The sequence below is a fragment of the Synechococcus sp. SYN20 genome (assembly GCF_014279555.1).
Lineage (GTDB): Bacteria > Cyanobacteriota > Cyanobacteriia > PCC-6307 > Cyanobiaceae > Synechococcus_C.
This window is the reverse complement of sequence record NZ_CP047959.1, coordinates 2,569,864-2,624,775: the sequence shown is the minus strand read 5'-3', so window position 1 is coordinate 2,624,775 and position 54,912 is coordinate 2,569,864. Positions and strand designations below refer to the sequence as shown.

General features: G+C 55.3%; 57 protein-coding genes (2 of these 57 cut by a window edge). 23 read left to right on the top strand and 34 right to left on the bottom strand.

All coding sequences use genetic code 11. The annotated features are described in order from the left end of the window. Positions 1–37, top strand: partial view of a hypothetical protein gene (locus tag SynSYN20_RS13845; protein WP_186524136.1) — the 3' end only. 167 nt of this gene lie to the left of the window's left edge; 37 of the gene's 204 nt are visible here — the last part of the coding sequence; its start codon lies beyond the left edge, outside the window; the stop codon is at positions 35–37. Between the two features lie 18 nt (positions 38–55). On the opposite strand, the gene SynSYN20_RS13840 is transcribed toward SynSYN20_RS13845, so the two are convergent. Genes SynSYN20_RS13840 through SynSYN20_RS13830 form a run of 3 tightly spaced genes read right to left on the bottom strand, consistent with a single transcriptional unit; the run spans position 56 to position 1,678 of the window. Next, entirely contained in the window at positions 56–454 is a 399-nt protein-coding gene (locus SynSYN20_RS13840; RefSeq protein WP_186524135.1) for a Fur family transcriptional regulator, read from the bottom strand. 6 nt (positions 455–460) lie between these two features. Then, a complete protein-coding gene (locus SynSYN20_RS13835) occupies positions 461–1,381 on the bottom strand; it encodes an oxidoreductase (RefSeq protein ID WP_186524134.1) in 921 nt (306 codons plus the stop codon). A 39-nt stretch (positions 1,382–1,420) separates the two neighbouring features. Beyond that, a complete protein-coding gene (locus SynSYN20_RS13830) occupies positions 1,421–1,678 on the bottom strand; it encodes a hypothetical protein (protein ID WP_186517071.1) in 258 nt (85 codons plus the stop codon). 62 nt (positions 1,679–1,740) lie between these two features. Here SynSYN20_RS13830 and SynSYN20_RS13825 point away from each other — a divergent pair, with 62 nt between their 5' ends. Both SynSYN20_RS13825 and SynSYN20_RS13820 read left to right on the top strand, forming a co-directional pair. After that, a complete protein-coding gene (locus SynSYN20_RS13825; RefSeq protein WP_186525682.1) occupies positions 1,741–2,208 on the top strand; it encodes a protein phosphatase in 468 nt (155 codons plus the stop codon). Then, positions 2,208–2,840: a 2OG-Fe(II) oxygenase gene (locus SynSYN20_RS13820; protein ID WP_186524133.1), complete on the top strand. Its 633-nt coding sequence runs from the start codon at positions 2,208–2,210 to the stop codon at positions 2,838–2,840. The genes SynSYN20_RS13825 and SynSYN20_RS13820 overlap by 1 nt, the downstream gene beginning before the upstream one ends. On the opposite strand, the gene SynSYN20_RS13815 is transcribed toward SynSYN20_RS13820, so the two are convergent. Continuing rightward, positions 2,831–3,118, bottom strand: coding sequence for a hypothetical protein (locus tag SynSYN20_RS13815; RefSeq protein WP_255476294.1), 288 nt, complete (start codon positions 3,116–3,118; stop codon positions 2,831–2,833). The genes SynSYN20_RS13820 and SynSYN20_RS13815 overlap by 10 nt on opposite strands. A gap of 91 nt (positions 3,119–3,209) precedes the next feature. On the opposite strand from SynSYN20_RS13815, the gene SynSYN20_RS13810 reads away from it, so the two are divergent. Next, the gene (locus SynSYN20_RS13810) at positions 3,210–5,954 is read left to right on the top strand and encodes a valine--tRNA ligase (RefSeq protein ID WP_186524131.1); all 2,745 of its coding nucleotides are present in this window, start codon (positions 3,210–3,212) and stop codon (positions 5,952–5,954) included. A 10-nt stretch (positions 5,955–5,964) separates the two neighbouring features. Here the strand turns inward: SynSYN20_RS13810 and SynSYN20_RS13805 are convergent, their stop codons facing one another. Continuing rightward, entirely contained in the window at positions 5,965–7,038 is a 1,074-nt protein-coding gene (locus SynSYN20_RS13805) for a mechanosensitive ion channel family protein (protein WP_186524130.1), read from the bottom strand. Positions 7,039–7,176: 138 nt separating this feature from the next. Here SynSYN20_RS13805 and SynSYN20_RS13800 point away from each other — a divergent pair, with 138 nt between their 5' ends. The 3 genes from SynSYN20_RS13800 to SynSYN20_RS13790 are packed head-to-tail and all read left to right on the top strand — an operon-like array spanning position 7,177 to position 9,737. Further along, positions 7,177–8,151, top strand: coding sequence for an ATP-binding cassette domain-containing protein (locus tag SynSYN20_RS13800; RefSeq protein WP_186525680.1), 975 nt, complete (start codon positions 7,177–7,179; stop codon positions 8,149–8,151). Next, entirely contained in the window at positions 8,151–8,948 is a 798-nt protein-coding gene (locus tag SynSYN20_RS13795; RefSeq protein ID WP_186524129.1) for an ABC-2 family transporter protein, read from the top strand. Before SynSYN20_RS13800 ends, SynSYN20_RS13795 begins: the two co-directional genes overlap by 1 nt. Further along, a complete protein-coding gene (locus tag SynSYN20_RS13790; protein ID WP_186524128.1) occupies positions 8,949–9,737 on the top strand; it encodes an ABC transporter permease in 789 nt (262 codons plus the stop codon). Here SynSYN20_RS13790 and SynSYN20_RS13785 read toward each other — a convergent pair. Together SynSYN20_RS13785 and SynSYN20_RS13780 are read right to left on the bottom strand one after the other, a co-directional pair. Beyond that, positions 9,654–11,024 carry a mechanosensitive ion channel family protein gene (locus SynSYN20_RS13785; RefSeq protein ID WP_186524127.1) on the bottom strand — a complete coding sequence of 457 codons (1,371 nt, stop codon included), beginning with the start codon at positions 11,022–11,024 and terminating at the stop codon, positions 9,654–9,656. The two genes, SynSYN20_RS13790 and SynSYN20_RS13785, sit on opposite strands and share 84 nt — an antisense overlap. Continuing rightward, on the bottom strand, positions 11,021–12,292 hold the full coding sequence (locus SynSYN20_RS13780) for an ABC transporter substrate-binding protein (protein WP_255476293.1): 1,272 nt from the start codon (positions 12,290–12,292) through the stop codon (positions 11,021–11,023). The genes SynSYN20_RS13785 and SynSYN20_RS13780 overlap by 4 nt, the downstream gene beginning before the upstream one ends. A gap of 115 nt (positions 12,293–12,407) precedes the next feature. Here SynSYN20_RS13780 and SynSYN20_RS13775 point away from each other — a divergent pair, with 115 nt between their 5' ends. Beyond that, on the top strand, positions 12,408–13,028 hold the full coding sequence (locus SynSYN20_RS13775; RefSeq protein ID WP_186525677.1) for a TVP38/TMEM64 family protein: 621 nt from the start codon (positions 12,408–12,410) through the stop codon (positions 13,026–13,028). Positions 13,029–13,265: 237 nt separating this feature from the next. On the opposite strand, the gene SynSYN20_RS13770 is transcribed toward SynSYN20_RS13775, so the two are convergent. Genes SynSYN20_RS13770 through SynSYN20_RS13755 form a run of 4 tightly spaced genes read right to left on the bottom strand, consistent with a single transcriptional unit; the run spans position 13,266 to position 17,074 of the window. After that, a complete protein-coding gene (locus tag SynSYN20_RS13770; RefSeq protein ID WP_186524126.1) occupies positions 13,266–13,424 on the bottom strand; it encodes a hypothetical protein in 159 nt (52 codons plus the stop codon). Further along, a complete protein-coding gene (locus SynSYN20_RS13765) occupies positions 13,421–14,536 on the bottom strand; it encodes a TIGR00341 family protein (RefSeq protein WP_186524125.1) in 1,116 nt (371 codons plus the stop codon). The genes SynSYN20_RS13770 and SynSYN20_RS13765 overlap by 4 nt, the downstream gene beginning before the upstream one ends. A gap of 14 nt (positions 14,537–14,550) precedes the next feature. Beyond that, complete coding sequence (gene ligA / locus SynSYN20_RS13760; RefSeq protein WP_186524124.1) at positions 14,551–16,644, bottom strand: NAD-dependent DNA ligase LigA; 2,094 nt, start codon at positions 16,642–16,644, stop codon at positions 14,551–14,553. 10 nt (positions 16,645–16,654) lie between these two features. Then, positions 16,655–17,074, bottom strand: coding sequence for a hypothetical protein (locus SynSYN20_RS13755; protein ID WP_186524123.1), 420 nt, complete (start codon positions 17,072–17,074; stop codon positions 16,655–16,657). Positions 17,075–17,172: 98 nt separating this feature from the next. Between SynSYN20_RS13755 and SynSYN20_RS13750 the strand changes: the two genes are divergently transcribed. The 3 genes from SynSYN20_RS13750 to SynSYN20_RS13740 all read left to right on the top strand — a co-directional run bounded on the left by SynSYN20_RS13750 (position 17,173) and on the right by SynSYN20_RS13740 (position 18,941). Beyond that, a complete protein-coding gene (locus SynSYN20_RS13750; protein ID WP_186524122.1) occupies positions 17,173–17,721 on the top strand; it encodes a SprT family zinc-dependent metalloprotease in 549 nt (182 codons plus the stop codon). Positions 17,722–17,827: 106 nt separating this feature from the next. Then, a complete protein-coding gene (locus SynSYN20_RS13745; protein WP_186524121.1) occupies positions 17,828–18,361 on the top strand; it encodes an RNA helicase in 534 nt (177 codons plus the stop codon). Positions 18,362–18,419: 58 nt separating this feature from the next. Next, positions 18,420–18,941, top strand: a complete 522-nt coding sequence (locus SynSYN20_RS13740; protein ID WP_186524120.1) for a DUF1269 domain-containing protein — start codon at positions 18,420–18,422, stop codon at positions 18,939–18,941. On the opposite strand, the gene SynSYN20_RS13735 is transcribed toward SynSYN20_RS13740, so the two are convergent. The 5 genes from SynSYN20_RS13735 to mnmG all read right to left on the bottom strand — a co-directional run bounded on the left by SynSYN20_RS13735 (position 18,942) and on the right by mnmG (position 23,954). Next, complete coding sequence (locus tag SynSYN20_RS13735; RefSeq protein WP_186524119.1) at positions 18,942–19,376, bottom strand: hypothetical protein; 435 nt, start codon at positions 19,374–19,376, stop codon at positions 18,942–18,944. 96 nt (positions 19,377–19,472) lie between these two features. After that, positions 19,473–20,063 (bottom strand): chorismate lyase, encoded by a 591-nt coding sequence (locus tag SynSYN20_RS13730; protein ID WP_186525676.1) that lies wholly within the window; start codon positions 20,061–20,063, stop codon positions 19,473–19,475. Between the two features lie 513 nt (positions 20,064–20,576). Next, positions 20,577–21,182 carry a M23 family metallopeptidase gene (locus tag SynSYN20_RS13725; RefSeq protein ID WP_255476292.1) on the bottom strand — a complete coding sequence of 202 codons (606 nt, stop codon included), beginning with the start codon at positions 21,180–21,182 and terminating at the stop codon, positions 20,577–20,579. A 99-nt stretch (positions 21,183–21,281) separates the two neighbouring features. Continuing rightward, positions 21,282–21,980, bottom strand: a complete 699-nt coding sequence (locus SynSYN20_RS13720) for a DNA polymerase III subunit beta (protein ID WP_255476291.1) — start codon at positions 21,978–21,980, stop codon at positions 21,282–21,284. Between the two features lie 24 nt (positions 21,981–22,004). Then, on the bottom strand, positions 22,005–23,954 hold the full coding sequence (gene mnmG / locus SynSYN20_RS13715) for a tRNA uridine-5-carboxymethylaminomethyl(34) synthesis enzyme MnmG (RefSeq protein WP_186524117.1): 1,950 nt from the start codon (positions 23,952–23,954) through the stop codon (positions 22,005–22,007). Positions 23,955–24,744: 790 nt separating this feature from the next. Between mnmG and SynSYN20_RS13710 the strand changes: the two genes are divergently transcribed. The 6 genes from SynSYN20_RS13710 (at position 24,745) to SynSYN20_RS13690 (ending at position 29,494) form a co-directional block, all read left to right on the top strand. Then, on the top strand, positions 24,745–25,221 hold the full coding sequence (locus SynSYN20_RS13710) for a hypothetical protein (RefSeq protein WP_186524116.1): 477 nt from the start codon (positions 24,745–24,747) through the stop codon (positions 25,219–25,221). Between the two features lie 618 nt (positions 25,222–25,839). Next, complete coding sequence (locus SynSYN20_RS13705) at positions 25,840–26,406, top strand: hypothetical protein (RefSeq protein ID WP_186524115.1); 567 nt, start codon at positions 25,840–25,842, stop codon at positions 26,404–26,406. A 113-nt stretch (positions 26,407–26,519) separates the two neighbouring features. Next, positions 26,520–26,927 (top strand): hypothetical protein, encoded by a 408-nt coding sequence (locus SynSYN20_RS14590; protein ID WP_255476290.1) that lies wholly within the window; start codon positions 26,520–26,522, stop codon positions 26,925–26,927. Positions 26,928–26,998: 71 nt separating this feature from the next. Further along, positions 26,999–27,328, top strand: coding sequence for a hypothetical protein (locus SynSYN20_RS14585; protein WP_255476289.1), 330 nt, complete (start codon positions 26,999–27,001; stop codon positions 27,326–27,328). Between the two features lie 156 nt (positions 27,329–27,484). Beyond that, on the top strand, positions 27,485–28,480 hold the full coding sequence (locus tag SynSYN20_RS13695; RefSeq protein WP_255476288.1) for a helix-turn-helix domain-containing protein: 996 nt from the start codon (positions 27,485–27,487) through the stop codon (positions 28,478–28,480). 135 nt (positions 28,481–28,615) lie between these two features. Continuing rightward, positions 28,616–29,494: a neuromedin U gene (locus tag SynSYN20_RS13690; RefSeq protein WP_186524113.1), complete on the top strand. Its 879-nt coding sequence runs from the start codon at positions 28,616–28,618 to the stop codon at positions 29,492–29,494. Between the two features lie 6 nt (positions 29,495–29,500). On the opposite strand, the gene SynSYN20_RS13685 is transcribed toward SynSYN20_RS13690, so the two are convergent. From SynSYN20_RS13685 to SynSYN20_RS13670, 4 genes are all read right to left on the bottom strand, one after another. Beyond that, a complete protein-coding gene (locus tag SynSYN20_RS13685) occupies positions 29,501–29,710 on the bottom strand; it encodes a hypothetical protein (RefSeq protein ID WP_186524112.1) in 210 nt (69 codons plus the stop codon). Positions 29,711–29,723: 13 nt separating this feature from the next. Continuing rightward, entirely contained in the window at positions 29,724–31,139 is a 1,416-nt protein-coding gene (gene dnaB / locus SynSYN20_RS13680; protein WP_186524111.1) for a replicative DNA helicase, read from the bottom strand. Positions 31,140–31,200: 61 nt separating this feature from the next. Next, complete coding sequence (gene rplI, locus SynSYN20_RS13675; RefSeq protein WP_006854159.1) at positions 31,201–31,659, bottom strand: 50S ribosomal protein L9; 459 nt, start codon at positions 31,657–31,659, stop codon at positions 31,201–31,203. A 42-nt stretch (positions 31,660–31,701) separates the two neighbouring features. Continuing rightward, the gene (locus SynSYN20_RS13670) at positions 31,702–32,634 is read right to left on the bottom strand and encodes a fatty acid desaturase (protein ID WP_186524110.1); all 933 of its coding nucleotides are present in this window, start codon (positions 32,632–32,634) and stop codon (positions 31,702–31,704) included. A 51-nt stretch (positions 32,635–32,685) separates the two neighbouring features. On the opposite strand from SynSYN20_RS13670, the gene SynSYN20_RS13665 reads away from it, so the two are divergent. Further along, positions 32,686–33,438, top strand: coding sequence for a hypothetical protein (locus SynSYN20_RS13665; RefSeq protein WP_186524109.1), 753 nt, complete (start codon positions 32,686–32,688; stop codon positions 33,436–33,438). Here the strand turns inward: SynSYN20_RS13665 and SynSYN20_RS13660 are convergent. Continuing rightward, positions 33,426–34,289: an acyl-CoA desaturase gene (locus tag SynSYN20_RS13660; RefSeq protein WP_370586738.1), complete on the bottom strand. Its 864-nt coding sequence runs from the start codon at positions 34,287–34,289 to the stop codon at positions 33,426–33,428. The two genes, SynSYN20_RS13665 and SynSYN20_RS13660, sit on opposite strands and share 13 nt — an antisense overlap. A 191-nt stretch (positions 34,290–34,480) precedes the next feature. Between SynSYN20_RS13660 and SynSYN20_RS13655 the strand changes: the two genes are divergently transcribed. The 4 genes from SynSYN20_RS13655 (at position 34,481) to SynSYN20_RS13640 (ending at position 39,537) form a co-directional block, all read left to right on the top strand. Continuing rightward, on the top strand, positions 34,481–35,758 hold the full coding sequence (locus tag SynSYN20_RS13655; RefSeq protein WP_186524107.1) for a methionine gamma-lyase family protein: 1,278 nt from the start codon (positions 34,481–34,483) through the stop codon (positions 35,756–35,758). A 20-nt stretch (positions 35,759–35,778) separates the two neighbouring features. Next, positions 35,779–36,168, top strand: coding sequence for a glycine cleavage system protein GcvH (gene gcvH / locus SynSYN20_RS13650; RefSeq protein ID WP_186525673.1), 390 nt, complete (start codon positions 35,779–35,781; stop codon positions 36,166–36,168). A 68-nt stretch (positions 36,169–36,236) separates the two neighbouring features. Further along, positions 36,237–39,173: an aminomethyl-transferring glycine dehydrogenase gene (gene gcvP, locus SynSYN20_RS13645; protein WP_186524106.1), complete on the top strand. Its 2,937-nt coding sequence runs from the start codon at positions 36,237–36,239 to the stop codon at positions 39,171–39,173. Positions 39,174–39,267: 94 nt separating this feature from the next. Further along, positions 39,268–39,537: a hypothetical protein gene (locus SynSYN20_RS13640; RefSeq protein WP_186524105.1), complete on the top strand. Its 270-nt coding sequence runs from the start codon at positions 39,268–39,270 to the stop codon at positions 39,535–39,537. 12 nt (positions 39,538–39,549) lie between these two features. Here SynSYN20_RS13640 and SynSYN20_RS14580 read toward each other — a convergent pair whose 3' ends face one another. The 10 genes from SynSYN20_RS14580 to SynSYN20_RS13595 form a co-directional block, all read right to left on the bottom strand. After that, positions 39,550–39,756, bottom strand: coding sequence for a hypothetical protein (locus tag SynSYN20_RS14580; RefSeq protein ID WP_255476287.1), 207 nt, complete (start codon positions 39,754–39,756; stop codon positions 39,550–39,552). 224 nt (positions 39,757–39,980) lie between these two features. Next, positions 39,981–40,724 carry a pirin-like bicupin family protein gene (locus SynSYN20_RS13635; protein ID WP_186524104.1) on the bottom strand — a complete coding sequence of 248 codons (744 nt, stop codon included), beginning with the start codon at positions 40,722–40,724 and terminating at the stop codon, positions 39,981–39,983. Then, the gene (locus SynSYN20_RS13630; protein WP_255476286.1) at positions 40,721–41,263 is read right to left on the bottom strand and encodes an NADPH-dependent FMN reductase; all 543 of its coding nucleotides are present in this window, start codon (positions 41,261–41,263) and stop codon (positions 40,721–40,723) included. Before SynSYN20_RS13630 ends, SynSYN20_RS13635 begins: the two co-directional genes overlap by 4 nt. Before the next feature lie 57 nt (positions 41,264–41,320). Further along, on the bottom strand, positions 41,321–42,034 hold the full coding sequence (locus SynSYN20_RS14615; RefSeq protein ID WP_186524103.1) for a rubrerythrin family protein: 714 nt from the start codon (positions 42,032–42,034) through the stop codon (positions 41,321–41,323). A gap of 91 nt (positions 42,035–42,125) precedes the next feature. Further along, positions 42,126–43,955: a diflavin flavoprotein gene (locus tag SynSYN20_RS13620; RefSeq protein ID WP_186524102.1), complete on the bottom strand. Its 1,830-nt coding sequence runs from the start codon at positions 43,953–43,955 to the stop codon at positions 42,126–42,128. Continuing rightward, positions 43,955–45,730, bottom strand: coding sequence for a diflavin flavoprotein (locus SynSYN20_RS13615; protein WP_186524101.1), 1,776 nt, complete (start codon positions 45,728–45,730; stop codon positions 43,955–43,957). The genes SynSYN20_RS13620 and SynSYN20_RS13615 overlap by 1 nt, the downstream gene beginning before the upstream one ends. 36 nt (positions 45,731–45,766) lie before the next feature. Beyond that, entirely contained in the window at positions 45,767–47,140 is a 1,374-nt protein-coding gene (locus tag SynSYN20_RS13610; RefSeq protein WP_186525671.1) for a TRAP transporter large permease subunit, read from the bottom strand. Positions 47,141–47,154: 14 nt separating this feature from the next. Next, positions 47,155–47,724, bottom strand: a complete 570-nt coding sequence (locus tag SynSYN20_RS13605; protein ID WP_186524100.1) for a TRAP transporter small permease subunit — start codon at positions 47,722–47,724, stop codon at positions 47,155–47,157. Continuing rightward, positions 47,721–48,857: a TRAP transporter substrate-binding protein gene (locus SynSYN20_RS13600; protein WP_186524099.1), complete on the bottom strand. Its 1,137-nt coding sequence runs from the start codon at positions 48,855–48,857 to the stop codon at positions 47,721–47,723. The genes SynSYN20_RS13605 and SynSYN20_RS13600 overlap by 4 nt, the downstream gene beginning before the upstream one ends. Before the next feature lie 174 nt (positions 48,858–49,031). Continuing rightward, the gene (locus SynSYN20_RS13595; protein ID WP_186524098.1) at positions 49,032–49,466 is read right to left on the bottom strand and encodes an Hsp20/alpha crystallin family protein; all 435 of its coding nucleotides are present in this window, start codon (positions 49,464–49,466) and stop codon (positions 49,032–49,034) included. 424 nt (positions 49,467–49,890) lie between these two features. Between SynSYN20_RS13595 and SynSYN20_RS13590 the strand changes: the two genes are divergently transcribed. Further along, on the top strand, positions 49,891–51,204 hold the full coding sequence (locus SynSYN20_RS13590; RefSeq protein WP_186524097.1) for an NRAMP family divalent metal transporter: 1,314 nt from the start codon (positions 49,891–49,893) through the stop codon (positions 51,202–51,204). A 29-nt stretch (positions 51,205–51,233) separates the two neighbouring features. Here SynSYN20_RS13590 and SynSYN20_RS13585 read toward each other — a convergent pair whose 3' ends face one another. The 3 genes in view from SynSYN20_RS13585 to SynSYN20_RS13575 are tightly spaced (at most 3 nt apart) and all read right to left on the bottom strand, a layout consistent with a single transcriptional unit that may run on beyond the window. After that, positions 51,234–51,728, bottom strand: coding sequence for an MEKHLA domain-containing protein (locus tag SynSYN20_RS13585; RefSeq protein ID WP_186524096.1), 495 nt, complete (start codon positions 51,726–51,728; stop codon positions 51,234–51,236). A 3-nt stretch (positions 51,729–51,731) separates the two neighbouring features. Then, positions 51,732–52,619, bottom strand: coding sequence for an SWIM zinc finger family protein (locus tag SynSYN20_RS13580; RefSeq protein WP_186524095.1), 888 nt, complete (start codon positions 52,617–52,619; stop codon positions 51,732–51,734). After that, positions 52,616–54,912, bottom strand: partial view of a DEAD/DEAH box helicase gene (locus SynSYN20_RS13575; protein WP_186524094.1) — the 3' portion only. The gene runs 898 nt beyond the window's last position; only the last 2,297 of its 3,195 coding nucleotides appear in the window; its start codon lies off the right edge, out of view; the stop codon is at positions 52,616–52,618. Before SynSYN20_RS13575 ends, SynSYN20_RS13580 begins: the two co-directional genes overlap by 4 nt.

Below are 54,912 nucleotides of genomic sequence, written 5' to 3'. Positions count from 1 at the left end.
ACGAGCCTTCGCTGTCAACTTATGCAGTGGCAGTTGATCATTGTTTCTAGAAGCGCTAAGGGTGATTGTGTTGGCACTCAGCACAAATCCCGAAGAACTCCAAAGTGTGGAACAACATCTTGAATTCAGACTGCTCTTCGGTTGAGATTGAGAGTCCGTGGATCGGACAGTGATCTAACGCTTTGGTTCTTCCACAGTCCACACATGTGAGGTGATGGCGGTCCTGCTCAATCGGGGCATAGAGGGCCTCGCCCGTGGGTAAATGCCGGCAGCGCACAAGACCCTGCTGCTGTAGCTGCCTGAGGTTTCTGTACACCGTGGCGAGTCCCATGGCGCTCGATCCGTTTTCTAAGAGCCGATGAAGCTGTTGCCCACTCATTTCGTCGCCGCAGCTACGCAAGGCGTCGAGAAGGCGTTGCTGTCGCTGTCGGCTTGCTGTCGGCTTGGTCGTCATGGTGATTCAGACCTTGATTGTCTTGGATTGGATCATGTCTTCGCTGGTCGTCCAAAGACGCTCGCGTTGTTCGAGGTCTCTGGCTGGACGGGCCACAGGCTGACGTGTTGGCATTCCACGCATCGATGCAAAGCCACCTGGACCGAAGTGCTCTCCACCTTTCACGCTGCTTGCTGTTGCTGCATGGAGTTGGGGGAGTGCACCCATCGCTGCACTCTGAAATAAAGGATCCATGAGTCGGTAGGCCAGAGACTCTTGCCAGGCTCCGGTTGCGGCGACGGAGACCGGTTGAAGGTTGGTGCGGGCCAGGCCTGGATGGGCGGCGAGAGAGATCACGGTGCTGTCTTGCTGCTGAAGTCGCCGATTGAGCTCGACTGCAAACATCACATTGGCCAATTTGCTTTGGCTATAGGCGCTCCATCGGTCATAGCGCTGCTCGCCTTGCAGATCTGACCACGCCATTTTGCCGAAATATTGCGCTCCAGAGGTCACCGTGACCACCCGAGCATCTTGGCGGCCTTCCATCAGGGGAAGAAGCTGTTGGGTGAGTGCCATGTGCCCGAGATGGTTCACGGCAAACTGCATTTCGAAGCCTTGGACGCTCAACCGTCTGGGAGGTGCCATCAGGCCAGCGTTGTTCATCAACAGGTCCAGGCGGCCATAACGCTCTTTGACAACGTTGGCGCAGCGCTCAACATTGTTGAGATCGGATAAATCAAGATCCAGCAGGTCAACGCCCGCTGTGCCTTGACCCAGCAAGTCACGTCGTGCCTCTTCACTTTTGCGTTGGCTGCGGCAAGCCATGAGCACGGTTGCGCCTTTTTCTAAAAGCGCACGACTGGTTTCCAAACCCAGGCCGCTGTTGGCCCCAGTGACGAGGGCCACGCGTCCCGTTTGGTCTGGGATGTCCTTCAGGGTCCAGCCCATGGAGCAGACGTCAGAGAAGACCCAGTCTCGCTGTTGGAATTAGTCTTCGGGGAAGAGCAATTCCGCTAATTCGTCGGCGTCAACGTCGTAGACACGGGCTAGAGACGTTTCGATTGCACTGGTGACTTCGCCAGGAAGGAATCTCATGGCGTTGAGAGCATCCTCGGCGATCTCGTCTGTCAGGAGGAGGTCATCGCCTTCGAGCTTCTCGTCATTGATGACGGCCATCACCCAGCTCTGATAGGCGTACACCAGATCCGAGAACTCGAGTTCGGGATCGTTGAGATCCAGGGTCATGGCCAGAGTCGATCGTTAGCACCACCATTTTGACCTCCGGCAGGGAAGATGTCTTGAAGACGATGGTTGATATGAGCCTTCCGGATCCTGATCAGCTGCAAGGAACCCTTGTGGACTTTGCGCTTTTGGAGCTGATTCGACAGCACCGGCTCAGTTTTCAGCCGCTTTGGACGGTTGATGGCTGGGCGAAATTGATGATTTGGCTTGCCTTGAATTGCGGCCTTTCAGGGGATACCAACAGCCTTGCGCATTTCGCGAGGTCTCTGGGGGAGCCGATCACGATGCGGATGCGTCGCACATTTTTTGAACGAGAGTTGGGGGATCTTGAACTCCATGTCTTGGCGGATCCAGCTGATGCTCAAGTGCTGTTGCTGTCTCAAGCCCCGCAAGATCCCTCGGTGCTGGCACCGGAACGTCTAACCCGTGCCTTAGAGAGAGCTGATTTGCTCGAGCTCGTAACAGCTGACCAAAGTCAGTGGCAAGCCCTTGATGGCGTTGTTGCGATCCCTTGGAAACGTCCTGAATCCTGATGTCTAAAGACCTGATCGCCCGGTATCGCAACGCTGGTTTCGAAGCGGTGGCGGATGGTGCCATGGCCTTTTTTGATCGCCGCACGGATCTGCAGCGGGCTGGGGTGGCCTTTGGGCCTGGCGATGCTGAGGAACCAGCCAAGGTCTCAACGGATATCAGCTTGGTTGCGATTGATCGCAGTGACCCAGATGCTTTTGGATTGTCGGAGGTGATCTTGCGCGGCGTTGCTGCTGGATTAGTGCGTTACGTGCAGGAAAGACCTCTGTTCCGTTCGGTTTGCCCTGAACAAGAGTTGTTTGTCATGCCGATCTTTAACTTGCAGCGGTACGCGCCTGGAGAAGGGTTTAAGCAGTGGCATTGCGATTGGACCATCAGCGATGAAGCGACTGAGCCCGTGCATCGGGTGTTGGCTTGGATTCTTTATTGCGACACCGTGGAAGAGGCAGGCACGGAGTTCCATTGGCAGAACCATCACGAACCCGCCGAACGCGGCAAATTAGTGATCTTCCCAGCGGGTCCATCTCACATTCACCGCGGCAGGGTGAATCCAGAGCTGAGTAAGACGATTGCGACGGGTTGGATTAATGCGGGCGCTCAGCAGGATTACATCAAGCGGCTTGCTCAGTCCTGAACACTCCAGTTGTTCATCGCCCAGAGCAATTCACCGGCATCCCAGCTGCAAAGGTCGAAATTGTGGACTGCGGTTGTATCGGGTGCATCGAGCAGGCGTTGGGCGTAATGCTTCACGAGTGCAGCAGGGGCGATCTCAACCCCTGCCTGGGCGGCCACTTCGCTCACGGCAGCCGCTGTGGTGGCCATCCGCAAGCCCCTCTTGAGCTCATCGTTCTGGGCCACAGTTTCAAGCATCTGCTGGATGGCAGTGCTGAGATCGTTGGAAGTGGAGCCCATGGATCCTTGGCATTGATGCTGGTTGATCATCGCTGTCAAGCCGCCTGAAAACGTCTTTTGCGACCATGAATGGCGTGTATGGGTTCTCCCCGTGTCGGATCTGGCCAAGACCTATGACCCGGTTGGTACGGAAGCCAGATGGCAGAAGGCCTGGGAGGACGAGGGAGCCTTTCATCCGGATCCTGCGGCTGAGGGCGAACCGTTTGCAGTGGTCATCCCGCCGCCCAACGTCACCGGCAGCCTGCACATGGGGCATGCTTTTAATACGGCTCTGATCGATACGATCGTGCGCTATCAACGGTTGGCGGGCAAAAATGTGCTTTGTTTGCCGGGCACGGATCACGCTTCGATCGCAGTGCAGACGATCCTTGAGAAGCAGCTGAAGGAGGAGGGCAAGACGCGCCATGACCTTGGCCGTGAGGCCTTCTTGGAGCGGGCCTGGCAGTGGAAAGCAGAAAGTGGAGGGCGCATCGTTGACCAGTTGCGCCGGTTGGGGTATTCCGTCGACTGGAAGCGACAACGCTTCACGTTGGATGAAGGTCTTAGCGAGGCGGTGAAAGAGGCCTTCGTTCGTCTCCATGAGCAGGGCTTGATCTACCGCGGTGAATACCTGGTGAATTGGTGTCCTGCTTCAGGTTCCGCGGTGAGTGACCTGGAGGTGGAGATGAAGGAGGTGGATGGCCATCTCTGGCATTTCCGCTATCCGCTCAGCAGTGGTGAGGGCCATCTCGAGGTGGCCACCACCCGTCCAGAAACCATGCTCGGCGACACGGCGGTGGCGGTGAACCCCAGCGATGAGCGCTATGCCCATTTGGTTGGTCAGACCCTTGATCTTCCTTTTACGGGCCGTCAAATTCCGATCGTTGCCGACGATCACGTGGAGAAGGAGTTCGGCACTGGCTGCGTCAAGGTCACACCGGCCCATGACCCTAATGACTTCGCGATTGGGCAGCGTCACGGGCTGGCTCAGATCACGGTGATGCGTAAGAACGGCACGATGAATGCCGAAGCTGGCCGCTTCGAAGGCATGGATCGCTTTGAGGCGCGTCAGGCTGTTGTGGCAGCCCTCGATGAGGAGGGTTTGTTGGTCAAGGTGGAGGACTACCGGCACAGCGTTCCCCACTCCGATCGGGGCAAGGTGCCTGTGGAGCCCCTGCTCTCCACCCAGTGGTTTGTGAATACCGAGCCTCTGGCGGCTCGCTGTCGAGACGCATTGGCCAAACAGGATCCCCGCTTCATCCCTGAGCGCTGGGAAAAGGTCTACCGCGACTGGCTTACGGATATTCGCGACTGGTGCATCAGCCGCCAGCTCTGGTGGGGCCATCGCATCCCTGCCTGGTTTGTGATTAGTGAAACCGGCGGTAGGTACACCGACACCACGCCCTATGTGGTGGCTCGGAACGAAGCCGATGCTCTGGCCCAAGCCAAAGAAAAGTTTGGCGCTGAGGCCCGCATTGAGCAGGACGAAGACGTGCTCGACACCTGGTTCTCCAGTGGGCTGTGGCCGTTTTCAACCCTGGGTTGGCCCGATGAGAATGCGGCTGATTTTCAGCGTTGGTACCCCACCAGCACCTTGATCACGGGCTTCGACATCATCTTTTTCTGGGTGGCCCGGATGACGATGATGGCCGGTGCCTTCACCGGTGAGATGCCGTTTAAGGACGTTTATATCCACGGTCTGGTGCGGGACGAGCAGAACCGCAAGATGAGCAAAAGCGCCGGCAACGGGATCGATCCTCTGTTGTTGATTGAGCGCTATGGCACCGATGCCCTGAGGTTCGCTCTCGTGCGCGAGGTGGCCGGCGCGGGCCAAGACATTCGCCTTGACTACGACCGTAAGAAGGACACATCTGCCACGGTTGAGGCCTCTCGCAACTTCGCGAACAAGCTCTGGAATGCCACCCGGTTCGCCCTGATGAATCTGGGTGGGGCCACACCAGCAGAGCTCGGCGAGCCAGATCCTTCGGCGTTGCAGCTCGCCGACCGTTGGATTTTGTCGCGCTTGGCGCGTGTGAACCGGGAAACCGCAGCGCGATACAGCAGTTACGCCCTTGGTGAAGCTGCAAAAGGCTTGTATGAATTCGCTTGGAACGACGTTTGTGACTGGTACTTAGAACTGAGCAAGCGTCGTTTGAATCCAGGCGAGGAGCCCAGCGCTGCAGCGTTGGCGGATCAGCTCACCGCTAAGCAGGTGCTTGCCAAGGTGATCAGCCAAATGCATTTGATGTTGCATCCGTTGATGCCCCACCTCACCGAAGAGCTGTGGCACAGCGTGACTGCTCAGCCTGAAATCACGTTATTAGCGCTTCAGCCTTGGCCGGCTGTGGACGAGGTTGCTTTGGATGATGGCTTGGAAGCGTCTTTTTCCGAGTTGATTGCTGCGATCCGAGTGGTGCGTAACTTGCGCGCGGTGGCGGGCTTAAAGCCATCCCAATCGGTGCCCGTGCGTTTCGTGACGGGCCGCTCTGAGCTTATGGCCGTGTTGGAAAAAGGGACGGCTGACATCACTGCGCTCACCCGAGCGGAATCGGTGGAGTTGATGACGCAGGCTCAGGCCGATGCTGCTCCTGTTGCGAAAGCACTCGCTGGCATCAGCGGTGAGTTGCAGGTGTTGCTGCCCATCGAGGGTCTGGTGGATCTGGAAGCGCTTCAGGGTCGTCTTGAAAAAGACATCGCCAAAGCAGAGAAGGAGATCAAGGGGCTAGCAGGACGCCTCAGCAATCCCAACTTCGCCGATAAGGCTCCGCCCGAGGTGGTGGCTGAATGCAAGGCAAAGCTTGCTGAAGCGGAGGCTCAGGCTGACCTGGCACGCAGACGGTTGGCGGATCTGGGTTGAAGCGTGAGTATCAGTTGGAGGGGAATAGTTGCTCTGGTTTTAAATTGGGCGCGGGATAGAGAGTTGTGCAATTGAAGGCGAAATCGGCATTATTGTTCTTCACGATTTTTGCAATCCCCAGAAAAACTTCCTGCTGAATGTCTAGGTAATCCTGCCAATTTGTGGTTTTAGTGAAACAGTAAACCTGAAGATTGAGGGATGAGCTTTCCCAAGCATTGAAGTGCACAAGAATGATCTGATTCGTGTCAATGGCGTTGTGGTTTTTGAGGAGTTCGCGCACTTGCTTGGTAATCGTATCCATCGCCGGGATATCTTCATATCGCAAGCCAATATTGGCCAGGATCCGGCGGTTATACATCTGTCCAGGATTGATGATGCTATTGGTGGCAAAGACTGCGTTGGGGATATACATTGGTCGGCGCTCAAAGGTGCGTAGGCGTGTGTGATACCAGCCGATGTTTTCAACGGTTCCTTCCATTCCGTCCGTACTGATCCAATCTCCCTCCTTAAAGGGACGGTTGAAGAACAGCATGAAACCTGAAAAAAAGTTTTGGGAGATATTTTGCGTTCCGAAGGCTAGGCCGACGCCTGCACCACCTGCCAGAGCAGCGAGGGCAGTGGCTGGAATGCCGAAGGTGAGCATCAAGGCGCCAGAGCCAATCACCAGGATCAAGATGGTGTAGATCCGGCCGATAAAACTGATGGCCATCGACCGATCTTTCGGGTCGTCCATCTGGAGCCAGCGCTCAAAACGCCTGGTCTCCATCACGGCATGGCCTAATCGGCTCAGCGCCCACATGACGGCGAGGATTGTGATGGTGGCTGAGAGTTTTATGGCATTGCTGCCATCAAGCCATTCCACATTGTTGGCGATTTGACGACCCAGCCAGCCCAAATACAGAGAGGAGCTGAGTCCTAGCAGCAATGGCTTACGGATTGCTCTCGCGATCATTCCTCCAAGATGTTGCCCTCTCCGCTCCATCAGCCCAAGGACAAGCCAGAGCAGGATGAGGACCACAGTTCCAATCAAGACTCCAGTGTTGGAGTGGATCAAATTCACGTCTTGAATGATCTCTTCTTTCATTGAGCCATCGTGGTGACTTGCTTCATGCAGTCTGCCTTCTCAGCTGCTTAGGTTCAGTCCAAATGCAGCTGCTTTAAAACTCCCATTCACGTGGCGCCACAACGTTCCCTACATCCACAAGTTGCTCATGGTTCTGTTGTGATCGAGGTTGAAGGCCTCAGCAAGATTTACCGGGTTGCCGACAAGCAACCGGGTTTATCTGGAACCTTGAAACACTTCATGCGCCGGCGTCACCGTGACGTTCAAGCCGTGAGCGACGTCTGTTTCAGCATTGCTGCGGGAGAGATGGTGGGATTTCTTGGTGCCAATGGCGCCGGGAAAACCACCACCTTGAAAATGTTGTGTGGGTTGATCTACCCCAGTGCTGGTCAGGTGGTCGTTGCAGGTCATCAGCCTCAAAAGCGTCATCCTGATTTTTTGCGTCGGATCACTCTGGTGATGGGCCAGAAGCAGCAGTTGTTGTGGGATCTGCCGCCGATGGATTCCTTGAGGGTGAATGCTGCTGTGTATGGCATTAGTGATCGGGATGCCAAGCGCCGCATTTCCGATCTGTCGGATTTATTGGAGTTGGGAGAGGAGCTCACGCGTCCTGTTCGCAAGCTGTCGTTGGGCCAGCGCATGAAAGCTGAGCTACTCGCTGCCTTGCTGCACCAGCCGGATGTGTTGTTTCTTGATGAGCCCACCCTTGGTCTGGATGTGAATGCGCAGTCGAGAGTGCGGCAGTTTTTGGCTGATTACAACCAAAGAACCGGTGCCACTGTGCTGCTCACGAGCCATTACATGGCCGATATCACGGCCCTTTGCCCGCGTGTGTTGTTGATTCATCAGGGGCATTTGTTCCATGACGGCCCCCTTGATCGCTTGGCGAATCGGCTCGCACCCGAGCGCCATGTTCGTTTGGAACTTGCTTCACCCGTTGGGGCTGAGGCGTTTGCTGGTCTTGGCCGGCTCGATCGTTGCTGCGACTGCGAAGTGAACTTGCGTGTGCAGCCCCATGAGCTCACGGCTGTGGTGGCTCAGTTGTTGGAACGCTTTGAAGTCCGTGATCTTGAGGTGAATGATCCCCCGATCGACCAGCTGATTGGTGATTTGTTTCGCCAGGGAAGCTTGTAATGCGGATTTTTGGACTCAATCGCAAGATTATTCGGGTTTTGTTAGGCACGGAATACGCCCATATGTTGGAATATCGCGCCGAAATCGCCCTGTGGGCTCTATCCGGTGTGCTCCCTTTCATCATGCTCAGCCTTTGGAATGGCAGCGATGCTCGTGGAGCGTTGGGGATGGTTGGAGTGGGCCTTGATCGTTATTTCTTGAGCGCCTTTTTAGTGCGCCAGTTTTCAGTGGTTTGGATGATTTATGCCTTTGAAGAGGATGCTCTCTCTGGGAGATTGTCTCCTTATCTTCTTCAGCCACTCCATCCGCTCTGGCGTTATGTGGCAAGTCATCTTGGCGAGCAGCTCACGCGTTTGCCTTTTGCTGCGGGCATCACCGCGATTTTCTTCTTGATACAGCCCAAGGCCTTCTGGGTGCCCTCCTTGGGTCACTTTGTGCTGGCTTGGTTGGCCACATGGATGGCCTTCTCGATTGCTTTTCTGTTGCAAAGCCTGATCGCCTCCCTTTGTTTTTGGAGTGAGAAGGCCAGTGCTCTTGAGCGCTTGTTGTTCATCCCCTTTCTTTTCTTGTCTGGGCTTCTTGCTCCACTCACTGCATTCCCACCCTTTGTGCGCACCTTGGCTCAGTGGACGCCGTTCCCTTATTTGATTGACTTCCCGGCGCGTGTTCTAGCCGAACAGCCTGTGAATTTGTTGGTTGGATTTGCCATTCAGTTGGCATGGATCGTGCTGCTGTTGCCACTGGTTCTTCTGCTTTGGCGCGCTGGGGTTCGGCGTTACAGCGCGATGGGGGCCTGAATGGGGCGTTATTTCAAAAGCCTTCGGCGATTTTGGGGAACAGCCGTGGCCTCGCAGCTGGAGTATCAACTCAACGTTGTGATTGAGCTGGTAGCTGTTGGCTTGAGCTTGCTTGGCAGCTTATTCATGCTGTCGCTCTTTTTTGGACCAGGACGAGCGTTGGGTGGCTGGAGCTGGCATGAAGCCTTGATTGTTCAAGGTTTTTATACCGTTCTCGATGGGATGGCGAGCACCTGGTTACGCCCCAACCTCTCTTCGATCGTGACCCATGTGCGCGAAGGCACGCTTGATTTCATCTTGCTCAAGCCAATTGACAGTCAGTTTTGGTTGTCGTTGCGAACGATCTCGCCAGCAGGGTTGCCGGAGATCGTCCTTGGTTTGTTGTTAGTGATTTGGGGTGGGCAACAGGCTGGCGCTTCGTTGTCGCCAGGAGGCTTTGCGGTGGTGTTGCTGATGCTCTTGGCTGGTGGATTGATCCTGTATTCCCTTTGGTTTTTAATTGCAGCGACCAGCATTTGGTTTGTGAAAACCTGGAATGCCACTGAGGTTTTGCGGGCTGTGTTGGCCTCTGGTCGCTATCCCGTAGCGGCCTACCCAGCCCCCTTGCGTTTGCTGTTTACCTTGGTGATTCCGGTGGCATTTCTAACAACTGTTCCGGCTGAAGTTGTGCTGGGACGCGCAAACGCCCCCACCCTCTGGCTTGGATTAGGCCTCGCCGTGGGGTTTTTCATCGCTGCCCGTCAGTTCTGGCTGTATGCCTTGAGGCACTACACCTCCGCCTCCAGTTGAATGCAGGCTTTGTTGCAGGCTGGGCGGCCACTCCATTGGATAGACCTGACGTTGTGGGAACGGAATGGTGATTCCTTTCTTCTCAAATTGCTTCCAGATTGTTCGTCGTATATCACTGCCGACTTCAAAGGCTTCGAGGGGGTTGGAGACCCAGAAAAGAACCTTATAATTAATCGAAGAATCAGCAAAGTCAATCACAAATGCATTGACTGGTGGATATTCAAGAACTTTTTTGTGCTCTTTAGCAATTGTTTTTAATAGCTCCACAATGATGTCTGGGTCGTGCTCGTAGGCGGCACCAACGACGACGCTGTCACGCCTTGATGTTTCTGTTGCGGTGAAGGATGTGGCTTCTTGTGTGAAGAAGATCTGATTTGGGATTAATAGCTCGGCTCCATCACGCCCACGTCGTAATTGTGTTGCTCTTAGGCCTAGTTTGCGCACGGTGCAGGGGTCGCCGTTAATCATCAGAATCTCTCCGGGGCGAACTGATCCTTCAAACAGCAACCAGATGCTGCTGATGAAATTGGAGATAATTTCTTTTATACCAAAGCCGATTCCAACAGACAATCCACCCGCAATGGCAATGAATGCAGTGCCATCGATGCCGATAAAGTAAGCCACCCCAATGATGCCAACGATGATCACGCTGTAACGGAATAGGAGCTCCAGTCCTCGCCTGTTTCTCGGACGGACTCCAAACAGCACTCCACTTAGCCATGCCAGAAATGTTGCAGGCCTAGAGGAGAGCGTCATGATTACATAGATCGCTATGATCGCAAGGTAAATTCTGCCCAGTGTCAGCTCAACTCCAAATAAAATAGCGATTGGAGTTTGTGATAAATTTTCCGTACTTCCCATCAGTCTTATGAAGGACATGATGGCCACGATGATGTAGACGGGTCTTAAAAATGTGCTTTCTAATTCATCAACTGGAAACTTTTTGTTGATGTTCAAGATTAATGTTTTTAAGGGTGTGAATGACATCCATCCCAGCCAGAGCAGTCCGAAATATCGAAGTAATCCCCATGGCAAGCCCACTAAAAGAAAAAGACTGGAACTGATTAAAAGCAGCAGGGGGCCGATCAGCACGCGTATGTATTCGGGAACCAGCCTGTGCTCCACGCGGCGCCGAAGCGCGCCACGCTGTTCTGCGACCATCACAATGCCAACCAAAAAGAGTTGGAGAAGAACGGTTCCACGGTTCAGGTATGCCAACCAGCTCAGGAGCTCATTGAAGATTGCCCCTGGGTTAATAGTGATGAGGTAAGACATGGAAAGAGTCATCGCTTCGCCTTCATCTGGGTTTCGAGCTCAGTGGCCGCTTTTTCGGGAGATAATCCATCAAAAATTAACTCATTGAGTGTGGACTGAATCCCTTTTTTTAATCTTGGCTTTGCATCAATTGCCGAGACAATGGCATCACCGCGGCTTACGCGCTTGTTTTCCTCTTCGCTAAACTTAGAGAACCCTGGAGGTAATTGTTTGCTAACGATCATTGCCGCCGCAGGATTAACTGGAAAGCCCGTCCGGTATTTGAGAGCATAGGTTTTCTGAGCCCAGGGTTGCACCATGAAATCCAGCAAATTCAGGCTTTCCGCCCGTTGGCGTCTGCTTGAGTTTTTACCAAGAGCCCAAACTTGCAAGCGTGTGATTGGTGTTGCTCGTCCAAAGTCTCCGCTGGGTAATGGGGCGATGCCGAGATGATCTTTGAGCTTTTCACGGAGTTGGGGTAGCTGGGAACTCCAACAGCTGATCCACTGCATGTCGCCCTCCATAAACGCCTTTCGAAGTGCGGCTTGATTTCGCAAAAACACAATATTTTGCTGATAGCTGGATGCCTTGAGCCAACGCATCCATTGAATTAGGCGTTCATGGGCCGCCACAGTGACTTTTTGCCCTGTTAATGAGGCTGTTAAGGCCTCGCCCGCCCCGAAGCTGCCAAGGCTCCAGTACAGATCCTGGAGGTTGGTGACCATCCCAAAGACCTTGCCAGTGCCACTGGCTTCGGACAGTGCTTTGAGGGTTTCAGGTGCTTTTTTGAGTTTGCGTTTATCGAAGCAAGCCAGCTGGAGATACTGCGAAACGGGTTGCCCCGCTAGGGATCCGTTGGCTGTTTTAACGCGCTCTAGGGCTGCTGGGTTAATCAAGTTTTGACGCTCTTCCGTCAGCTTGATTGGATCGGTCAGGCCCAAGGCAAGAAGGCTCAAGGCTTGATTGCTATCTGCAATCACAAGGTCTGGCCCTAGGCCGCTGTTGGTTTGAACTTTCAGAGCCTTCTCTAGAGACTCTTCGGGATAGATCGAGGGATGCAGCTTGATCCCAGGCTGCATTTCCTTTAATTGCTGTTGAAAATTCCTGGTGATCTTCCGTTCTGTTTTAAAACGATCGTTGGAGTGTTGTTCGTTTTCATTGCTGGCTTGAGCCACCTTCAACACGATCGATCCTTGGTTGTCGGTCATGGCACAGCCCCCAAGCAAGGATGTGCTCAGAACGAGAGCGACGCCGCGGTACCTGTTCCTTCTGATCGATGCACAAAGGCGGGTTGCTGCCATACCTCTAGAACCGTTATCCAATCTTTAGCGCAAAAGTGGTTTTGATCCCTGTTGGGACCAAAACCACCAGCATGGATTGGTGGCCTCGGATGGTGTGGAACACATGATTGAGGGAATGTCCTGGTTTGAGCCATTGATGCTCTGGCTGCGCTCTCCTTTGGGTGGACTGGTTTTCATCCCGCTTTATGCGGCTTGGGTGACGCTGTTGCTTCCAGGGGTATGGGCTTCGATGTTGGCTGGAGCTCTTTATGGCACTTGGTGGGGGAGCTTGATTGTGTTTGTGGGGGCCAGTCTCGGCGCAGAGGCAGCGTTTTTGCTCGGCCGATATTGGTTGCGTGATTGGACGAGCAAGCGTCTGATGCAGTATCCAAAGCTTCAGTCTGTGGAGCGGGCCGTGAGCCGGGAGGGGCTCAAACTTGTGCTTTTAACGCGTCTATCTCCAGCGTTTCCGTTTTCGTTATTGAATTTGGTTTACGGCCTCAGTGAGGTGAGCTTGCGTGATTACAGCATCGGTTTAATTGGCATCATTCCCGGCACCATTTTGTTTTGTGCTTTGGGCGCCTTGGCGGGTGATGCTGCTCGCTTTGGTGAGGTGCTCGCTGGAGAAGCTTCAGCGCAAGCCTGGATTCTGCGCGTAGTGGGCGTGTTAGCCACGGTCGCGGTCGTTTGGTTGGTTGGGCGCGCAGCGCAGCGCGCCTTGGCTGATGAGAAGACCAGCTTCAATGAGAACGCTTAAAAGAATGAATGCAACTTAAAATTGTCGAAGCATTTGCTTAAGCGACCTTAGGAGATAATGACTGCTAAGTAAAGATTAGTCTCTTGCTAGGAACTATTTTCTTGATTCTTTGAGCCGGTGGTTCGTGGTCGATATTGAGCCTTTAGCGTTTTGAGTGGGTCCCTTCGGCGGAAAAAATATATTATTCGTGCTATCTCTTTGGGGAATGTTGAGATTGCGATGGCAAGAACGAATGCTTCAGTCTTGGTTGGAAATTGAAAGGTCGCGTGCGGCAGCAATGAGTACAAACCAGGCCAAGCGAAGCTTTGCTGCAACACCGCTGCGAGAGGCCAGCTCAACATACTTAGCTCGACCACATTCTGTTTTGATCCAGCGGAAGGCTTGGGGTGAGCTCATGATTGTTTGCCTTCAGTAAAGTTGTATTTGAAGATTTGGTTGGGAATCACACTGATATTAACGCTGATTTCGTTGATCCCATAATCCTTTCTTGCTCTCGTGATGATCCGTTGATGGAGCTCATCAATGACCTTTTGCGTGATCAGCCCTTCTTGGGCATTAAGGACAAGCTCAATGGTGGCGTTGTTCTGAGAAACGCGAACATTGCTATAGAGCAATTTTACTTTTTTCCAGAGGTATGGATTCTTTTCGGTCAGCTTGAATTGCTTGACGCGTCCTGCTTTAAAGGTGGCAAATTGGGCGTCAATGTTTTGGCGAATGCTGAAGTCTTGGAGTGACGATGCCAAGGGGATGCACAGCAGGCCGAGTAGTCCTAGCCAAACAAGTAGGTTGCGCCAGCTGCGATGAATCGAGCCATAGCGCTGCAGCAAAAACACCATCAAGCTGGCAACTGTGATGCCAATTAAGTTGGCTAAGAAGAGTAAGAATGATCCTTCTGAGATCTGATTGCTGAGTCCAGCAACGCTGCCCCGGCCGAACACGGCAATGACTTCCGAGCCCATGCTGAGTCCGATTCCGCAGACGCATAGCGGTGGCACCAGGGCCACGGCGATGGCCACCCCTGCGATCGAATTGGACAATCGATCCCGGGTCAATGTGAACGATCCGGCGATGGCGGCAGCTACTGCAATGCCGAGGTCGATCAGGTTGGGTGCGGTTCGGCTGTAGATCTCTCGATTCACCTCACTGGCATCGAGAATCCAGCCCAACAGCGTTGCCGTGCCAATCACAGTGAGAACGCCAATGATCACCGTGATCGCCGACCGTTTTACCAAGCGGTTGTCGGCAATCGAGAGTCCGAAGGCGAGGCTGAGGATCGGGTCCATCAGTGGGGCCACGATCATGGCGCCGATCACCACAGCGGTGCTGTTGGAGATCAATCCGAGCGTTGCAATCACAGCTGAACAGATCAGCAGCAAAAAGAAGCCCAGCGTCGGCCGCGAAGAGGCAATCCGACTTTTGTAGAGGTCGTTCCTGGGGATCTGCGTCTCCAGGTTCAGTTTCCACTCACCTGAGAGGCTCCCAAGCAGATTCTGAACTGGGCTTTGCATGCCTGGAAGAATTCTTACCCTGATCCTCTCAGCATGTTCAGCAGGTCAGCCTCGTCAAGGACTTGGATCCCTAGCTCCTGGGCTTTGGTGAGTTTGCTTCCAGCTTCTTCGCCTGCCACGAGATAGCTGGTTTTTTTGCTGACCGATCCCGAGACTTTGCCGCCGGAGGCCTCGATTTGCTCTTTGGCCTGAGAACGGGTGAGTGTGGGCAAGGTACCGGTCAGTACAAAGGTTGAACCAGATAAATGATCGTTGGCCGCCGCCGCAGTGGCTCGTGTTTGCTCTTCCTCATTGAGTGCCAGGCTGAATCCGAGGCTCCGCAACTCATCGAGTAGCCGCTGATTGGCAGGGTTGGAAAACCACTGCTGCAAGCTTTGGGCAATTTCTTTGCCGACACCAAAAATTGTGGTGATGCTGTCTGGTGCGTGACACGCCGCTTGATTCAGGTCGTCTGCATTGGCAAAAGCAGCAGTAATCGCCTTGGCGTTCACGTCTCCGACGTGATGGATGCCGAGGCCATAGAGCTGTTTGGCCCATCCTTGAGAGCGGGATGCATCTAGGGCTTGAATTAAATTTTCGGCGCTTTTCGAGCCCATGCGCTCCAGGCTGCCAAGTAGGGCGACATCGAGGCGATAGAGGTCTGCAATCGACTGAACAAGGCCTCGATCCACCAGTTGTTCAATCAACTTGTTGCCCAGGCCATCCACATCCATGGCCCCTTTGCTGACCCAGTGGCGCAGGGCGCCACGCAGGATCGCGGGGCAGCTGCTGTTGATGCAGCGCGTGGCCGATTCGCTGGTTTCGCGTACCAAGGTGGATCCGCAGGCTGGACAGGTTTTGGGGAGCTCCACGGGTTGGGTGTGCGCAGGCCGTAGTTCCGGCAACACCCGCACCACTTCCGGGATGATCTCACCGGCCTTGCGCACCACGATGGTGTCGCCGTTGTGAAGATCGAGCTCCAGCAGCCTGTCGGCGTTGTGAAGGCTGGCCCTGCTAACGCTTGTGCCGGCCAAAAGCACAGGCTCGAATTCCGCCACTGGGGTAATGACTCCCGTGCGTCCCACCTGACAGCTGACTCTCAGGATTTTGGTTGCAGCTTCCTCTGCTGGGTACTTGAGCGCAATCGCCCAGCGTGGTGCTTTTTGAGTAAAGCCTGCGGCATCCTGCAGCCGTAAATCGTTCAGCTTCACCACCACACCATCGGTGGCGTAATTGAGCTGCCGTCGCTCTGTGTCCCAGGTGTCGAAGAACTGCTCTACCGCTGGAAGATCTGGCAATAAACCCGCATTGGGATTCACCTTGAATCCCGCATCGCCCAGCCATTGCAGGGCATCCCATTGCGTGAGCGGCCTGCGTCCTTGCCAATCGTCTGGCAGCTGAAGCGTGTAGGCAAAAAAGTCAAGCCGTCTTGAGGCCACAACGCTTGGATCCAGTTGGCGCAACGTTCCTGCGCAGGCATTGCGGGGATTGGCAAAGAGAGATTCGTCGCGGCTTTGGCGTTCGTTGTTGATGGCATGGAAGGTGGCATCGGGGATGAAGGCCTCCCCACGCACTTCCACCCAGGCTGGTGCCGGTTCGAGGTGCAAGCGCAAGGGAATGGAGCTGATGGTGCGTACGTTGGCGGTGATCTCTTCTCCCTGTTCGCCGTCCCCGCGCGTTGCGGCTCGAACGAGTACGCCGTTTTCGTAGCTCAGGGCGAGAGCGTTGCCATCGATTTTGAGTTCTCCCACCATGGCCAGGGCCGGTTGGGGAGATCCTTCGGAGGGAGCGCGATCCAGCACCTTGAGCAGCCGGCCATACCAGCCATGCAGCTCGTCACGGTTAAACGCATTGTCGAGGCTGAACAGAGAAATCCTATGGCGAACGCTGCTGAACCCTTCGGCTAGACGCCCACCCACGCGCTGGGTGGGGCTATCTGCGCTCATCAGTGTTGAATCTTGCTGTTCTAAGTCTTGGAGCTCCCTGTAGAGCTGGTCATACACCGGATCTTCCATCTCCGGAGCGTCGAGCACGTAATAGGCATGAGCAGCGCGATTGAGCAAGCGCCGCAATTCTTCCGCTCGCGCTTGAGAGCTACTGGACGATTTCAGCGGCTGCGAGCTGCTCAACGCCTCGTGCTCAGCTGTTCACGGCGACGATGCGCTCGATCTTCCAGGAATCATCCGACTTAATAAACGTGAAATCCAGAGGCATCTCTTCTTTGTCTTCTGCGATCAACTTCACGGTCAGGATGATGTTGCCTTCCTGCAGCCTCGGGCGACCAGATTTGAGATTGCGGAAGCGATTCAGCTTCAAACCTGCCAGATAACGAATGAACTGTTGACGGCTCACATGCTGGCGATAGTTCTTGGTGGTGAGCAAGTAAGCAGCATCGATCCTTCCCGCTGCCACTTGCGTGAAGAACTGCTTGATCAGCGGGTTGATGCCACGGGCGCTCAGTACGAGCTTCACCGCTGTGAATGTCCAGTAGAGGAGCAGCGCTCCACCCCCGGCTAATAAAGCCTTGCTACCGATCTCGCGAACCAAGCCCAGTTCCATCGGGTGTATCCGAATGAGTGCAGATTCTGACTGACTGGATGCAGGAACGAGGCAGACTGGACCGGCTTTCGTCCTGTTTGGCTTCTTTCGCAGTCTCCATGCCCCTCGAGCCCCTGCTGCCGTTGTTTCACAGGCTAAATCGAGAACACTTTGATGGCTGCCTTGTGCGGGGCACGGGCCCGCTGGTTGCTTTGCGTTGGAGTGATGGGCGGATGCGAAAGACGGCAGGCTTTTATCGCCGCGGACCGGCGGTGGCTCCCCCGCTTGGACGGGAGATTGTGCTTTCAAAACCCTTGCTGGATCCCTTGCCTCGCTGCGCGACGGAGAGCACTCTTTGTCATGAAATGATTCATGCCTGGGTGGATTTGGTGTTGGGTCAACGGGAGGGGCATGGCCCTTGTTTTCGGGCTCAGATGGAGGCGATTAATGCCTCTCAATCCCGATTCAAGGTGAGCATTCGCCATCGTTTTCCGGTTCAGCAGACCCCCCCTCGCTGGATTGCCATCTGCCCTATGTGTGGGCAGCGCACGCCGTATCGGCGCAGGGTCAGGCAAGCGGCTTGCAGGTTGTGCTGTGATCGGCATCATGACGGTCACTGGCATGTGAGTTGTCTACTCAGTTATGTACCTGCCCCCGCTCAGGATTGAGATGGATTTGTTTCTTTGGGTCCTACAAGCAGGTGGGGTGTCGATCGCGCTAATCGGTTGGCAACGGGAGCGTTGGCTGCAGCAGCGTCGTCGTTAAGGTCAGAGGATGGATGGACGTTTTCAACCGCGGCAGCGCAGTCAGGGGCAGCGCAGTCAGGACTCTGGTGATCGGCGATTGGATCAGTGGCTTGAAACCGGTCGTCAGCTGGTGGATGGTGTGGCTGGCACGCGACCTGGTCGACGGTCTGCCGGTGGCGGGCGTCCCTCAATGGATCTCGAAACAGTGGGTCGCTGGGTCGGCGACAAGATCGATTGGCTGATGGACGAAGAAGAAGACTGGAGGGATCCGGTTGAACCACCCCTGCGGACTGAATCGCCTGCCGCATCCAGTCGTAAGCGGCCTCTCGATGCGATCTCACGGCGGCAAGGTGTTGGGCAGCAGATTGTGGCGCCCGTACCTGAGCCTCAGCCCGCCTACGGCGAGGATGACAACGGCTGGCCCGATGACGAAAGCTTTCGTGTGGAGCGCTGGTCCCGTTCTGCAGCGCCCCCAGCAATCACGCCAGCGCCTCAGCCTGTGTCCCGTGGCCCTGGCCCATCCAGACGTCCATTACCTCGCTCCAGCAGGCGACGAGACTGATCACGAGACTGATCGCTGGATCGATTGATCTCTACTCTTTTAAAAACACTCTGTTTGTATGAGCAATTTGGTGGTTGTGGGCTTTCCCAAGGCCCAAGAAGCGGAGGAGGTCCGTCGCGAATTGGTCACGATCCAGCAAGAGCATTTGATTGCGCTTGAGGATGCGGTGGTGCTTGAGCATGGAGAAGACGGCCATGTGCACTTGCGTCAGGCGATCAATATGACGGCGGCTGGAGCCATGGGCGGAAGCTTCTGGGGGTTGTTGATCGGTTTGTTGTTTGCCAATCCTTTGTTGGGTCTCGCTGTTGGTGCCGGTGCTGGTGCTGCCTCGGGTTCGCTTAATGACATGGGCATCAACGACAACTTTTTGAAAGAACTCGCGGAAACCCTGCCGAAGGGCAGTGCTGCTTTGGCGTTGTTAGTGAGGGATGCCACGCCCGATCGTGTGATCGAGCGCTTGCGTCGCCATGCGCCCCACGCCCGGTTGATCCACACCAACCTCAGCCATACCGATGAAGACCTGCTGAAAGAGCAACTCGAGAAGGCAAAACGGCAGGCTGAAGGCCTCAGGTTGGGCTGACTAGCAGCTGCTGCTCTCCTCAAGACGCTGAACCTGAAAGCGACAGCCTCGATGGCTGAGCTGATGGTTCACGTCGTCAATGAGATCGTTTGGCAAGTCTTCGGCCATTTGTTCGGTGCTCATGGAGATCGAGGCCGATCCTTCTTCCATGGCCTCAAGCAATGTCACCCACTGTGAAACCCGTTCGCTGCGCTTGATCGGACGTTGGCCATGGCTGGAGAGCACGGCGGCGCAGATGTCCGCGTTCCAGCGATTTGAGGAGATGTGGTGATGGCTGTTGTGCTGCTGGGCGGCACCGGCTGTCATCGCAGCTTGGGTTGGATGTCCGCTGTGGTCACGCCAGCCTTCATGGTCAAGAACACGGCCGCAATGTCTTGCTGAGAGGCCAAATCTGTGTCCGAGGTCGGAGAGGGTTAGCCACTGGGACGTTGTCATGAAACCATCTCAACTAGCGACATGATCCCGATCGACCGACTTGCCGCAAGTTGAAATGCACGAATGTGGCGAAAACGCTCGGTTTCTTCATCTAGATCAATGAAGAGGCTGGCGTGGAGTGGTCCCTAGCCATTCCTCTAAAGCAGGACTGAACACCTCGCGAATCACCGTGAGCTCTCGTCCTTGACGGAAAAATCGATAATGGCGGCTCCAAAACGGCCCCGAGCAGCCAAACCTGTCCTCAAGCCAGGGTTCTTGCACCAGCGCTAAGCCATCCACTTCGCGAAAGAGCTCCGAGCGGCCCTGGGTGAGGCTGAGCCAGATCGGCAGGTTGCGGTCTTGCAGGTGCTGGTTGGCTTCATCCTGGTTCCACCAGCTTTCAGCCCAAGCCAAGGTTTGTTCTCCACAGCTCAACCAGACTTGACGGCGGAGGAGGGGAGGCGTGAGTTCCTTCACCTCGCTGGGGCAACCGAGGGCAGCTTGCCCCTCTGGTTCTTCTGCCATGGCCACTAATTCCACGGACACTGGATGTCCTGTGAGCAGACGCAGGTGACGGGTTGGACTGCCGTCTCCGAGGAGCATCAGTCTCCAAGGGCCGGGTAAATCCCCTGGGTCATCACCGGCCAAAACCGTTGCAGCGGGTGCCTCCCATAAACAAGTGGGAGAGGGACTGAGCTCGGACAACATTGCCCGTCCTGAAGGTGCTGTGGGAGGAGCTTTGCTTTGCAAAAGCTGTTGCACCAGTAAAAGTTGGCGCACCCTAACGAGCCTTGCCTACCGGGTTCGCAGCTGGGGCTGGCCTTGATCAGTACCCACTGAAACGAAGGGCTAGCTCAAGGGCACCAAGTCCACAGAGAAAGGTTCCGCCAAGTAATGCAGCTTCTTTAAAAGAACGAGCCATGATCATTAGGGCAGAACCCACGACTAACGCTCCAAAAAATCTAAATGGAATCTCGAGCTCCAATATTGAGACGTGTTTCATGAATCAATCATCAGACGCATTTGCTGCACTGATTTCACTCAACTTCATGAAGTTCGTGTCAGTAAGACTGAACCCCCCAGCTTTGCTGGGCGAAAGGCAACGTTTCTACTCTTTGATTTACCGATCTAAATTCATAAATGTCTAATGAGGGGCATTGATGCGTTTTTCGATGGGTACTTTGACTCACGTGTCGTCAGGCTTTCGCTGGATTTCTTCTCTCAACGTCTCGATGCCTTGTGCAGCTGAAGAAGCGGGGCAGGGTCAATCGCCATCATTTGCCCATTTTTGAAACGACGGAGCTCGAAATGGAGATGGGCGGTGGTGGCATGGCCGCTTTTTCCTACATTCCCGATTAGGTCACCGGTTTGTGTTAGTTGACCGGGCCTGATTCGTGCACTGAGCAAATGAGCGTAAAGCGTTTGCCAGCCATTGCCGTGATCAAGCAAGACCGTGAGTCCATATCCCGAAATAGGTTGCACCATTAATGCTTTTCCGGAGAGTGCAGCCAAGACTCCTGTTCCAGCGGGTGCGATCAAATCATGTCCTGTATGTAAGCGCCACTTCTTTCTACGGTCTGAAAATCGCCAACCGTAAGGGCTCACGTCCTGGGCTAAATAGGGGAGTGGATACTCGAGCCTGATCCTCTCTCCACGTTTGATAGGCCACAGACGTTGAGGAAGCGGTCTCACTCTTGGCCCAAGAAGGGCAATGTTTGAGACGCTCGTCAGGATTGGCGTATTCCTTGGCTTTGCTGGCTTGGCTTCTACGTTTGTGCTGGCAAGAATTGCGCTCAGCAGCAATACGGCGAATGTCTGTCGATGCACCGGCTGGAACCACAATGAGCTGGTTTTATCTCTCATTTGAGAGAATGCAACTCTGCTATTCATCCGACAATTGGCAGAATTGGGATTGAATCTTTCTATCTAGAAGGCGCCGCCGATCGAGAGGGATTGGCGTTCACCATTGCGTTCAATCACGGCACCGGTGCTGGAAAGGCTCAGCAAGGACCAGCCACTGTTGCCGATGCTTTCGCCAGGATTGGCAGAAAGTGATTGATTTTCTAATTGGAAGATGGCCGATCCCCCCACTTCGGCGTGCACCACTCCCACGAGAGCGGGCTGGCTCGCTGCAGGACTTGTATCTGCACTGGATGGGGAGGCTCCGGATGGGGCTGTGATTGGCGCAATCGCTGCACTGAGCGGCAGCGTGAGTGGTTCGAGGCTGGGCAGTGTGGCGACCGTCTCAGGTTCTACTTCAGGTTCAGTTGCTTTTGAAGGTGCAGAGGGTGAGGGGATGGCGCGTGCTTTGAGCTTTTCAGTGAGAGCCAGATTGCGCTCGCGGTAGAGGGCATGCTCGGAGAGCTGCCAGCTGCGTGCCAACCATGCACTACAGAGCAGGGCGCCGAGCGTCACACCGATCAGGGTGAGCTGCTGCCACGGCTGAATACTGAGACGCGTTGTTGGCAGGGGTGCCGCAACGGGATTGTTGGCTGGATCTGGTGCCGGCTCCACTTGAATGTCAACGGCCTTCAGCGAAGGCTCCGCTGCCTGGAACACCTGATCCATCACCTGTTCAGCGCGCAGATTCCAATACGCCGTAGAGGTGGCGAGGCGAGAGGGCACTGCGAATCTTTAACTAGAGCAAAGTTATCGAGAGTTGGCGCCTTTGGCGAGGCCTTCACTCTGATGGGATCGGCGCTTTTGCAGCTCGAGCCAAAGCAGCAAGGCGGTGAGATCGGCAGGGCTGACGCCAGGAATGTGGGAGGCCTGGCCCAACGTGGTGGGTTGAATGGCCGTGAGCTTTTCGCGCGCCTCCCGCGACAAGGTGCCGATGCTGGCGTAATCGAGATCGGCGGGGAGTTTGCGCAGGCTTTGGCGTTTCACTTGATCGATCTGTTGTTGCTGGCGCTGCAGGTAGCCGCTGTATTTAATGTCGATTTCCGCGCCCTCCCGCACGGCTAGGGGAAGTTCGGGATCGGCCAGGCCATGGCGCACGAGATCAGAGCTGTGGACCCCTGATCGACGTAATAGGTCCGCGAGTGTGATCGAGCCTCGGATCGGAGCCCCGCTTTCTTTCTCAATGGTGGGGGCGACTGGGTCGCTGACTTTGAGGCGAACCGTTTCAAGGCGCTGTTTTTCGTTGTCCATGGCCTGGAGCTTGTCGTTAAACAGCTGCCAACGCCGGTCGTCAATCAGTCCCAGCTCACGGCCCAGGGGGGTGAGACGCCGGTCGGCGTTATCACCACGCAACACCAAACGGTATTCACTGCGGCTGGTCAGTACGCGGTATGGCTCGCGCAAGTCTTGGCTCACCAGATCGTCGATCATCGTGCCGATGTAGCTGTTTTCCCGGGAGAAGTGCACGGGCTCTTGCCCTCCTATTAGTTGTGCGGCGTTGAGGCCAGCGACAAGGCCTTGGGCCGCGGCTTCCTCGTAGCCAGTGGTGCCGTTGAGTTGCCCGGCACTAAACAAACCACGTACCCGTTTGGTTTCCAGGGAGGGTTTGAGTTGGGTGGCGGGAAGATAGTCGTAATCCACGGAATAGGCCGGCCGAAGCATCACGCAGTGCTCCAAGCCAGGGAGGGTGCGTAGCAGTTCCAGTTGGATCGTTTCAGGTAATCCCGTAGAAAAGCCCTGCACGTAAATCTCTGGGGTGTCGCGTCCTTCTGGCTCGAGGAAGATTTGGTGGGAGTCTTTATCGGCAAAGCGCACAATCTTGTCTTCGATCGAGGGGCAATAGCGCGGGCCTTTGCTGTCGATGATGCCGCCGTAAATCGCAGTGAGATGCAGGTTGTCTTTGATCAGCTGATGCGTTGCTGCTGTGGTGCGGGTGATGTGGCAGCTCATCTGTTCGCCGCTGGCCCAGGCCGTTGGGTCAAATGAAAAGAAGCGATCGGCGGCATCGCTTGGTTGCGCTTCCAATTGGTCGAGCGCAATGCTGCGGCGATCAACGCGGGCAGGGGTGCCGGTTTTGAGTCGATCGGTGTGGAAGCCCAGCTGCTTCAAGGCGTCGGTTAAGCCTTCGGCGGCCTGCTCTCCAGCGCGCCCGGCAGACATCGATTGATGGCCCACCCAGATGCGACCACCAAGGAAGGTGCCAGCGGTAAGCACCACGGCTTGGGCGCCGTACACACTGCCGAAGTAGGTGCGGACTCCTGTGATTCGCGCCTGTCCGGCTTGTTCTGGATCCCCATCTACTTCCAAGCCGGTCACCATTGCTTCGCGCAGGGCCAGGTTGGGGGTGTGATGCAGCAGCTTCAGCATCTCCCGTGAGTAGTGGCGTTTGTCGGTCTGGGCGCGAAGGGCCCACACCGCAGGGCCGCGGCTGGCGTTCAAGACCCGCTTTTGGATGGCGGTGGCATCGGCAAGGCGGCCGATCACGCCACCGAGGGCATCCACTTCATGCACGAGTTGGCTTTTGGCTGGACCACCAACGGCCGGATTGCAGGGCTGCCAGGCGATCCGGTCGAGATTGAGAGTAAACAGGGCTGTACTGAGCCCCAAGCGAGCAGCGGTGATCGCAGCCTCACAACCGGCATGACCACCCCCGACGACGATCACGTCGAAGCATTCGGTGGGGGCAGCAGAGAAGCTCATATCCCCATTATCCGTATTTAGTGAACACTTCGTTTGGGGTTTGCACAGCAATGCACTCCGTTTTGAGATTGGTAGACATCCGAAGTGTCTTGAGCCTCGGTCATCGAACGGATGACATTGGTGATTGAATTATTTTTACGAGCCTAAAAAGTAAGGCTTTGGTGGCAGCACTCTTGATCAAGCCTCAATCTGTCGATTTTTTTGGGGGGGGTCAGACCTCATTGCCAACACTTGTATAAACAGAGATTTTTTGTCCTAATACACAAGACAAGTTGTTAGTTTCTGGCTAGTCAAACCGATTGGTTTTTGAGTACGCAATGTGCTGCTGCCTCGTGAGGAGGCCCTTTCGCGTTGATTTTTACTTTCTTTGTGATTGCATAAAGCTGGTACCCGTCCAGAAAAAAGAATCGACACTTTTTTTGTTGTGGCTATTGCTGGGCTGGCGCTCAAACCCATCCCAAGAACGAACATAACGAGTTGGCTCATTGCTATTCGTGCAAGCTTTTCTCGCTTGATGGGCTTGCTCGGCAGATGGAGTGATTCGCACGGGGATTTGGGTGCCGCGCTCGGATGAGATTTGCCGAGCTTTGGCGAGCCCATTTGTTCACGCTCGTAGGCTCAGATGTTAAGTGAGCCCATTTGTTCACAGGGTTGCGCCGCAATCATCCTTATTGAGCTCCAGTTTGTTTAGCCAGTTGATCCCACAGCCTCTTGATTGCACTCAACTGGCTCTCAGATCACTCTCATGCACTTCTAAAGAAGTCAGAATTAAAAAGAATTGACTTTTCTCATGAACTTCAAACGTCTTTCTTTGGTTGCTGTACAAGCGATTGGTCTTGGCTTGCTTCCTACGGCAGCCTTCGGTGCCACCGATACAACGTTTTTCCAAGGCACTGTTCCTGGTAGTTGCACGATTACTGGAGCAACTACTAGTAGTAGTCCTGCATCATTAACGTATTCTACGGATGCTGGCGGCACGCTATCAGGGGAGACTTCAACCATTGGAATTAATTGCAATGTTGCCAACGTAAATGCAACGCTTAGTGGAGTCGTTCAATCAGGAAATCCAACTGAAACGTCTAATACAGCAATCTTAAAGAATGCTTCTGGCGAAGATGTTATTACTAGCACTGTCTCTACATCTGCTTCAACCGCTATTGGTAATACAAATGGATCAACATCCAATTACACAGTATCCTTAGCGGCTGCTGGAGCAACTGTGCCTGGAACTTATAATTACAGTGTTGTGTTGACAACGCTTGAATGATTTCTTGCTTGGGTGTTGTTTGTTTCCCGAGTTGTTAAAAGTTAGCTGAGTCCTCGGGGAGATTGAGGAGCTTTTGTGTATTGCTTAAGCTCCGTTTTTTTAAGATTAATCAGCTAGTTAAGAGTTTGAGTATTAGTGGTAAATTCAAGGATTTGCTCTAATACTTTTTTGTCTAAATCGGTCATTCTTTGTGAGGTATCTATTGCCTCCTGCAAGGTTTCTTTGCTGGCAAATTTAGGCTTTGAATTGTTTCTTTTCGGTCTTCTTGATTTTTTATGGAAGGTGTGATTCTTGAACAACCCATGCATGATTGTGATGTTGCTTGATGGCTCTTTTGGAAGGACATTTAAGTCCTTTGCCGCTTGTACTCCAAAGATCTTTCTTGGTGATTTGGGTCTTTGTGCAGGGATCTAGGTTGGCTTTTCAATTTTTGCTTTTTTGGGGGATCCTTGATTCTTTGGCTGGCTCGACCCGAGAAATTTTAGATTCTTATTTTGACTCCTGTATGAGCAATTGGAATCAGCTCTTGAGGCCGACGTTTTTTAAATATATAGTCTTTTCTAAGGATTCGTCTTATGGTTGTGAAGATTGTTTTTTGCGTTCGATTGGCTTGTCATAATGTTTGGTCTGTTCTCTATTCTTGATAATTCGGGGAGCAGTTATTCCTGGCTTAAGGCTTGTCTATTTATTAAAGCAGGTTTTCTGCTCTTTTGTTTAGATGGTTCTCAGTCAATTTCTCAAAGTATAAGTATATCTGAGTTTACCGGTACAGTACCGTTTGCTTGTTCATTCTCTGGTGGTGGAGAGCTTGTTGAGATGGAATATAGCCGCACTGGTAATACTGGTAGCTTGCTTGGAACAAGTGATGTGTTGAATATAACTACAAATAAAGTTCCTCGAGTGAATGTTAGCTTGAATACGATTAATCCACCTCGCCCGATTGCCTTTCGTTATGTTGGCCTTCGCGCAGATAGCACAAATATTCTTTTTAAAAATGCAACTTCAAGCTCTCTTTCAAATAATCCGATAACTACGGTTGTGCAACCATCGCAACTGTTAGGTCAAGGATATGCAGCAGGTTCTCCATTCGGTATCAAGTTGATTGTAAGTGCCACTCTAAGTAATTCATTCCCAAACGAGTTATACCAATTTCAGGTTGTTTTAGATTGCTTGGATCCATCATGATGTTATCATTAATTGTAAGCTGTTCGTCGATAGATTGTCTCCCCTTTGCCCTGCTTTATAAGGATATCCGAGGCGATCCTTCTCTTCTTTCTGATCCATATAGCTATTGTTAAATGATTTTTCCCTTTCTGCTTGCGGCTTCTTTAGGCCTTAATTCGAATAATAAGGTGATTTCACCTGGCCTTGGCTCACGTGTCGTTGTACGGACTCAGGCATTTCTTGTTAACTCTGAGCCAGGTCTTTATAACGTTGAGGCCTTTTATAACGCAAAAGGTGATGTTCCTGGCGACAAGATTGAGGATGTTCGTGTTAGTCCTCGTAGGTTATTTTTACGGGATCAAAAACCAAGACGTGTTCTTTTAAGTATTTCTACATCCACTCTCAAGGCTGGCCCACTATGGATTTGCATTATGGAAGATCCAAAAGAAAAAGCGTCCGATTCTTCCTCGCAATTAACTGTTTTAACGCGTTCTTGTTATCAGCGTATCCTGCGACCGCGCAAAGCAATATCTCTACCTTAGACAATCTTCCTCTTCGTGATTTAACAGGGTTGTCATTTCAGCAACCGCTCGGCCCCCGATTTGAGGTTGACTTGCCTGACGGCACGCGCTGTGTGAGTCAGGATGGGACGCCAACCACAATGAATCTTTATAGTGGTATCTCTGAGCGTGTTGATGAGATTGATCGAGAGGAGCTATTTGGTGACTATGCAGGGACTGGCAATGGTTATGCTTTTGGTGCAGTTTTAACGATTCCTTTTGGTACCAAAAATACTCGGAACTGCGATCAGGCATATGCGATTTCAATTGCCACAAAAAAAATTGAACTAGCTCAATTGTTACATGATGAGGGGCTTTTGTCTGATGAAGATCTGGCTACCCTTCTGAACAAAATTAAGAACATTCTATTATCTGATCAATAATTTAGAACATTTAATTGGGTTTTTGCTTTTCGCAGGTGCCATGATTCGACAATTCTTTTCGATCACTCGGCTCTATTCACTTTGAGTTGCCTGCATCGTGAACAAATGGGCTCATTGGATCCCACAAATAAGCTTTGTGTGCGCTAAAATCGAAGAATGGAAACTACGGAAAATATTATTCCGCTTAAGCTTAATTTAAAAAGTACACCAGATCTTGCTGCGATAATTAATCGACAATGTTCAAATTCGTCTATTTTGTCTTTAAAGAGAGGTCCCTTTGAAGGGTCTGTACAGATACTTCCTCTAGACAATATCAGGCTTTCTTTGATGGAATTCAACAAGGATGTTGTTATTGCTGCCGACAGGAAGGGTGATAATTATCACTTTTGCATCAATTTGTCTGAAGAGCCTTTCGCTCATAAGGTATTTGCTCAGGGAGTCAGGATCGAGCAAACTGCTGTTTTTGGATTCAATACAGGCTTAAAAGATCTTGATTTACGACTCGATGCCGGTTGCCGGTTTTGTTCAATTACTGTGCCAAGCTCTCTCTTGATTCAGAAACTGTCTCAATGTGACTACGCGGTAATGCAAAATATTCTTAATAGCTTTAATATTTTGTCTAATCGGGTCGTATCTTCTAGTCTCTTTTCTTGTTTGAATGATTTGTGGGCGCACTTGGATGATGCTCCTTTGCTTCCTCGATCGATTGAAGATAAAATATTGACAATTTTGTTTGAATGTTTTCTTAGTTCTGACGATCGAAAGGTAGGACTTGCCTTGAGTAGGCGTGATCGTCATGAGGCAGCACTACAAGTCTTATCGTTGACGAGTGCATCACCAGTTACGCCCTTTGAAGTCCAAGATTTATGCTCTTTGTTGCATCAATCACGTACATCACTCTTTAATGGTTGTAAGGAAAAATTCAATATGTCTCCGCTCCATGTTGTTAGGTCTGTTCGATTGCATCAAGTTAGGCACGCATTGCTAGACGTTGAATTTTGCATCACTCATAATATAAATGGTGTTCTTGATGCTGCTTCATTTTTTGGATTTGTCGGTCGATCTCATTTCACTCGTTACTATAAACAGGAGTTTCAGGAGACTCCGGCTCAAACGTTAGGAGGTAGGCGGCAATCCGATCAAATCTTCTAGATCTGCCTTTTGCTCCTGAATCTTTATTTGCTTTGCTTTTTCTTGTAAGCCCTTCCTCTGTTGCTCGATTTTGTATTCTCTAGGATTTTAGGCTTTTTAACTGGTCAGATGTTTGCGGTTAGCTTTTCATTAAGGATGCACATTTCTCTTGTTTTATTCCGACTTTTTGCATGCTTTATTGGGATCCTTGCTCTTGAGTCTGTTCCGGCATCAGTAAAGGCCAGGCCTAATCCAATTACGTCATACACCCGTCTTTGGGCGGAATGGGATGTTGTCCCGAATACTCAATGGGCTCCGCGATCGATTGACCCATCTGCAAGTTCTGACAGGTCGGTTCAAATCTTCAAATTGCAGCCTGTTGTTCCGTTTCGGATCAACGATGACTGGACAGTGCTTACGCGCACGATCTTTCGCTTTCGTTCTTTGCCCCAAGCCGATCCTGTGCTCGGTGTTTCGCCTGCTGGGCTTCCAGCAGTCGTGGATTTCGATCAAAAGAATCAGGCTGGCCTCTCAGATGTCAGTCCTACGGCTTTTCTTGTTCCCAACCTTGGTTCTGACTGGACCGTTGGGCTCGGTTCGTCGATCGTCTTCCCTACCGGTGATGGCACGATCGATAGCGGCAAGGTGTCAGCCGGTCCAGCCATGCTGGCTTTCTATCATTCCGGCCCATGGATTGTTGGTGCCCGGATGCGCAACATCTGGTCCTTTGCGGGAGACCCAGAGCGCGATGACGTCAATACTTTGGTGGTGCGAGGACTGTTGCGTTATCAACTCAACCGCAGTTGGTATTTGATCTCTTCTCCAATTATTGCCTCCGATTGGACTCAGCCAGAGGGCAAAGGCTGGATCGTGCCCGTTGGTGGTGGGCTTGGGTATTCCTTTCGGTTGGGCGGGCAGCCGATGCAGGTGTCTTTGGAGGCTTACTACAACGCTGTGAAACCGCAGTTTGCTGGTGAGGAGTTACTTGGCGACTGGACAATTCGCACGCAATGGCAGGTTCTTTTCCCGAATTGAACCTGGCTATTGGCGGTTGCTTGGACTGAGTGTGGAACGAAACATGCGGATCCCAAATCGCCGTACTTTGCTGCGACCACGCGGCAGCCAACCAGTGGTTTTGCGAAGAGCTTTCAGCCATCCAGCAACGTAGTTGCGATGCCGTTGTGGTTTAAGCACCCAACGGCAGATGTAGGACGAGCCGACGCCCAAAAGCAAAATGCGACCAATCCACATACCGATTGATTCCCTAGGCCGCCAGGTTACGGAAGCGAGTGAACTGGGGCTCGAAGAGCAACTTCACGGTGCCAACGGGGCCGTTTCGGTGCTTGGTCACGATCACCTCGGTGATGCCTCGGTCTGGGGTTTCGGGGTTGTAGTACTCATCGCGATAGATCATTAATACCAGATCGGCGTCTTGCTCAATGGAGCCTGATTCCCTCAGGTCGCTGAGCATGGGGCGTTTGTTGGTGCGTGATTCCACTCCTCGGCTGAGCTGAGAGAGGGCGATCACCGGCACATTCAGTTCGCGGGCCATGCCCTTAAGCCCCCTGGTGATCCGCGAGATTTCCTGGACGCGATTGTCGGGGGTTGATCCTTCCATCAGCTGCAGGTAATCAATCACCACCAGGCCCAGTTCTTTTCCCTGTTCGGCCATCAGCCGGCGGCAGAGCGAGCGCATCTCGAGCACCCCTGAGTTGGGCTTGTCATCGATGTACATCGGTAATTGCCCCAGGGTGTTGATGCCTTGGCCCAGCAAGGGCCATTCCTCCTGTTGCAGCCGGCCGGTGCGCAGGCGGCCCGCTTCGATGCCAACCTCCATTGAGAGCAGCCGGTAGGTGAGTTGTTCTTTGCTCATCTCCAAGCTGAACATGCACACCGGAAGGTTGTGCAATTGCGCCACGTTTTTGGCGAGGTTGAGCACGATCGAGGTTTTGCCCATCGCTGGGCGGCCGGCCACGATGATCAGGTCACTGCGCTGCAGGCCTTGGGTCATCGCATCCAGGTCATAGAAGTTCACCGGAATGCCCGCCACCGAGGTGCCAAGCGAGCGGCTTTCGATCTCGTTGAAGGTGCTGGTAAGGATTTCGGCGGTGGGTGTGAGCCCTTTGGACGGTTTCTCCTGGCTGATCGCAAAAATCTTCTGTTCGGCTTGATCCAGCACCTGCTCCATCGGCAGGCTTTGGTCAAAGCCCAGCTGAATCACTTCATTGCCGGAACGGATCAGCTGCCGGCGCAGGAACTTGTCCATCACCAGCCGGGCCACCTGTTCGATCGAGGCCGTGGATGCCACCCGTTCCACCAGCTCCACCAAGCGGCCGCTACCGCCAACCTTCTCGAGCGATCCCGTATCCGCCAGCCAGGCGGTCATCGCCGTGAGATCGGTGGGTTTGCCCTGGCTATGGAGCATCACCGCGGTGCGGAAGATCTCCCGGTGGGCACCCAAATAGAAAGCCTCGGGTCGGAGCACGTCAGCAACCCGTCCGATTGCGTCGGGATCCAACAAAATCCCACCCAAAACCGCTTCTTCCGCTTCCAGGTTCTGGGGCGGAAGCGAGTCGGGGAGGGCTTCGAAATTGGGCTCATCGCGTTGACGGCCTTTGCCGTAGCCCCGTTGTCCCCCGCCTTCACTCGCGCTGTGATCAGGTTGGGAGACACTCACCATGGAAGTGATTTGGCGCCGTTAAGTCATCACACTCTGGCTGGCCGTGAGGCCATGCCAAGCATCAATAGCTAACAACTTCGAGATTGATTTCTGCTGTGACTTCGCTGTGCAGCTTCACCTGCACCTTGTAGGAGCCCGTGCGGTGGATATCGGGAACGGTGATATCGCGGCGATCCACTTCTTTCTTTGTGGCTGCTTCGATCGCTTCGGCGACATCGCCATTGGTCACGGTGCCAAACAGCACATCGTCTCCACCGGTTTGCTTCTTGACAGTGAAGCGCCCGATCGTGTCGAGGGCGGTGCGGAACGCCACAGCGTCCTGCTTGAGGGTGGCTTGACGCTCGGCCTCTTTCGCTCTGCGGTGCTCCACCTGCTTCATCACCGCGGGGGTGACGGGAACAGCTTTTCCGAAGGGAAGCAGGAAGTTGCGGGCGTATCCGGGTGCAACGTCAACCAGATCGCCATTGCGGCCCAGGCTGAGGATGTCCTCATTGAGTACGACTTGTACGCGCTTGGCCATGGCGATTTAGAAGAGGTTGACGATGAGAAGCGATTGCGAAGTTTACGACGCGACCGGTAGGCGGACCTTGGTGGCGAGCCCTAGAGCGCGCATTAGACGGATGTGTTCCCAGGTGAGATCGATCTGACCTGGTTGCATGCCGTGGCGTGCGGAATGGGGGAAGGCGTGATGGTTGTTGTGCCAGCCCTCGCCGAAGGTGAGTGCTGCAACCCACTTGTTGTTGCGTGAGGCATCACCGCTATCGAAGACAACATTGCCCCAGCAATGGGTGGCGGAGTTCACAAGCCAGGTGACGTGATACACGACCACTAAGCGCAAGGGAATTCCCCACAACACCAGGGCCCAACCGCCGGCGCCTGTCGCGGTGCCGATCCAGAACAACAGCAAGCCAAGGGGGAGCTGGAGCCAGAGGAAGTGAGCATTCAGCCAGCGGTAGTAGGGATCGCCCACAAGATCGCCGGTGAGACGGGGCACCGCAGGCATGGCCTCGATCGGGTGGAACATCCAACCCATGTGGCTCCACCAGAAGCCGCGGTGGCTGTTGTGATGATCGGCATCCGTATCGGAAAACTTGTGGTGATGCCGGTGCAGCCCCACCCAGTCGATCGGACCGTGTTGGCAGCTCAAGGCGCCGCAGGTTGCGAAAAATCGTTCCAGCCACTGCGGTAGGCGGAAGGATCGGTGCGTTAAGAGGCGGTGATAGCCAAGGGTGACGCCGAGGCAGGCCGTGACCCAGTACAGAACCAGCAGGCTGGTCACAGCAGGCCAGCTCCAGAAGCCAGGCAGAAGGGCCACAACCGCGAGGGCGTGGATCACGATCATGAATCCAATCGTGACGGAATGCTGGTGATTTTTAGGGCTGGCCGCAGGCTGCCCTTTGCGTGGACGATGAAGAAGTCTTGCTTGAGCTGCTGCCAGGTGCGAAGCTGCCGGCCGACTGGGTGGCGATGGAGTTCTGATCGTGCTTGAAACCATGCCTAATCCGCTTGATGTCCATAAACTATAACCAATAAGGATCCGTATCAAGTGACCAAGGGGGAAGTCGTTTCTGATCATGTGACCAAGGGTTACCGGGATCGGCTCGATGAGGGCCGTCGGGCGATGGCGCACTTGATCCATGTCTGGCACGAGCGCAATGGCTGGTCTCACAAGGTGTTGCCAGCCCTCGCTGAAGCCCTTGATCTCGGCCGTGTTCACAACTCCCAAATCTCGAACTTGCGCAACGGCAAGCTCGCCTCTCCCGGCCCCGAGGTGTTTCTGGCTCTCGGGCAGGCCAATGCGATCCTCGATGCAGGCTTGGATCCGATCCAAGAGCATCTCTCCGAGGTGCATCCCGATCTGCTCAAGGTGCTCAAAGTGAGCGCTGTGCCCGTGATCAGTGCCAACGGCAAGCCGTTGGGGGCAGGCCAGTTATTGGAGATTTTTGTAGGCCTTGCCCCTTTGCCACCGGGTTTCGATTGGCGCATTGATCCGATGGAGGCGGCCGCTTTGAGTGCAGCGCTCGCCGATTGCCTCTGCCGAGGGCAGTCCTGGCGTCAGTGTCGCGATCAATTGATGAGCGCCTATCCGGTTGGCAAAACCCAACGGCGTGAACGCTTCGCTGCCGTCATGGCGGGTCTGCGTGATTACTCAGCTGAGGAGCTTGATGGGGAGTTTCTCGATCTCCACGCCACCTATCTCTCGCTGGATGGTCAAAACGGGGCGACGCCAGCCGCATTTCTTGATGAATTGCGGCGTCGCCTCCCCTTTACGGCAACCCTGAGCGATCAGCCGGAATAGCGGGCTTGGCGCACTTTGCGGGTGAGTCCGAGTCTGCGAAGCAGGCGAATGTGCATCCAGGTGATGTCAAATTCGAACCAGCGCAAGCCGTGGCGCGCGCTATCTGGATAGGCATGGTGGTTGTTGTGCCAGCCCTCTCCAAAGGACAGCACCGCCACCCACCAGCAGTTGCGTGACAGATCAGGACTGTTGAAGTTCCGGTAGCCAAACGCGTGAGTGGCGGAATTCACCAGCCAAGTCACGTGATATACCACAGCAAGACGCAAAGGGATGGCCCATAGAACGAGGCCAACACCACCTCCGTGAATTCCTGCGGCCTCTCCATACCAATACAGCGCTAATCCCAGTGGGATTTGGAGCACCAGAAACCAGCGGTCGAGCCAGACGTAGAAACGATCGTTCAGAAGATCGCCCGCATAGCGATGCTTTTCTTTGAGAGCAGGAATGTCATGCAGCATCCACTCGCTGTGACTCCACCACAGGCCCCGTCCTGCATCGTGATGATCATTGGGCTGATCGGAAAAGCGGTGATGGTGGCGATGTAGAGCCACCCAATCGATCGGTCCGCTTTGGCAGGCCAGCGTGCCCATCACCACGAGAACCCGCTCCAGCCAGCCGGGCACTTCAAAGCTGCGGTGCGCCACAAGCCGATGCAGGCCGAGGGTGACGCCAAGCACGGTCATCCAATACAGAACGCCGAAGGCAACTAACCCCTGCCAGCTCCAAAAGCGTGGGAGTAAGGCCACCGTTGCCAGCACGTGGATCACCACCATGAAGCTGGTGGTCCCACCTTTAAAGCGGCGCTGTGTTGAGGGGAGCGTCTGACGCGGAGCCATCACAGCTGCGCGCATGCGCAGCTCGCGTTGGGTGCTGGCGTCAGCCGGGGTGGATGTAACCAAAAGAGTCTCCTTGCACCGGATCTAGAGATTCAGACGACGAGAAATCGGCGAATCTTGAATCGGCTGGAAGATGCGAATGTAAAAGAACTGAGCATAAAAAGTGCGAATAAGGACAGATGGATTCAAATCCTGGGGATGGTGCAATGGATACTGCGAGCGCTGAGCAGTGGGCAAAAGCGCGCATTCGGCAAGCGAGAGATCGGCTCAGGCCCATGGCAGAGCAACGCACGGCGGGCGTGTCGGTGCGCTTGGAAAAGGTGCTAAGTGCCTTCGCTGCTGAGCGCGTTGGGACCCAGCATTTCGCGTCTGTAAGTGGTTATGGCCATGGCGATCAAGGGCGAGAGGTGCTCGATCGCGTGTTTGCCAGGGTGCTGGGTGCTGAAGCTGCCGCTGTGCGACTCCAATTTGTGAGTGGCACCCATGCGATTGCCGCCGCTTTGTTCGGGGTGTTGCGCCCTGGAGAGCGGATGCTCTCGATTACGGGTCGTCCTTACGACACCCTTGAAGAGGTGATTGGTTTGAGGGGAGAGGGGCAGGGCTCTCTTCGGGACTTCGGAGTGCACTACGAGGAACTTCCCCTGCTCAACTCTGGAGCGGTCGATGAGGCTGCATTGGATGCGGCTCTAGACACCCCCCGCCGGCTGGTGTTGATTCAGCGCAGCTGTGGCTACAGCTGGCGGCCATCGCTTTCCATCGACACGATTGGACGCCTTTGTGAGCGCATTCATCAGCGGCAGCCCGATTGCGTTTGTTTCGTCGACAACTGTTATGGAGAGCTGGTGGAGGAGCGGGAACCTCCTGAGGTCGGTGCCGATCTGGTTGCAGGCTCACTCATCAAAAATCTCGGTGGCACGATCGCTCCCGCCGGCGGTTACGTTGCAGGTAAAGCCTCGCTGGTGGAACAAGCTTGTTGCAGGCTCACAGCTCCAGGGATTGGGAGCGAGGGCGGCAGTGGTTTTGACCTGCATCGCCTGCTGTTGCAGGGCTTGTTTCTCGCGCCGCAGATGGTGGCGGAAGCTTTGATTGGTGCTGATTTGGTGGCGGCTGTGTTTGCGGATCTGGGCTATCCAGTGCAGCCCTCTGCAGGGGAGCCACGCAGTGACCTCATTCAGGCGGTGCAGATCGGAGACCCAGACGCTTTGAAAGTGATTTGTCGGGCCTTCCAGGGGATCTCGCCAGTGGGGTCCTATCTCGACCCGGTGCCAGGGCCGATGCCTGGTTATGTCAGTGATTTGGTGATGGCCGGCGGCACCTTCATCGATGGCAGCACCAGTGAATTTTCGGCGGATGCTCCCCTGCGAGAGCCCTTCAATCTCTACGTGCAAGGTGGAACCCATCGCGCCCATGTTGAACTGGCACTGATCAAGGCCCTTTGCGCGTTGCGGACGGCAGGTTGGTTTGATCTGGCGCAGACTGGGTGACAACCGCATCTCCTGGCCCGATGGCCTTCGACTTTCCCGACCAGTTTCGGTTCGCCGACAGTCATGAATATGTCCGGCAGGAAGCGGAGCTCGTGAGGGTTGGCCTGAGCGCCTACGCCGTTGATCAGCTCGGCGACATTGTGTTTGTGGATGTGCCTGAGCTGGGGTCTGAGCTCAGCCGTGGAACCAGCTTTGGAACGGTGGAATCGGTGAAGGCCGTTGAGGAGATGTACGCGCCGATTACGGGCGAAGTGGTGCAGCGCAATGAAGCGGTGTTGGCCAATCCTGAGGAGCTTCAAAACGATCCTCACGGGGAGGGTTGGCTCTTGGTCATCCGCCCGTCAGATCCAGCCCAGATTGGGGAGTTGATGGATTCAGCGACCTACTCCGCCAAGGTGGCGGCTGCTTAACCGAGGCTTGATTAAGCCGTCAATGCGGCGGGGACTTCCTTACAGTCGCCCTCTCCGCATCCGGCCTTTTGACCTTGCTTGAACAGCGTGTGTCTAACGCGTGGGTGGCAGAGACCCTGTCTCCATTCGTGAGCCGGCATGTCGGACCCGGGGATCAGGCGCAACAACGGATGTTGAAGGCCCTGGGATTTGAGGATCTCGATTCCTTTCTGCGTGCGGTTGTTCCGGCCAATATTTTTGATGCACTTCCTCCTGTTGAGGACCTTCCCCGAGGGTGTACGGAAGCCAGTGCTCTGGCGGAGCTGCGTGGCTTGGCTGACGCCAATCAGCTCAGGCGATCGCTGATTGGTCTTGGTTACTACGACACCGTGACGCCAGCGGTCATTCAGCGTCAGGTGCTCGAAAACCCCTCTTGGTACACGGCCTACACGCCCTACCAAGCTGAGATCGCTCAGGGTCGTTTGGAAGCGTTGTTCAATTTCCAGACCCTGATCAGCGAGCTCACTGGCTTGCCGATCGCCAACGCCTCGCTCCTCGATGAAGGCACTGCCGCGGCAGAAGCGATGGGCCTGAGCTTTGCCGCCTGTCGCCGGCCGCAGGCCAAGCGCTTTTTGGTGGACGCAGCTGTGTTGCCTCAGACCTTGGCCGTGTTGCAAACCAGGGCCCTACCGATTGGGGTGGAGCTGGATGTGGTGGAGCCCGACTCGTTCCGCTGGGGTGATGATGTCTTTGGGGTGTTGCTCCAATTGCCAGGACGTTGTGGGCGGCTTTGGGATCCCTCCGGCTGCATTGCCGCTGCCCATGACAGCGGAGCCCTTGTCACGGTGGCGGTCGACCCCCTGGCCCAGGTGTTGCTTGCACCCGTTGGTGAGCTGGGTGCCGACATCGCTGTTGGCAGCACCCAGCGTTTTGGAGTGCCCATGGGCGGTGGCGGTCCCCATGCCGCCTTTTTTGCCACCCGCGATGCGTTTCGCCGCCAGGTGCCTGGCCGGATTGTCGGCCAGTCTCGCGATGCTGATGGCCAGCCAGCGTTTCGGTTGGCCTTGCAGACCCGCGAGCAGCACATCCGACGCGACAAAGCCACGAGCAATATTTGTACGGCCCAAGTGCTGCTGGCTGTGATGGCCTCGTTTTATGCCATCCATCACGGCCCTGAAGGGCTGGAAGCGATGGCTCACAAGCTTGTGGCCCTGCGGCTTCAGCTCGAAGAGGCGGTGCGTCAGCTGGGGTATTCGCTTGAGGCCACGCCTCGTTTTGACAGTTTTGATGTCTACGGATCGATGGCTCCCCAGGTCCATCGCCTGGCAGCACGCGAAGGCATGAATCTCCGTGTCTTGCCGGACGGAGCCTCAGTCGAGACGGCTAAGGGCTTTGGAATCAGCCTGGATGAACTCTCGGATTCGGACGAAATCAAGCGTCTCATCGCGGTTTTGGCACAAGCGGTAGAGGCTCCAGTCCCAACGGATCTCGGTGAGCTGAGCACGGATGCTCCTTTAAGTGGCGTTCCCTCTCGCCAAGCGCCCTGGCTTCAACAGTCGGTGTTTCACCGTTACCACAGTGAAACCGAGCTGATGCGCTATATCCAGCGATTGGTGAGTAAGGATCTTTCCTTGGTGCACGGAATGATTCCCCTGGGGAGTTGCACCATGAAGCTCAATGCGGCTTCAGAGCTTGTGCCTGTGAGTTGGCGGGAGTTTGCGGCGATGCATCCCTTCGCTCCGCTCGAGCAGCAGCAGGGGTCCCAGCGGATGGTTCAAGACCTTGCAACCTGGTTGGCGGCACTCACCGGTTTTGCCGGTGTGTCGCTCCAGCCCAATGCTGGATCGCAAGGGGAGTACGCAGGTCTGCTTGTGATTCGTGCCTGGCATCGCTCCCGCGGCGAGGCGTCTAGAAACGTTTGCTTGATTCCAACGAGTGCCCACGGCACCAATCCAGCGAGCGCCGTGATGGCGGGCATGCGCGTGGTGCCGGTGGCCTGCGATGACGAGGGCAATGTGGATGTGGAGGATCTGCGCGCCAAAGCTGAGCAACACAGCGCATCTCTCGCGGCCTTGATGGTCACCTATCCCTCAACGCACGGCGTGTTTGAGGTGCGGATTCGCGAAATCTGTGCGCTCGTTCATGAGCATGGAGGGCAGGTGTATCTCGATGGGGCCAACTTGAACGCGCAGGTGGGGCTTTGCAGGCCTGGCGCCTTTGGGGCTGATGTCTGCCATCTGAATTTGCACAAAACCTTCTGCATTCCTCACGGTGGTGGTGGGCCGGGGGTCGGTCCGATTGGAGTGGCAGCGCATCTTCTGCCTTTTTTACCCGGACATCCTCTGATGGACTGTGGTGGAGAGCAGGCCATTCAGGCCGTGTCTGCTGCCCCTTGGGGAAGTGCAGGCATCTTGCCAATTAGCTGGATGTATTTGCGTTTGATGGGCCCTTTTGGCCTGCGTCAGGCCACAGCGATCGCCCTTCTCTCTGCTAACTACTTAGCGAGTCGCTTGGATGCTCACTACCCCGTGCTGTTCCGAGGGGAGAGTGGCCTGGTGGCCCATGAATGCATTCTTGATCTGCGGGGCTTGAAGCGAACCGCTGGATTGGAAGTGGATGATCTGGCGAAACGCTTGATGGACTTTGGCTTTCATGCCCCAACGGTGAGTTGGCCTGTGGCGGGCACGGTGATGGTGGAACCTACGGAAAGCGAGAGCTTGGAAGAGCTGGATCGCTTTTGCGACGCGATGATTGCCATCCGCGCTGAAGCCGCAGCAATCGAAGACGGATCCAGTGATCGGGAGAACAATCCTCTGCGCCGTGCACCGCACACCTTGGCTGCGGTTACAGCGGATAGCTGGGATCGTCCTTATAGCCGGCAGCAGGCTGCATTTCCGCTTCCTGAACAAGCCAGCCACAAGTTTTGGCCTTCCGTGGCACGCATCGACAATGCCTATGGCGATCGAAATTTGATTTGCACCTGTCCAAGCGTTGAAGAGATGGCCGAACCCCTTGCAATGCGTTAAGTTCACGGAAATCGGAAATAAACGTTTCGATTCCAACCACGCATGCTGACCTGTTTGCATACTGATCGGCAATTGCTCCGTCTCAGGAGACAACATGAGCAGCGACATTTTCAACATTCACGGTCAAGGATCGGTAACCCCAACTTCGGTAGGCGATTCCCCTCACTTGCCTGAGATCCCCGAGTGCCTCCAGGCAGCATTAGGCAGAGGTCATACTCTCGTAATCGAGGGCACCAACGTGGTTCGTGTTCCTTTCGGAGTGCGTCGTTCCCGCCGAGTACGCCCGGAGCGTCCAGAGCGTTGGGCAACTTTGGTGTTGCCCATGCAGCCCCATGGATCTCCAACCCCGCCACAAGCTGCTTGAAACAGTGTTTTGTTAGGCAACTTCTCTCAAGTTTGGGCTGGCTTCGAGTTTCCAGTCCACGAGGGATTTAGCATCTTCAAGTGAACAAATGGTTGTCCTAAATGGGAGGAGTTGCATGGGGCTTCGTTCTGGTCGCACCAACCAGCTCTGATTTGGTTGCTGCATTAAAATAAATCCGCGGTAGCGCACCGCGAATTGTGGTTTGCCAAGGAATCCCATGGATGCTTGGGTTGATGAGTGGTTAGATGTGTTATTTCAAGGCAAAAAAATAAAATTAAGTGCTAGCAGGTGATTTTCTTTAGATTTCGCTTATTGATTGTCAGAATTTGAATGTTTTTGATGGTTCGATCAGATATCTGGCCTTTTAAGCGTTGGATGAAATCCACTCTGATGATATTCGGTACAGCAAAAGCCTTGAGCTTGTTGTATCAAATAACACTTGTTCAACCCAGCCCAAACAGGAGCAAGTCGGTTTGCTCACTCGAGGAATGAATTTGGTGCATGTCTGCTCGGCCTAGATGAAATCCGAGCCCATCTCCTCTGCGAAGGGCCAAATGGGATGCGTTGGTGACGCCTGAGATAGAGATATCGCCGTTGATCATTTGAATCCAGGCCTGTGGATAGGCGAGTGCTGGCAGTTGAATGCTTTTGCCTTGAGCAAGCTTTAGGCGCCAGAGCTGAACGGGTCGCGCAATCGCCATGGCTTTGCTGTTGTTTGGATCCAGAACAGGGATCCAGTGTTGATCGGTGATGGCAATCCTGCGTTGCTCATAGGCAGGCTCGAGTCCTTGATGATTGGGTTCGATCCAGATCTGCAGCAATCGGCAGGGTTGTGCGCTTGCATTGATTTCGCTGTGCATGATTCCGGTTCCGGCGCTCATCCGCTGCACATCTCCAGCCTGAATCACGCCGCTGTTTCCGGCCGAATCCTGATGTTGGAGTTCTCCTTCGATCATCACCGTGATGATTTCCATGTCGTGATGGGAATGCATGCCAAAACCCCGTCCTGCGGAAATCGTGTCGTCATTGATCACCAGGAGGGGGCCGAATCCCATCCAGTTGGGATCGTGATGACCGGCGAACGAAAAGCTATGCCAAGACTCAAGCCAGTCGCGAACGCTGTGAAAGCGTTCTTGGGCTGGACGGAAGACCAGCGTTGAATGGTTTGTGCTGTGGGCCTTAGTCATTGAATCGGTTGTTTTTGTCCTAAGCGATGCAGCAGGTCCTGAATGCTGTCGTCCTTGGCTGGTTTGGAGTGATTGCTGAGCAATTGACGACCCACAACCTCCGCTCCGAGGTGGGTGAGCTGGATGCGAAGAGAGAGGAGAAGTTCCATGCCTCCGCCTCCTGAGAAGGTGGCGATTGCGATCGGCCGACTGTTGAAGAGCGCCCGGAAGTCATCGCCTTGCACAGACAGCCAGGCAATGGCGTTGGTGAGGCAGGGCGGGATCGAGCCGTTGTATTCCGGTGCGCAGATCACCCAGCGGGGGGCGGCTTTGAGTTGGGCTTCGAGCGGGGCAATCGCCTCCGGAGTGACCTGCGCTTGAGCTCTTGGGGTGAACAAGGGCAGGTCGATGGTCGTGAGATCGAGCAGATCGGCTGATTGGCCCAGGGTGCCTGCGGTCTCAACGAAGCGCAGGGCCAGCTTGAGGTTTTCGCCGTTGCTGGCGGTGATCACCAGCACATCGCTTGTATTTGCTTTGCTCATGCCCAGAATTTCCACCATGACGTTGAATTTTGCAGGATGTCTTTGCGTTCAGGGCATGGTTGCCGTCGCAGAACGTCAGGCGGTCTTTAATTCCGCTTCCCGGTAAGGCACGAAGCTGGCTTTGCGAACACCACAAATCGGGCAGGACCAATCATCTGGAATCGCTTCAAACGGTGTGCCGGGCTCGATTCCGGAGTCGGGATCGCCCTCGGCAGGGTCATAAATCATCGAGCACACCTTGCAGATCCATTTGCCGGCGACCGGCTCATCGGCCTGTCCCGCTTGGCCCTTGCCTTGAAGGGCTTGGAGGGCAACGCCATAGGACTCGGCATGGTGCTGTTCGATAGGCGTGAGCAAGCCAAAGTTTTTGGCTGCAGTTTTAAAGATGCCTGCGTGTTCTTTGGATTCGCTGGTCTGTTCCTTGAACTCAGCTTCAGCTCCGTGATCACGATCGTTGCGGGCTTGCGCAGCAAACTCCGGATACATCGTGGTGTATTCGTAGGTTTCGCCTTCGATGGCAAGCTCAAGGCAGCGGCTGAGCAAGACCTGTTTGTCGACGTCGCTGAGCGCATTGGGGTCACTGACTACGAGCTCCGGATGGAGCAGGCGGAAGTGAGCAAAGGCGTGCTCTGTTTCTTGGGCGGCGGTGTCGCGGAAGAGTTTGGCGAGATCACTGCGGCCGAGTTTCTTGGCGACATCGGCAAAAAACAGGTACTTGCGATTGGCCATGCTTTCGCCGCCAAAGGCCGCTTCGATGTTGGCCTGGGTGGAAGGCTTGGAGAGATCCATAGATTGATGAGCCGATCATTTGATACTAGCCCTATCTCATACTCGCTATGAGTTAGGGCTCAGGGTCAATGGGCTTGCTTCGTGGAGTCCGTTAGTAGTTCGCTCCGCTGCGCCGCTGATGCACCGCCGTGCCGCCTTCGGAATCGAGCACGCCTCCATGGGAGACCTCGGCGTATATCAGCCAGTGATCGCCGCATTCCATGCGTTGTTTCACCGTTGCTTCCATCCAGGCCAAGGCCTCTGGCAGCAAGGGCTGTTCCCGTGGACTGGCTTTCAATTCCAGGCCGGCAAAGCGATCCGCTCCAGGCTCAAACGGTTGCAGGAATTGCTTCATGGGCCCGCTCTCGCGCCCTTCGGCGAGCACGTTTAAGGCAAAGCAATCGCCGATATGCAGGAGGGCTTCAACGGCTCGATCTTTCGCAACGGCCACGGTGAATCCCGGTGGCGTGAAGCTGGCTTGGGTGACCCAGCTCGCAATCATGGCGCCGGAGAGCTCACCCTTTCGCGCGGTGAGAACGCAGAGAGACCCCACGACCCGACCCAGGGCCAGCACGGCAGGGTCACTGCGGCTTTCACTGAGCCCGCCGCCGCTACGTCGCTGCTGTTTGCGTTGCTCTCGATGCAACTCGCGACCGAACCGGGTGCCGGTTTCTTCGAGGGTTCGAATCATCGCTGCATCGGGGCTGAACTTCACCCGGATGGGGTCGAACGCAAAGTGAAAACCGCCGTCACGAAGCTTGTTCTCCAGCAGGTCGATGGCCTCACCGCTCCAGCCAAAGCTGCCAAACACGCCCACGGGCTTACTGCGGTCCCCCTCGGCAAGAAGTGTCCCTAAGGCGGAGACGATCGGGGTTGGCGCATGGCCGCCGAGCGTTGGTGAGCCGATCAAAATGCCGTCTGCTTGTTTGATCGTGTTGATCAGCTCGTCGGGAGGTGTGAATTCACAGTTGAGACTGGTGATGCGAATCCCCGTGCGACCAACACCCTGAGCTAAGGCATCAGCGATGGCAGCCGTGTTTCCGTAAGCGCTTGCAAAGAGCAGTGCAACAGACAAGCTGGCTTGCTGTTGGCTTTCTCCCCAGCGCCTGTAGTCATTGAACAAACTGCGCCAGCTGGTGTCGATGGCTGGACCGTGACCCGGCGCCACCGTGGTGATGTCCAGCTCTTCAAGGCGCTCCACAAGCGAGTCCACCTGGCCCGCCATCGGTGCCATGAGGCAGTCGTAAAAGTGACGCCGCTCTTCTTCCGTTGCACTGCGACCCGATTCAGCCCATTCATGGGTGCAGATGTGCGCCGAAAACAGCTTGCCGCTCATCAGTAGTCCGAGGGATTCTTCAAACGCCAGCAGACCCCCAGGCCATCTGGGGGTGGGAGCGGGAACGAGTTGAAGCTGGTGCCGATGGCTGAGAGAGAGGGTTTGCTCTAGGCGGATCACCTGGATGGCTGGCAGGTCCGGGATCTCTGGCTGTTCGCTCTCCTGTCCCGGGGGTGCAGGTTTGCGTTGTGACCAGAGTTCCCCCAGGAGCTTGGCTCCAGCGTTGGAGGCAACCAGTTCGAGATCGGGATACAGGCTGGCCAGGTCACGGAGAAGGGCCACCCTGTTGGGATTGACGTGGCCAACCACCACCTTGAGTGCGGTGGTTTCGGCGGGAAGCAGGCCGGCAAGAGCCGGGAGGAATGCCTTCTCATAGGCCTTGCCGGGAGGATGCACCAGCACTGCGGATTGTTGCTGGCCCTCGCCATCCGTGCCCGCATCAAACAGAAAACTGTTGGCGGTGCTGCCCCGCTCCAGTGCATACTCCAATTCGAATCGGAGCCGTTGAGGACTCAGCCCCCGCAGGCAAGTGAGTCCGTCATCGATGGGCAGGCTGATTACTTGCCGCGTCGTTGCTGCAGGGGCCTCGAGGTTCGATGTTGCCATTAGTAGTGGTTCCCTACTTTGCGGTGATGGACGGCAGTCATCGCATTGGCATCAGCCACGTTCCCCTGTTCCACCACGGCATAAATCACCCAGTGATCGGGGCCTTCCATGCGTTGTTCCACGCGGCAACCCAGGTAGGCCAGTGCGTCTCCGAGGACGGGACCGCCTTCGGCCTCCTCCTCCAACACATTGATGCCAGCAAAACGATCGGCGCCGGGTGGGAAGCGCTTGAGAAAATATCTGAGAAGTTGTTGATGGTTCTCCTCTCGGAGGATATTCAGCACAAATTGGTCGCCAACCTGCATCAGAGCCTCGATTGCCCTGTCTTTGGCCACGGCCACGGTGATGCCTGGTGGCGTGAAACTGGCCTGACTGACCCAGCTCGCCACCATCGCGCTACGGCGCAGGCTGTCGCCATCGCCCTGGCTGGCCGTGACCACATAAAGCCCTCCACTGAGACGGCCTAGCGCTTTATCGAGATCGCCATCCAAGCTCTTCATGGCCGCGATCGTTTTGTCGCGTGTCAACAGCTGGCCGAGGTCGGTGCCGGATTCTTCGCAACGCTGGTAGTCGCCACCTTGCGGAAGCTGGCGAATGCGCAGGGGAGCAAAGGCCTCCTTCTGTCCCTGGCTGCGGAGTTGTCCGGCTACGGAATCGATCGGCTCATCATCCCCACCAAAGGCGTCGTAGACCCCCACGAGCTGTTTGCCATGCAAGGCAGCCAACAACGTGCCGATGCTGCTTTGTAGTTCAGCATCAGGGCTTGCTGGCCAGGTGGGAACCACCACAGCTTTGGCGTCACTGATCAGAGCTGTGAGCTCTTGGGCGTCGGTGGCGCGCAGGTCGATCAGCTGAACCTGGGCGTCGGTTTTGCCGATGCCGTGCGCAATCGCCTGACTCAGGCGATCACAGAAGCCGTATTGGCTCAAATAACAGACCGCTGCGTAACTTTCGCCCTTATTGCGTTGCCCGCTCCATTCGCGGTAATCGTTGATCCAGTGGCTGAGGTGGTGGCGAAGCAAAGGGCCATGACCCACTGCGATCGTGTTGATCTCGGGCAGCCCATCCATACGCTTGAGGGCTTGAAGCACGCTGCGGGCATTGGGCCCCATCAAGCAGTCGTAGTAGAAGCGGAAATCCGGGGCAATGGCGCCAGGGTCGCTGTCAAAGACCTCTTCTGAGCAGTAGTGCAGCCCAAAGGCATCGCAGGTGTAAAGGATCCCACTGCCATGGTCAAACGAAAAAATCGTGTCTGGCCAGTGCAGGTTGGGCGCGCTTAAAAACTCAAAGCGGTGCTGCACGCCGCTCTCAGGATTGATGCCGAGATCGAGCTCTTCTCCGCTTTTGACCGCTCGAGAGCGGAACGGACGATGGACCTGGTCGTTTAGGAATTGAATCGCCACCTTCGATCCAACAATTTCGATCTCAGGGTTCAGGTCAATCAGGTCGCCAATCAGCCCTGAGTGGTCTGGTTCGGTATGGCTCACGATCAGGTAATCAATCTGTTTGGGATCGATTTGCTCCTTTAAGAGCGGCAACCAGGTGTCGCGAAATTTGGCGTGACTCGTATCAATCAGGGCGGTGTGTTCACCCCGCACCAGAAACGCGTTGTAGGTGGTGCCATTGCGCAGGCCAAATTCAATATCAAAACGACTCCGCTCCCAGTCGAGGGAACGAATCGTGCTGCTGTCAGCCGCAATCACTTCCGATTGCAGGGAGAGCCTCGGACTGGTGCTGGATGCAGTCACTGATGGCTTCAAGCTGGAGATGGCCATAGCAGTTACTCGCTGGCCTCAACTCTACGAAGAACGTCAGGTCAATGGTCCAGGTGTCATCGCAGCTGTAAGGCGAGGTAACCAGTCCACTAATCCTGGAACGGCGATGATCAAAGCCAAAACGGCCACCTGCAAGCCAACAAAAGGCAAGGCCCCCCGATAGATATCCCGGGTTTTCACCTCCTTGGGTGCAACGCCGCGGAGATAGAAGAGAGCGAATCCGAAGGGTGGGGTGAGAAAGGACGTTTGCAGATTGGCCCCGATCATCACGCCAAACCAGATCAGAGCATCGGGGCCCAGCAGCTGCCGCGCTGCTGGTAAAAGCAACGGCACTGCAATGAATGCGATTTCAAAGAAATCGATGAAGAAGCCGAGCAAAAAGATGATCAGCATGCTGAACACCAGGAATCCAACCCGACCTCCCGGGAGGTTGAGGAGCACGTCAGCAATGAGTTGATCGCCGACGCCGCCGCGGAAGACAAGACTGAAGGCCGTGGATCCCAGCAGGATGGCCATCACCATGGCCGTGGTTCTCATCGTGCTTTCGCACACGTTGGAGAGTTGCTTGCGGCTGAAGCCTCCATTGAGAGCGGCCAGAAGGATTGCGCCTACCGCACCAATCACGCCCGCTTCCGTTGGGGTGGCGATGCCGAAAAAGATGCTCCCCAGCACGATCAGGATTAAGGACAAGGGCGGCAGCATCGATTGCACCAGCTGCAGCGGCTGGGTGGCGCCCAGTTCAGCTTGAGGACGTTGGGGGGCGAGTTCGGGCTTGAGCGCACTGATGACCAGCACATAGATCGCAAACACCGCAGCCATTAACAGGCCAGGAAGCAAGGCGCCCATGAAGAGGTCTCCAACCGAGATTCCCAACTGATCGCCGAGGACGACGAGCACGATGCTGGGAGGGATGATCTGCCCCAGGGTTCCCGATGCCACGATCACGCCCGTGGCCAGCGTTTTGTCGTAGCCAGCCTTCAACATGGCTGGCAGAGAAATCATTCCCATGGTGGTAACCGTTGCAGCAACCACTCCGGTGGTGGCGGCAAGCAGTGAGCCAACCAGCACCACGGCGAGGGCCAGTCCGCCGCGGACGCGTCCCAGGAGGCGACCCATGCTCTCGAGCAAGCGTTCGGCGATGCCCGAGCTTTCCAGCATCGACCCCATAAACACGAAAGCGGGGATCGCCAGCAACGTGAAGTTGCCCATGATTCCCAGAATCCGTTGGGGCAGCGCTGTGACGAATTGAGGTTCGATTTCGCCGGTAAGCATTCCCAGCAAAGCGAAAATCACGCCGATCCCTCCCAGGCAGAAGGCCACGGGGAATCCACTCAGCAGGGCCACGATCAGGGCCAGAAACATCCCGGGCGCGAGGACCGCTGAGGGGTCGAAACTCAGCACCCAACCCATCGCTTCAATTTCAATCACAGGTCAGGGCCTCCCTGCCTTGGTTGCTGACCATCGGATGGCTCATCCCCATGCATCAGCTTCCAGCACAGCCGCAAGGCTTCCGCCACTCCTTGGAGGCCCAGCAACAGAAACCCCACTGGGATCAGAGTCTTTAACCATGTGCGGGGTAAGCCACCCGGATCGGGAGACATCTCTCCAATATTCCAAGCGCGAAGTGCCGGTGCGATCGATAGGGCCATCACGCCAAAGGCGAAGGGCAGCAATAACAGCAGTAAAGAGCTGAGCTCTTGGTGATCCCGGCGGCGGGGGCTCCAGCGGTTTTGCAGGACATCAACGCGAACGTGGCCGCCTTTTTGCAGCGTCCAGCCCAGTCCGAGTAGAAAAATTAGGGCAAACAAATACCACTGGGCTTCGATCAGGCCATTGCTGCTGAGGTTGATTCCGATCGCTGACCCCACATACCGCCCCACCACATTCCAGAAGCCGATGGCGAGCATCAGCAACACTGCCCAGCGCGCTAGCCAGGCTGCGGCGGCATTCAGCCCGTCGATCGCGCGCACGAGACCTGCGAAGCGACCGTTCATCGCTGATCTCCTGGTTGATTGCCCTCGCTGATGTCATCAAATTCAGCGAGCGGTAATTCGTTGATGGTGTTCCAGGTTCTGGCCTTACGGCGGAAGAGGCGCCAGCGTTCCAGGAGATCTCTGAAGCCAGCATCCGCATCCGCGAGTTCTTTGAAAATTTCTGCGCTAGCGCGACGGGCCGCCCTCAGGATGTCGTCGCTGTAGCGCTCGAGCTTGATGCCTTGGCGGGTGATGCGTTGTAGAGCTTCGCTGTTTCGCCGCTCGTAATCGCTCAATATCCCCAGATTGGCTTCAAAACAGGCTGCACTGAACATCGCTTGGTATTCCTTGGGGAGCTCAGACCAGGCTTTGCGATTGACCAGCGCCATCAGCGTTGGACCTGGCTCCCACCAACCTGGGTAGTAATAGTGCTGAGCGGCTTTGGCTAACCCCAGCTTTTCATCGTCGTAGGGGCCGGTGAATTCGGCGGCATCGATCGTGCCTCGCTCTAAAGCCAGGTAAATCTCGCCTCCAGGAAGCACTTGGACATTCACCCCTAACTTGGCCATGACCTTTCCCCCCAGTCCGGGGATGCGCATCTTCAAGCCCTGAAGGGATGCCAGGTTCTCGATCGGTTTTTTAAACCAACCTCCCAGCTGCCCGCCTGTATTCCCAGCAGGGAAGCTCATCACTCCGAAATCGGCAAACAGGGCGTTCATGGCTTCGTTGCCGCCCCCGTAATACAGCCAGGTGTTTTGCTGTTGGGCAGACAGCCCAAACGGCACCGCTGTGCCAAAGGCAAAAGCTGGATTTTTGCCGATGTAATAGAAACTCGAAGTGTGGCCGCATTCGACAGACCTGGCCTGGACTGCATCAAGGACTTCCATTCCGGGAACAATTTCACCCGCGGCGAAAGGTTCGATGCGGAAGGCGCCACCACTCATCTCCTCGATGCGTTGGCAGAACGTGACGACACCTCCGTAGATCGTGTCGAGTGAGACAGGCCAGCTGGTGGCCATCCGCCAGCGCACTTGGGGTAGGCCGCTGCTGCGCGTCTCTTCCGCTCGGCGGATCGTGCAGGCGCTCAAAGCTGCAGAGCCAGCGGCTGCCGCTACCGCCTGACCACCGCTGCGAAGCAGCTGCCGTCGTTGCATGGCTTGCATCCTCCAGAAGCCCGTCGATCAATCGACGGAACAGCTGTGGATTTTATCGAGCAGTTCTTTCATATCCATCAAAAAGGCCCCCCGCCATGGCGAGGAGCCCGATACCTCTTTTCCGTTGTCTGCGTGCGTTCTACTCGTGCTCTTGAACTGACGTTCAACTCTGTTTCAGCTTTCTACCTTCACCGACACGGTGGTGCGGTTGTCGCTTTTTGCCGCCCTGATCTCAAGAATGCCGTCGCGATAGGAGGCTTCCAATTGGTCGCGATCGAGCGGCTTGGCGAAGCGAAAACTGCGACTCCACGTTCCCGTCCGGAACTCGCTGAGCAGTTGCTGCGCATTTGCGTTTGAGGCTGCGTCTGTCTCGGTTTGGAGTGTGTTGTCTTCAGCGGAGATGGTGGGTTGTCGTTCAGCGCTGATCACAAGCGAACGATCCGTGGCTTTAACGTCGATCGAGTCATGTTCGACGCCAGGCAGCTCTAGACGCACGGTATAGCTGGCGTTGGTTTCGATCACTTCAGCAGCAGGAACGCGCTCAGCTTGTGAAACTTGCTGCTCCAGGCGATCCAGCAAATCGAAGGGTGATGTACGAAGGGTGATCATGGGTCAATCTCAAATTGGCTGTGAAATTCAGGAAGTTTGTGTTTCCCGCTCCGCCAATCTGCGCTGAATTGATCTCAACTGGGAGTGTAAGAACCGCCCATTTTGGTACGGCCTAGACCACCAAGTTCGGTTGCTGCTACTGAGAAGTGGTGAGAGCCGAACTGTGATTGATATGGAACAATCCTCCGCTCATTGAAAAGCGAAGTCTCTCGCTTGCAAACTCTTTGGAGATCGCCGCAAAGCACATCTCGAAGGAAGAAGATTGAGTCCTTGTTCATTAGGCAGGCTCGGCTTCCCGGCTGCGTTGGTGTTCGATAGTTACGAATGCTCGTTCAAAGCGTGCCGCATCTTGATCTCGTCCGATGAACGGATGGTCCATGACGTGAGGCTTAATAGGAGAATGGCCGTCAACCATTCATTTCCTATGACCACCTCCGCCTCACGTTCATTCGCTGGTTTGAGGCAGAGCTTAGGTCCGGGCATTTTGATGGCGGGAGCCTGTATTGGCGGGTCTCATTTGATGTCATCCACAACGGCTGGAGCCAGGTTTGGTTTTGCGTTGTTGGGCTTGATCCTGCTCACCAATTTGGTGAAGTATCCATTCCTACGGGTGGGCACTCGCTTTACTGCAGCCACAGGATTGACGTTGTTGGAGGGCTTCCAGCGTCGTAATCGCCTCTACCTTCCCCTTTATCTTTTGGTCAGCCTGGTGACCGGAACGCTCACGATTGCTGCAGTCAGCTTCGTCGCTGGTCTTTTGCTCACCAATGTGCCGATTTTGGCGAATTTCAATACTTTTGCCTTGGCCATCGCCGTGCTGGCGGTGAGTGGTCTGATCCTTCTACTTGGCCACTACCGAGTGCTGGATCGTCTTTCGAAAGTGCTGGTTGTTCTGTTGACCATTCTTTCTGGAGTGGCAGCAATGACGCTGTTGTTTCGAGGCCCTGCTGGGGATGTGGCAGCGACCTGGTTGAGCACGACTCCCTCTCCCTGGACAGCAGCAAATTTGGCGTTCTTGATCCCTTTAATGGGTTGGATGCCCGGTCCGGTGGAGATGTGCGTGTGGCCGTCGTTGTGGATGTTCTCTCGCGCTGTAGATAGCAATCATCAAGCCACGTTTAAGGAAGCCGAATTTGATTTCAACCTTGGCTATGTGGTCACTGTTGTCACAGCAACCCTCTTTGTGATTTTGGGGGCTTACACGATGTATGGAACCGGGGAGGGAATGTTTGCCGGAAGTGGGGTGTCTTTTGCTCAAAATCTCATTCGCCTGTACACCGAAGCGATGGGTGGTTGGGCGGCTTGGGTGATTGTTCCAGCTGCCTTTGCGGCAATGTTTGGCACCTCGCTTGTTTGTTTAGATGCCTATCCACGCAGTATTTCGGCGATCCAAGGCTTGCTTCAGGGCTCTGATCGAGGGGATTTGGCCTCGGCTCCTCAGCAACGTCGGCTCACTGTTTGGTTAGTTCTTCATCTCTTCGCTGCATTGGTGGCCCTTCTGTTTGCGTTCAGCGGGGGGATTGGAGTGAAAGATTTCGTGTTTGGTGCAATGACAGGAAGCTTTCTGACAGCTCCGGTCTTTGCCTGGATGGCGATGGACACGATGAACAGTGACTTAGTGGCTGTGGAGCATCGCGATGGTCCTGCGATGCAAGTACTCACTTGGTTTGGCCTGACCTTTTTGACAGGTTTTAGCTTGCTGTTTATCGGTTGGTCGGCTTTTGGCTGGGGTGCCTGAACGCGCAGTGATTCCGCTCACTTCAGTTCTTAAAGCCACCACCAGCTGGAAAAAGCAGCGGCCTGACCGCAGAACTCATTATTTGTGTTCAAGAGGGGCCAGATTCGAGCGTTGTGAATCATGAAACGCCGGCCCTCTTGATTCACGCGAACCCCGCAATAGCCCTTGAAGCCAGCCTGTTGATGGGCTTGCTGAAGGGCGCTTGCTCGCTCACGTCGCGCATTTTCTTCAGCCGTCAGCCTGGAGGGCATGCCCACCATGGTCTGCCAATTACGCCCCCAGAGCCGCAGGGCAGTGCCGTTGGCATAAGTCAGCAGCGGGTCAGCACTGTGGTCATGAGCCAACACAGCGATAGAACTCGCGAAAACCTCTTGCGCTGCTGTGCGCTGGAACTGAATGCCCTGATCACCCACCAGTAGGGGTTGATCAAAGGCCCGTTGATAGGAGATCAGCAAGCGGTTGATTAACGCCTGGGTGTCGGGCCTCAACCAAGGCGTTGTGGTGCTTGAAATCATGCCCGTCATGACTTAATTCCCCGCTGCCATCGCCTCCAACATCGCCTGTTGCGCCATGGCTTGTCCCTGGTCGCGGAGGTGCTGCAAGAACCGGGGCTTGGCCTCCGGAAAGCGGGGCTCTTCAGCGAGAGGCAGTTCGCCTGCAGCGTCCAGTCCCGTGTCCCCTTCCATCGCTGGGGTGATCACCACCAGGTCTCCGTCGAGTCCAGCGTCATAACGCCACCAAAGCGTTGGATCGAGAACTGCGGGATGGGGAGGATTGAGTTCGCTGCTGCTGGCGTCAATCGCAAGCGCTTCTGCGTTGCCGTTCTGGTTTGCGCTCTCCGCAATGGCTTGTAGGCGATACGCCGCCAGGTCTTCCAGCAACTTGGCTCGCGTGCGACCGCGCAGCTGAAACAGCACAAACGGATCTTCACTGAACCGTTCTCCCATCAAGAAGTAAACGGCGCTGATGTGCTTACAAGGGTTGGCTTTATCTGGACAGCTGCATTCGCTCCTCACCTCTTGAAGCTTGAACGGGAACAGGCGCCGACCACTGGCAGCGAAGGCCCGTTCGATGTCGGCTGGCATGATCCCGGCCAAGAGTTGAGCGGACCAGCGGGCCTTCATCGTGAGCGCTTCGAGCACGTAGCGCCAGTCCTCATCTTTCAAAACGTCGAGCCAGAGCTTCACCTTGTAGGGCTCTTCATCTGTGCCTTGGACGCGGGCATGCACCCGCCTGCCTTCAAAGCGAATCGAGGTCACATGCCCTTCTCGTGCGTAGGCCCAGGCCCGCTCCAAGCGCTTTTTAAAACGGTAGGAATTGATGAGCTCCATCCACTGCTCAACCCACCAGGGTTGTTGGGACAGACCGTCGTCACTGATCGAGGTGTTGATGCCGCCTGGTGGGGTGATGCTCATGCTTGGTTGTCCTCGAGGCTTACGAGTTCTTTGAGCTGTCCCATCTCGAGGCCTCCTAGCCAGTCTTCGCCGGAGCCAATGATGTCTTCAGCCAGTCTGGACTTCTCGCGGATCATGCGATCAATTTTCTCCTCAACGGAGCCGCTGGTGATGAACTTATGCACCATCACCCGGTTCGTTTGGCCGATGCGATAAGCGCGGTCCGTGGCTTGATTCTCAACGGCGGGATTCCACCAACGGTCGATGTGAAAGACATGGCTGGCGCGCGTGAGGTTGAGGCCGACTCCACCAGCTTTGAGTGACAAGAGAAAAAGCTGAGGCCCGCGCGGATCCTCCTGGAAGCGATCAACCATGGCTTGCCGTTCACTTTTGCTGGTGCTGCCGCTGAGGAAGGGAACTTCACTGCGCCAGCGACGTTGCAAATAATCCTGGAGCAACTTGCCCCATTCCGCGAACTGGGTGAACAGCAAGGCTCGATCCCCAGCTTCAACCACCTCGTCGAGAATTTCTTCGAGACGCTGCAGCTTCACGGACCGCTTGAGGAAATCCTCGCTTGCACCCTGCTCCTTGAGGGCAAGGGCAGGGTGGTTGCAGATCTGCTTGAGCTTGGTGAGCAGACCCAACACCTGACCATGACGTTTGCCATGCGGAGCGCGGGCAATGGCATCCAAGGTGTCTTCAACGGTTTTGGCATACAAGGACTTCTGCTCTTTACTCAGACCCACCCATTCGCTCAATTCCACTTTTTCGGGCAGATCCGAGATGATCGATTTGTCGGTTTTCAGCCGTCTGAGGATGAACGGTCCCACCCTGGCTTTGAGGTCGCGAAGGGATGACAGGTCTCCATAACGCTCAATTGGCATGCGATAGCGATGCCGGAAAAATTCTTCCTCTCCCAGAACTCGTGGATTGAGGAAGTCCATCAGGGCCCAGAGCTCGCTGACGCGGTTTTCAACCGGTGTGCCAGTGAGTGCGATGCGAAAACGGCTGTTCTTTTTGGGGCGGGCCAGGTCACGGACGGCTTGGCTTTGTTTCGCGGAGGGGTTTTTAATCGCCTGCGCTTCATCGATCACGAGACCTTGCCAATCGTGACTTTCGAGCAGTTCACTGTCGCGTTGCAACAGGCCGTAGCTGGTGAGCACGAGATCCACATCCTTCAGCGCTTTCTTCAGTGCTGCTGGGGTGCTGGGGCGTTTTGGACCGTAGTGCTCATGCACATTGAGCTCAGGTGTGAACGCTGTTGCCTCCCGCTTCCAGTTGGTGAGCACGGATGTGGGTGCAATTAAAAGCACCGAGCGCTTGAGTTCGTTTTCTGCCTTGAGGTGTTGCAGAAAGGCCAGCAGCTGGATCGTTTTGCCGAGGCCCATGTCATCGGCCAAGCAGGCGCCTTGGTCGAAGCGATGCAGGAAGGCAAGCCAGCCGAGTCCTCGCTCTTGATAGGGCCTGAGTTGACCCGAAAATCCTTCGGGGGCGGGGAGAGGGTCTGGTGCTTTCTGCTGGTGGTACTGCTCCAGCACGGCTTGCAGCCGCGGACCGGCATCAAATTGATGCACGGGTAGACGCATCATCGTGTCGCCTTCGGTGGCGGTCAGTCGCAGCGCGTCGTCGAGGCTCAGGTCTGGATTGGCGGCGCAAAAGCGCTCGGCATTTTTGAGGTCATTGGGGCGTAGTTCGATCCAAGCGCCTTTGTGACGCACCAGAGGGCTGCGCTTTCCAGCCAATCGCTCAAGTTCTCGCAAGGTCAGCGTCACCCCGCCGATCATCAGCTCCCAGCTCCAGTCGAGGTTTTCACCCAGCGTGAAGCCTCGCGAGCGCTCGGAGAGCTCTGCCTTGATGGCGAGGCCAAGCCGGCTGGCCAACCCTCCAGAAAGGCTTGGTGGGAGGTCAACGCCTACTCCCACATCCCGCAGTTGTCGGGCTGCTGTGCGCACCAAAACAAAGGCTTCAGCTGGTGTGAGCTGCATGCTCTCGGGTGTGGCGCTGTCTAGCCCGCGTTCGATCGGCTGGAACACGGTCAGGGCTCGACCCATGCCCTCGAGCAAGACCTCGCTGGGTTGATCCACTTTGATTTCCCCAAGTTGGAGGCCGCTGGGGCCTGCAGCCCAGGCCGCTCCCGCGGGCAGCTTGAGGGTTGGATCTGCCTCCGCTTGCAGAAAGAAGCGCAGTGGCCAAAGGTCCTCATCGTCTGCTGGTGTTGCGAGTTCCAAGCAGGCTCGAGCAGCTGCCACATTTCCAGCAACCCCTTCACGCCAGTGATGACTGGCCGTGGCTAGGCGTTCGGTTTCTTCATCGC

Bases quoted from the DNA above. Each gene is read 5' to 3' on its own strand.
- SynSYN20_RS13840 (WP_186524135.1), bottom strand. From the start codon at position 454: ATGACGACCAAGCCGACAGCAAGCCGACAGCGACAGCAACGCCTTCTC.
- SynSYN20_RS13835 (WP_186524134.1), bottom strand. From the start codon at position 1,381: ATGGGCTGGACCCTGAAGGACATCCCAGACCAAACGGGACGCGTGGCC.
- SynSYN20_RS13830 (WP_186517071.1), bottom strand. From the start codon at position 1,678: ATGACCCTGGATCTCAACGATCCCGAACTCGAGTTCTCGGATCTGGTG.
- SynSYN20_RS13825 (WP_186525682.1), top strand. From the start codon at position 1,741: ATGGTTGATATGAGCCTTCCGGATCCTGATCAGCTGCAAGGAACCCTT.
- SynSYN20_RS13820 (WP_186524133.1), top strand. From the start codon at position 2,208: ATGTCTAAAGACCTGATCGCCCGGTATCGCAACGCTGGTTTCGAAGCG.
- SynSYN20_RS13815 (WP_255476294.1), bottom strand. From the start codon at position 3,118: ATGGGCTCCACTTCCAACGATCTCAGCACTGCCATCCAGCAGATGCTT.
- SynSYN20_RS13805 (WP_186524130.1), bottom strand. From the start codon at position 7,038: ATGAAAGAAGAGATCATTCAAGACGTGAATTTGATCCACTCCAACACT.
- SynSYN20_RS13795 (WP_186524129.1), top strand. From the start codon at position 8,151: ATGCGGATTTTTGGACTCAATCGCAAGATTATTCGGGTTTTGTTAGGC.
- SynSYN20_RS13790 (WP_186524128.1), top strand. From the start codon at position 8,949: ATGGGGCGTTATTTCAAAAGCCTTCGGCGATTTTGGGGAACAGCCGTG.
- SynSYN20_RS13785 (WP_186524127.1), bottom strand. From the start codon at position 11,024: ATGACTCTTTCCATGTCTTACCTCATCACTATTAACCCAGGGGCAATC.
- SynSYN20_RS13780 (WP_255476293.1), bottom strand. From the start codon at position 12,292: ATGGCAGCAACCCGCCTTTGTGCATCGATCAGAAGGAACAGGTACCGC.
- SynSYN20_RS13775 (WP_186525677.1), top strand. From the start codon at position 12,408: ATGTCCTGGTTTGAGCCATTGATGCTCTGGCTGCGCTCTCCTTTGGGT.
- SynSYN20_RS13770 (WP_186524126.1), bottom strand. From the start codon at position 13,424: ATGAGCTCACCCCAAGCCTTCCGCTGGATCAAAACAGAATGTGGTCGA.
- SynSYN20_RS13765 (WP_186524125.1), bottom strand. From the start codon at position 14,536: ATGCAAAGCCCAGTTCAGAATCTGCTTGGGAGCCTCTCAGGTGAGTGG.
- SynSYN20_RS13755 (WP_186524123.1), bottom strand. From the start codon at position 17,074: ATGGAACTGGGCTTGGTTCGCGAGATCGGTAGCAAGGCTTTATTAGCC.
- SynSYN20_RS13750 (WP_186524122.1), top strand. From the start codon at position 17,173: ATGCCCCTCGAGCCCCTGCTGCCGTTGTTTCACAGGCTAAATCGAGAA.
- SynSYN20_RS13745 (WP_186524121.1), top strand. From the start codon at position 17,828: ATGGATGGACGTTTTCAACCGCGGCAGCGCAGTCAGGGGCAGCGCAGT.
- SynSYN20_RS13740 (WP_186524120.1), top strand. From the start codon at position 18,420: ATGAGCAATTTGGTGGTTGTGGGCTTTCCCAAGGCCCAAGAAGCGGAG.
- SynSYN20_RS13735 (WP_186524119.1), bottom strand. From the start codon at position 19,376: ATGACAACGTCCCAGTGGCTAACCCTCTCCGACCTCGGACACAGATTT.
- SynSYN20_RS13730 (WP_186525676.1), bottom strand. From the start codon at position 20,063: ATGTTGTCCGAGCTCAGTCCCTCTCCCACTTGTTTATGGGAGGCACCC.
- mnmG (WP_186524117.1), bottom strand. From the start codon at position 23,954: ATGAGCTTCTCTGCTGCCCCCACCGAATGCTTCGACGTGATCGTCGTC.
- SynSYN20_RS13710 (WP_186524116.1), top strand. From the start codon at position 24,745: ATGAACTTCAAACGTCTTTCTTTGGTTGCTGTACAAGCGATTGGTCTT.
- SynSYN20_RS13705 (WP_186524115.1), top strand. From the start codon at position 25,840: ATGTTTGGTCTGTTCTCTATTCTTGATAATTCGGGGAGCAGTTATTCC.
- SynSYN20_RS14590 (WP_255476290.1), top strand. From the start codon at position 26,520: ATGATTTTTCCCTTTCTGCTTGCGGCTTCTTTAGGCCTTAATTCGAAT.
- SynSYN20_RS13695 (WP_255476288.1), top strand. From the start codon at position 27,485: ATGGAAACTACGGAAAATATTATTCCGCTTAAGCTTAATTTAAAAAGT.
- SynSYN20_RS13690 (WP_186524113.1), top strand. From the start codon at position 28,616: ATGCACATTTCTCTTGTTTTATTCCGACTTTTTGCATGCTTTATTGGG.
- SynSYN20_RS13685 (WP_186524112.1), bottom strand. From the start codon at position 29,710: ATGTGGATTGGTCGCATTTTGCTTTTGGGCGTCGGCTCGTCCTACATC.
- dnaB (WP_186524111.1), bottom strand. From the start codon at position 31,139: ATGGTGAGTGTCTCCCAACCTGATCACAGCGCGAGTGAAGGCGGGGGA.
- rplI (WP_006854159.1), bottom strand. From the start codon at position 31,659: ATGGCCAAGCGCGTACAAGTCGTACTCAATGAGGACATCCTCAGCCTG.
- SynSYN20_RS13670 (WP_186524110.1), bottom strand. From the start codon at position 32,634: ATGGTTTCAAGCACGATCAGAACTCCATCGCCACCCAGTCGGCCGGCA.
- SynSYN20_RS13660 (WP_370586738.1), bottom strand. From the start codon at position 34,289: ATGCGCGCAGCTGTGATGGCTCCGCGTCAGACGCTCCCCTCAACACAG.
- SynSYN20_RS13655 (WP_186524107.1), top strand. From the start codon at position 34,481: ATGGATACTGCGAGCGCTGAGCAGTGGGCAAAAGCGCGCATTCGGCAA.
- gcvH (WP_186525673.1), top strand. From the start codon at position 35,779: ATGGCCTTCGACTTTCCCGACCAGTTTCGGTTCGCCGACAGTCATGAA.
- SynSYN20_RS13640 (WP_186524105.1), top strand. From the start codon at position 39,268: ATGAGCAGCGACATTTTCAACATTCACGGTCAAGGATCGGTAACCCCA.
- SynSYN20_RS14580 (WP_255476287.1), bottom strand. From the start codon at position 39,756: ATGGGATTCCTTGGCAAACCACAATTCGCGGTGCGCTACCGCGGATTT.
- SynSYN20_RS13635 (WP_186524104.1), bottom strand. From the start codon at position 40,724: ATGACTAAGGCCCACAGCACAAACCATTCAACGCTGGTCTTCCGTCCA.
- SynSYN20_RS13630 (WP_255476286.1), bottom strand. From the start codon at position 41,263: ATGGTGGAAATTCTGGGCATGAGCAAAGCAAATACAAGCGATGTGCTG.
- SynSYN20_RS14615 (WP_186524103.1), bottom strand. From the start codon at position 42,034: ATGGATCTCTCCAAGCCTTCCACCCAGGCCAACATCGAAGCGGCCTTT.
- SynSYN20_RS13620 (WP_186524102.1), bottom strand. From the start codon at position 43,955: ATGGCAACATCGAACCTCGAGGCCCCTGCAGCAACGACGCGGCAAGTA.
- SynSYN20_RS13615 (WP_186524101.1), bottom strand. From the start codon at position 45,730: ATGGCCATCTCCAGCTTGAAGCCATCAGTGACTGCATCCAGCACCAGT.
- SynSYN20_RS13610 (WP_186525671.1), bottom strand. From the start codon at position 47,140: ATGGGTTGGGTGCTGAGTTTCGACCCCTCAGCGGTCCTCGCGCCCGGG.
- SynSYN20_RS13605 (WP_186524100.1), bottom strand. From the start codon at position 47,724: ATGAACGGTCGCTTCGCAGGTCTCGTGCGCGCGATCGACGGGCTGAAT.
- SynSYN20_RS13600 (WP_186524099.1), bottom strand. From the start codon at position 48,857: ATGCAACGACGGCAGCTGCTTCGCAGCGGTGGTCAGGCGGTAGCGGCA.
- SynSYN20_RS13595 (WP_186524098.1), bottom strand. From the start codon at position 49,466: ATGATCACCCTTCGTACATCACCCTTCGATTTGCTGGATCGCCTGGAG.
- SynSYN20_RS13590 (WP_186524097.1), top strand. From the start codon at position 49,891: ATGACCACCTCCGCCTCACGTTCATTCGCTGGTTTGAGGCAGAGCTTA.
- SynSYN20_RS13585 (WP_186524096.1), bottom strand. From the start codon at position 51,728: ATGACGGGCATGATTTCAAGCACCACAACGCCTTGGTTGAGGCCCGAC.
- SynSYN20_RS13580 (WP_186524095.1), bottom strand. From the start codon at position 52,619: ATGAGCATCACCCCACCAGGCGGCATCAACACCTCGATCAGTGACGAC.